We start from the raw sequence: 57,498 nt of genomic DNA, 5'->3' as shown, positions 1-57,498 counted from the left end.
TGGCTCGCGCAGACGGTGGCTTGCTGACGGTCAAAACAAAAAATGCGGCCTGGGCCGCATGCGCACACTCGGCGCCGGTCAGGCGGCCTTGCGTTCGTAAAACGTGACCGGGATCGGGTGAGCGTGATGCTCGACACCGCACCGGCTCGCGCAGACGCCCTGTTCGGCCATGAGGTCGCGTACGGACTCCTCGCACTTGCCGCAGCACGTGGCCACGCCAAGCTCGAACTGGAGTTCATCGAAAGAGTTCACGCCCTCTGCGAGGGACGCGCGAATCTTGCGATCGGAAACAGACTTGCACACGCAGACGATCATGATGAGTTGCGATAGCTAACGGTAATGCGAATTATTATCATTAAATTTGCGGACGTTGACAAGCCTGGGGCAGGCTTTTTTTAAGGGCATCGGACCCTTGAAACGTCGGGAGGGTGGAGCGGCACGCGGAAGAGGGCGTACCGGCCGGTATCAGGCGGTCGCGCAGGCGCGCGCGTTCGGCGAGGAAATGGTGACGGATTCGACCGGCGCAGCGAGGCCGAGCAGCGTCGAGGCGAGCACCTGCAACTGGCGGCCGTCGCTGGTCGAGCAGAAGCGGGGCGATGCCGCGCGCGTGCCGGCCGGTGCGCGCAGATTGCGTTCGTCGAGCACCCGCACGAGCTGGCGCGCGATCGCGTCGCTGGTGTCGACGAGCGTCAGGCGGTCGCCCACAAGGTCACGAATCGTTTCCGTGAAGAACGGGTAATGCGTGCAGCCGAGTACCAGCGTATCGGCGCCGTCGTCGAGCATCGGTTGCAGGTAGCTGTCGAGCAATGCGCGCAACGCGGGCGAATTCGTATCGCCGCGCTCGATGGCTTCGACGAGCCCGTGGCCGGGCTGGCAGATGAAGCGGCGGCCGGCGCCGTAGCGGTCGAGCAGCGCCTGGAAGCGCGGGCTGTTCAGCGTCGACTGCGTGGCCAGGACGCCCGCGACGCCGCTCGCGGACACGGCGGCGGCCGGCTTGATGCCCGGCTCGACGCCGACGAGCGGCATCGACAGATGTTCGCGGACCGTGGCGATCGCACGTGCGGTCGCCGTGTTGCACGCGATGACGAGCGCTTTCGCCCCTTCGCGGGCCAGCCACTCGCCGATTGCCAGCGTGCGTTCCGTAATGAACGCCTCGTCGCGCGGACCATACGGCGCATGGTGCGAATCGGCGACGTAGATGAACGATTCGTCGGGCAGTTTCGCGCGCACGGCGCGCAGCACCGACAGGCCGCCCAGCCCTGAATCGAAGATGCCGATGGGCGCGACGGTCGTGGCCGTCGCAGGAATAGCGGAAGGTGTCGACATGAACGGGCTGGGGGCGGTAACGGGAAGCGTGGAGCGAGTTTACTCCGGCGACCCCATCATCGTTTGCTGGTAGTTCTGCAGGCCGACCTTGCCGATCAGGTCGATCTGCGTTTCCAGCCAGTCGATGTGCTCTTCGGTGTCGTCGAGGATCTTTTCGAAGATCTCGCGCGACACGTAGTCACGCACCGATTCGCAGTAGGCGATCGCTTCCTTGCAGGTGGACTGCGAGATCTGTTCGAGCTTCAGGTCGCACTTCAGGATCTCTTCGGTTTCCTCGCCGACGAGCAGCTTGTGCAGATCCTGCAGGTTCGGCAAGCCGTCGAGCATGAAGACGCGCTCGATCAGCCAGTCGGCGTGCTTCATTTCGCCGATCGACTCGTCGTATTCGTGCTTGCCGAGCTTCTCGAGGCCCCAGTGCTTGTACATGCGCGCATGCAGGAAGTACTGGTTGATCGCCGTGAGTTCATTCTTCAACTGGGCGTTCAGATATTCGATGACTTTCTTGTCGCCTTGCATGGCTTGTTCCTTGTTCAGTGGGGCTTCAGAAACCGAACGATAATCGCTCGAACGAGAAAAGCCAAGCCTCGAAGCCTTGCCGGGCCTGCCTTTTGCGTGTAATGAGAATCAGCCTCGAATATCCGGCCACGCACCATAATGAGAATGAGAAGTAAAAAGGCCGGACTCGCGTCCGGCCTTTCGTTCGATCGCGCTTAAGCGGCTGCGACCGGGATCTTGCCGATCTTCGCCTGCCACTCCTTCGGACCGGTCTGGTGCACCGACGTGCCCGACGAATCGACGGCGACCGTCACCGGCATGTCCTGTACGTCGAACTCGTAGATCGCTTCCATGCCGAGGTCTTCGAACGCGAGCACCTTCGCACCGCGGATCGCCTTCGACACGAGGTAAGCCGCGCCGCCGACGGCCATCAGGTAGGCCGCCTTGTGCTTCTTGATCGCGTCGATCGCGACCGGGCCGCGCTCCGCCTTGCCGACCATCGAGATCAGGCCGGTTTGCGCGAGCATCGTCTCGGTGAACTTGTCCATGCGCGTGGCCGTCGTCGGGCCTGCCGGGCCGACCACTTCGTCGCGGACCGGATCGACCGGGCCGACGTAGTAGATCACGCGGTTCGTGAAGTCGACCGGCAGCTTCTCGCCCTTCGCGAGCATGTCGGCGATGCGCTTGTGCGCCGCGTCGCGGCCGGTGAGCATCTTGCCCGACAGCAGCAGCGTCTGGCCCGGCGTCCAGCTCGCGACTTCTTCCGGCGTCAGCGTGTTCAGGTCGACGCGCTTGCTGGTTTCCGTGTTCGGTTCCCAGTTGACCTTTGGCCACGCGTCGAGCGACGGCGCTTCAAGCTTGGCCGGGCCCGAACCGTCGAGCACGAAGTGCGCGTGGCGCGTCGCCGCGCAGTTCGGGATCAGCGCGACCGGCTTCGATGCCGCGTGCGTCGGTGCCGCCATGATCTTCACGTCGAGCACGGTTGCCAGGCCGCCGAGGCCCTGCGCGCCGATGCCGAGCGCGTTGACCTTCTCGTGCAGCTCGACGCGCAGTTCCTCGACCCAGTCCTTCGGGCCGCGCGCGATGATTTCCTGGATGTCGATCGGCTCCATCAGCGATTCCTTCGCCATCAGCATCGCCTTTTCGGCGGTGCCGCCGATGCCGATCCCCAGCATGCCGGGCGGGCACCAGCCCGCGCCCATCGTCGGGACCGTCTTCAGCACCCAGTCGACGATCGAGTCGGACGGGTTCAGCATCACGAACTTCGACTTGTTCTCCGAGCCGCCGCCCTTCGCCGCGACCTGCACGTCGACCTTGTCGCCCGGCACGATCTCGTAGTGGATCACGGCCGGCGTGTTGTCCTTCGTGTTCTTGCGGGCGCCTTCCGGCGGATTGACGATCGATGCGCGCAGCACGTTGTCCGGGTGCGTGTAACCACGGCGCACGCCTTCGTTGATCATGTCGGTGAGGCCCATCGTCGCGCCGTCCCAGCGCACGTCCATGCCGACCTTCACGAAGATCGTGACGATGCCGGTGTCCTGGCAGATCGGGCGGCGGCCTTCCGCGCACATGCGGCTGTTCGTGAGGATCTGCGCGATCGCGTCCTTCGCGGCCGGGCTTTCTTCCAGCTCGTACGCGCGGCCGAGGGCCTGGATGTAGTCGAGCGGATGGTAGTAGCTGATGTACTGCAGCGAATCCGCGATGCTCTGGATCAGGTCTTCCTGTTTGATGACGGTCATGGCTGAGACTCTGTGGGGACAGTGGGGAATGCGTTTATGCGTTGACGGCTGCGTCGGCCGGCTTGCGGGGCTCGTTCGCCGCGGGCGCGTGCGCGCCGTAGGCGTGCGGCTCGTGGAAATGGGCCGGGTGCGTGTGCGTCGTCAGGCGGTCGACCCACGCCATCACGAGCGCCGACACCAGGAACGACACGTGGATGATCACCTGCCACATGATCGCGTGCATCGTGTGCTGGTCGGGGTTGATGAACGTCTTCAGCAGGTGGATCGACGAAATGCTGATCAGCGCCATCGACAGCTTGACCTTCAGCACGCCCGCGTTCACGTGGTCGAGCCACTCGGGCTCGTCGGGGTGCCCCTCGATGCCGAGGCGCGACACGAACGTCTCGTAACCGCCGACGATCACCATGATCAGCAGGTTCGAGATCATCACCACGTCGATCAGGCCGAGCACCGCGAGCATCACGCTGATTTCGTCGAGGCTCGTCGCATGCGACAGCAGGTGCCAGACTTCCTTCAGGAACAGGAACACGTAGACGGCTTGCGCAACGATCAGGCCGAGGTAAAGCGGAACCTGGAGCCAGCGGCTCATGAAAATCAGCGCGGGAAGGGGGCGAAGCGGGCGACGCGCGGGGCGGCCGGGCGAATGCGGGGCAGACATGGTGGACAGTCGGGCGCGGTGCGCAGGTATCGGGGGTAATCTTGAAAAGGCGCGCTATTGTAACGCGTCGGCCGGCGCGACTGCAGTGACGCGCCGGCGCTGCCGGGGACGGATCAGGAGGCGGCGGCCGGCACGCGTTTCACGCGCAGGCTGGCGAGCACGATGCCGGTGACGACGCACGCGAGCGCGATGCCGTGGGCGAGCGTCGGGCGCTCGCCGAGGAACGCGATGCCATACGCGGCGGCCGCGACCGGCAGCACCGCGCTGAACACGCCGGCGAGGCTGCCCGGTACGTGCCGGATGCCTTTCATCCACAGCCAGAACGAGAAGATGCTGGCCGACAGGCCATACCAGACGACGAGCGCCCAGGTGCCGGCCGGCACGCTCGCGTAATCGAAATGCCACATGGCCGTCGCGCCGAGCGGCAGCATCAGGCACAGGCCGAACAGGTGCGTGTACGCGCAGATGTCGATCGGCGCGAGCGTCTGCGTGAGGCGGCGCGACAGGATCACGTAGATCGATTCGCAGCACACCGCGCCGAGGATCAGCAGGTTGCCGGTCAGCGACGACGTGCCGTGCCCGGCCGCGCTGCCGTTCGCGAGGTTGATCGTCACGACGCCGGCGATCGCGAGTGCGATCGACACGAGCGCACGGCCGTTCGGTTTTTCACGCAGGATCAGCCACGCGAACAGCGCGACGATCGCCGGGATCGTGCTGGTGATCACGCCGGCCGCGACCGCGCTCGTGCGCTGCACGCCGTTCAGCATCAGCAGCGTGAACATGAAGGTGCCGAAGAACGCCTGCAGGAACAGGTTCAGCCATTCGCCGCGCTTGACCGTGCGCATTTTCACCGGACTGAACAGCGGCCACAGCACGGCGATCGCGATTACGAAGCGCAGCGTGGCGAGGATGGCGACGGGAACGAAGACGACGATCGATTTACCGATACCGACATTGCTGCCGACGAACAGCATCGACAGCACGAGAAAGAAAGCGTAGCGATTCAAGCTGGAATCCGGAAGGCGAGTTCAGTTAGGATTGTAGGGTCGCGCTCGTTACAGCGTAAAGCTGCACGCGGGCGCCGCCCGAAGGGCGAAACGGCCGTGCCGCGTAAGTGACGGGTAAGTTCGAGCGCTTATCGTGGAAACTGTCGGGTCGCCCGGTCGCCATCGTGTGACGTGGTGCGGCGCAGCATCGCGCAGCGGCCTTCGGGCCGTGCGCGGGTGGTGGGTAGGAGACAGCGGCGCGCTTGCGCCGGCCAAGACGCGCGGCGCGCACGATCGCGCCGCCATGCAGAGGATTCATGTTCACCAAGGGGTAGTCGATGTCTGCGATTGAATCGGTTCTTCACGAAACCCGTCAGTTTGCGCCGCCCGCGGCGCTCGAACAGGCGGCGACCATTTCCGGCATGCCGGCCTATCGTGCGCTCGCCGCCGAGGCCGAGAACGATTACGAAGGATTCTGGGCGCGTCTCGCGCGCGAGGGTCTGGCGTGGCACAAGCCGTTCACGAAAGTGCTCGACGAGTCCAACGCGCCGTTCTACAAGTGGTTCGACGACGGCGAGCTGAACGCGTCGTACAACTGTCTCGACCGTCACGTCGAAGCCGGTAACGGCGAGCGCGTCGCGGTGATCTTCGAAGCCGACGACGGCACCGTGACGCGCGTCACCTATGCGGATCTCCTCGCACGCGTATCGCGGTTCGCGAATGCGCTCAAGAAGCGCGGGATCGGCAAGGGCGACCGCGTCGTCATCTATATCCCGATGTCGATCGAAGGCATCGTCGCGATGCAGGCCTGCGCGCGCATCGGCGCGACGCACTCGGTCGTGTTCGGCGGCTTCTCCGCGAAGTCGCTGAACGAGCGGCTCGTCGACGTCGGCGCGACCGCGCTCGTCACGGCCGACGAGCAGGCGCGCGGCGGCAAGACGCTGCCGCTGAAGAGCATCGCGGACGAAGCGATCGCGCTGGGCGGCTGCGAGGCCGTGAAGAGCGTGATCGTCTATCGCCGCACCGGCGGCAAGATCGACTGGCACGCCGAGCGCGACCTGTGGATGCACGAACTGACGGCCGGCGAATCCGACCAGTGCGAGCCGGAATGGGTCGGCGCCGAGCATCCGCTGTTCATCCTGTATACGTCGGGCTCGACCGGCAAGCCGAAGGGCGTGCAGCACAGCACGGGCGGCTACCTGCTGTGGGCCGCGCAGACGATGAAGTGGACCTTCGACTGGAAGCCCTCCGACGTGTTCTGGTGCACGGCCGACATCGGCTGGGTCACCGGCCACACGTACATCACGTACGGCCCGCTCGCATGCGGCGGCACGCAGGTCGTGTTCGAAGGCGTGCCGACCTACCCGGACGCCGGGCGTTTCTGGAAGATGATCGGCGACCACAAGGTCACCGTGTTCTACACCGCGCCGACCGCGATCCGTTCGCTGATCAAGGCGGCCGAGGCCGACGACAAGGTGCATCCGAAGAGCTACGACCTGTCGAGCCTGCGCATCATCGGCACCGTCGGCGAGCCGATCAATCCGGAAGCATGGATGTGGTATCACAAGCACGTCGGCCAGGAGCGCTGCCCGATCGTCGACACGTGGTGGCAGACCGAGACGGGCGGCCACATGATCACGCCGCTGCCGGGCGCGACGCCGACCGTGCCCGGTTCGTGCACGCTGCCGCTGCCGGGCATCATGGCAGCGGTGGTCGACGAAACCGGTCAGGACGTGCCGAACGGGCAGGGCGGCATCCTCGTCGTCAAGCGCCCGTGGCCCGCGATGATCCGCACGATCTGGGGCGACCCGGAGCGCTTCAAGAAGAGCTACTACCCCGAGGAACTCGGCGGGCGCCTGTATCTGGCCGGCGACGGCACCGTGCGCGACAAGGACACCGGCTATTTCACGATCATGGGCCGGATCGACGACGTGCTGAACGTGTCGGGCCACCGACTCGGCACGATGGAAATCGAATCGGCGCTGGTCTCGCACGAGCTCGTGGCCGAGGCGGCCGTGGTCGGCCGTCCGGACGATACGACGGGCGAGGCGGTGGTTGCGTTCGTGGTGCTGAAGCGTTCGCGTCCGGAAGGCGAGGAAGCGGCGGCGCTGGCGAAGACGCTGCGCGACTGGGTCGGCAAGCAGATCGGGCCGATCGCGAAGCCGAAGGACATCCGCTTCGGCGACAACCTGCCGAAGACGCGCTCGGGCAAGATCATGCGGCGCCTGCTGCGTTCGCTCGCGAAGGGCGAGGCGATCACGCAGGATACGTCCACGCTCGAGAACCCGGCCATCCTCGAGCAGCTCGCCGAAGTGCGCTGATCGTACCGGTTGCGCATCACGCGCACGAGCCCCTGCGCGGCAATCCCGATTGCCCGCGCAGGGGCTTTTTGTTACATAACGGCATGACCGTTCCGACCCGTCCCGCGCCTGCCGCGCCCCCTCCCGTTCCCGAGCCGCTCGCGCGTGCCCACGCACGCTACTGGCGCTTCAACGTCGCGCTGATCGCGGTGCTGATGGTGATCGGCTTTTCGGTATCGTTCATCGTGCCGTTCTTCGGGCCCGCGCTCGCCGGGATCCGTTTCGCCGGGTTCAGCCTGCCGTTCTACGTCGGCGCACAGGGCGCGATTCTCGTGTACCTCGTGCTGATCGTCGTCTACATCGGGCTGATGCAACGCGCGGACCGCACGCTGCGCCGTGCGTACGACGATCATGCGGCACGCGCCGGCCACGCGAACGGTGGGCGCTGATCCATGCTGACGCGCCGACTGATCCGCGCCTACGCGCTCTACACGCTGGGGTTTCTCGGGTTCGTGCTGCTGATGTGGCGGATCGAGCGTGCCACCGGCTCCGGCGTCTGGATCGGCTACGTGTTCCTGTTCGTGCCGATCGCCGTGTATGCGGTGATCGGGCTGCTGTCGCGCACGTCCGATCTCGTCGAATACTACGTGGCCGGGCGGCGCGTGCCGTCTGCCTTCAACGGGATGGCGACCGCGGCCGACTGGCTGTCGGCCGCATCGTTCATCGGCCTGGCCGGATCGCTCTACGCGACCGGCTACGATGCGCTCGCGTACGTGATGGGCTGGACGGGCGGGTTCTGCCTCGTCGCGTTCCTGCTCGCGCCGTATGTGCGCAAGCTCGCGCGCTACACGATTCCCGATTTCCTCGGTACGCGCTTTTCGAGTACGGCCGTGCGCGCGCTGGCGGCCGGTGCGGCGATCCTGTGTTCATTCGTGTACCTGGTCGCGCAGATCCAGGGGATCGGCCTGATCGCGACGCGCTTCATCGGCGTCGATTTCGCGATCGGGATTTTCTGCGGGCTCGCGGGCATTCTCGTGTGTTCGTTTCTCGGCGGGATGCGCGCGGTCACGTGGACGCAGGTCGCGCAGTACATCATCCTGATCAGCGCGATCCTGATTCCGGTGTCGCTGATCGCGATGAAGAACGGGCTCGGCCCCGTGCCGCAGTTCAATTACGGCAAGCTGATGGAGCGCGTCGCGGCGCGCGAGGCGCAGGTGCGCGATGCGTTCGACGAGCAGCAGGTGCGCGACGCGTATCGCCGGCAGGCCGCGGATATCCAGACGCGGCTCGACCGGCTGCCGGCATCCCATGCGGACGCCCGCCGGCATCTCGCCGACCAGCTGGCCGACCTGCGGCGCCACAACGGGCCGCTGCGCGAGATCAGCCAGCGCGAGCGCGAGCTGGCCGACTTCCCGCGCGATCCGGCGGCGGCGCGTGTCGCGTGGACGCAGGCGCGCGACGACCTGCTGGCGCGTGCCGAGCCGCCCGTGCCGATGCACGAGCCGTTTCCCGCCGCGAGCGAAGACGAACGCAAGCCGCGCGAGCGGAATTTCCTTGCGCTGCTGCTGTGCCTGTCGCTCGGCACCGCGAGCCTGCCGCACATCCTGACGCGCTACAACACGACCACGTCGGTCGCGTCGGCGCGGCGCTCGGTCGGGTGGACCCTGTTCTTCATCGCGCTGTTCTACCTGAGCGTGCCGGTGCTCGCGGTGCTGATCAAGTACGAGATTCTCGCGAACCTCGTCGGGCGGCCGTTCGCCGAATTGCCGGCGTGGGTCACGCAATGGCATCACTTCGAACCCGACCTGATCAGCGTCGTCGAGGTGATTCGCGACGGCATCGTGCACTGGTCGGAAATCCAGATGCAGCCGGACATGGTTGTGCTGGCCGCGCCGGAGATCGCCGGGCTGCCGTATGTCGTGTCGGGGCTGATCGCGGCCGGTGCGCTTGCCGCGGCGCTGTCGACCGCGGACGGGCTGCTGCTGACGATCGCGAACGCGCTGTCGCACGACGTCTATTACTGCATGGTCGCGCCCGATGCGTCGAGCCAGCGGCGCGTGACGATCTCGAAGGTGCTGCTGCTCGGGGTCGCTCTGTTCGCGTCGTATGTCGCGTCGCTCAATACCGGGAAGATCCTGTTTCTCGTCGGCGCCGCGTTTTCGCTGGCGGCGTCGAGCTTCTTTCCGGTGCTCGTGCTTGGCGTGTTCTGGAAGCGCACGACGACGCGTGGCGCGATCGCGGGGATGGTGACCGGGCTTGCGGTTTGCGTGTACTACATCGTGTCGACCTATCCGTACTTCACGCAGCTGACGGGGTTCGCGGGGAGCACGTGGTTCGGGATCGAGCCGATCAGCTCGGGAGTGTTCGGGGTGCCGGCGGGTTTTGCCGTGGCGATCGTGGTGAGTTTGTGCGATCGAAAGCCGGATGAATATACGCGGGCGCTGGTGGATTACATCCGGCATCCGTGACGCAAGTGTCGTTCGGCATTGCTCAAGTGCCGGGACCCGTTCGTGTTGGCGCCATGACGGGTGGGTCAGAGCGCTGAAATGCCGAGCTCGGCTCCCTTGGTCGTCTGCACCCGGCTGAAATCACAGCTTCCATCCGTCACGCCTTTCGCGTTCGGGATGGCGACGCAGACGTAGGCACGGATGCCATGCGGCAAGGCCACGTGGCGGAACTCGCCAACCTTGATCGTCGCGACCCGATCGACGGCAAATCGATCGTTGATCGGTGTCACGCCGGACGGGATCGACATGGTGACTTCCGACGTGGCGTTCCCGGCTTGCGATGTCAGCGTCTGGCTGCTGCCGATCTCTCCGTTGACCGAGAAGCGTATCGCTGCCTGTCCCTCGGACACGCGCTGGACCGTGACCGCGAGCGTCGGCTTGGCAATTCCCGCTGCGCATTTGCCGGCGGCGCATTCGCGAACGGAAAGAAGCGTGCGAAATGGGGAGGCGGGCTGACCAATGACCGACAGGTCGGTCGACGAGCCGCCGTCGCGCAGCGATTTTTCGAGCGGTGGGGGAGCGGTTACCGCGACGGTGGTGCTGATCGACGCGGGCGAAAATGCCGTCGCGCAAGCGGACAGCATCGTCGCAGCAATAGCCATCGTGGCGAACCGTGGACTCAATCGCATGGAGCTGACTCGCGGTGATGAAACCCTGGATATCGTCAGGAGAATACGCTTCTTTAGCGTGGGGTGTTCGGGAGTTGCGGTGTGCTGCATGCTCGGCTCTAACGAGGAAGCGGCTGGCTGTGCAGGGTCGCCGGTTTCGAGAGCTTTTCGGAAGTCAGTTTATCGGTCGTATTCCGGAAAATTTGTGAAGCCGAATCCATGATGCGGATTTCCGATCGTTATTCAATTTCGACTGACGGCCTGAACGGGCGTCGCCGGGCCGAGAAAGATAATGGAGCGATAAGAAGAAGCGCGTTGAATTGCATGGCCGTCGCTCGCGCTTGATGCCTGACGACGGACATCAATGCGCAGTGCATGATGGCGAGCGTGTCTGCGTAGCGCGCATCGGGGGAGCAGGGGGAAATCGACGATGCAAGCGCGCATCGGAGGCGCGGCCAACGGTCGCCACACCGACGATCCGCGGACGCTTCAGCGTGCAGAAATGAAAAACGGGCCGAGCGGCCCGTTTTTGCGGATGTCCGGGGATTCGCCCACACGAGCGCGGGCCGCGGATTCGCTTGCAGGCGAATCCCTTCGAATCCCCCGCGCCAGCCGGCCTGTCGGCTGGCTTCTTTCCGGAAACGAAAATGCCCGCTGGCGCGGGCATTTTTGAATACTGGCGGAGAGAGGGGGATTCGAACCCCCGATAGGCGATTAACCTATACACGCTTTCCAGGCGTGCGACTTAAACCACTCATCCATCTCTCCGGAAGACCGAGAGTATAGCAAACTCTGGGGGCAGTCCGCCACTCCGTCCGACGATCCATGCAAATCGGACGGGGCGCGAGGTCGGTGGCCCGCCAGACAACCGTCGAGTGGGCGGTCGCGCCATCATGCGATCATGCTCCGTCCGCCTGCATGTTCCAGCCCTTCGTTCAACAGGAACGCCCCGCCATGTCGCTGTCCGCCTTGCTCGCTTTTGCCCTGATCCTGTCCGTCGGCGTCGCGACGCCCGGTCCGACGGTGTTGCTCGCGATGAGCAACGGCTCGCGATACGGATTGCGTCACGCAATGGTCGGCATGCTGGGCGCTGTCACGGCCGATGTCGTGCTCGTTGCGCTGGTCGGGTGCGGTCTCGGGATGCTGCTCGACGCGTCGGAAACGGCCTTCGTCACGCTGAAGCTGGCCGGTGCGGCGTGGCTCGCCTACGTCGGCGTGCGGATGCTGCTGTCGTCCGGCGGCTCCACCGCCGCTGCGCAGGCGCTCGATCACGCGACGCCCGATCGCCGGACCGCGTTCCTGAAGAGCTTTTTCGTCGCGATGAGCAACCCGAAATACTACCTGTTCATGTCTGCGCTGCTGCCGCAGTTCGTCGACCGGTCGCATGCAATCGCACCGCAGTACGCGATCCTCGCGGCGACGATCGTCGCGATCGACGTTATCGGGATGACCGGCTATGCACTGCTCGGCGTGCATTCGGTGCGCGTGTGGAAGGCCGCGGGAGAGAAGTGGCTGAACCGTGTCAGCGGGTCGCTGCTGCTGATGCTCGCGGGCTACGTCGCGCTGTATCGCAAGGCCGCGAACTGACGCGGCGATGCATCTGGAACATACCTCTCGCCAACTGGCCCGGCGATGAAGCCGATCGAGCGCTTCACGCTCGAAACGCACGACGGTTCGTATGAAACGTGGCCGTCGCGCACGCACGTGCTCGCGAACGGCGAACGTTGCGGCCTCACCGTTTCCGGCTATGTGCTGCTTCGCCAGTTCGAGACGCCGGACGCCTATCTGCTCGTCACCGACTACGACTGCCTGTTCGAGGAGGCCGTCACGTTCGCGCTCGTGTCGAAGGATCCGTTGAAGGAACTCGCGCGCCGCACGGTCGGCGCGATGTACGCGTCGTGCCATCTGGACGACATGACGTGGACCGACGACCGCCACTTCAGCGCGACGTTCGTGGACATCGAAGGACGGTGGGATTTCACGATTCGTGACCGATCGGTGCCGATCGTGCTGCCACGGCTAGGTATGCGGCAAGTGCCTGTCGGCGCGGCACCACGACGACGATCGGGTGTCGCCGGACGAGGTGTGATCAATTCGAAAGAGTGTGAAATTTTAAATCCGGCTGGAAGCATTACACAAAGCGCTCTAAAACCTTTCAAAATTTCGTCACTCGCCTGACAAATTTGATATGCTCGCGAAAAAACAGGCGGGCGGCACTCCCAGGACGGACCAGCGGGCGTGATTGCCCGGTGAACAACGAAGTAAAACAAAATCCTGAGAGTCACGCTGTGAATACAGCCGAATTGCTACGCACATTTGCGTCCGGGGTGGTCGATCAGCACAATCGGCCGGTTCGCATGAACTGGGGGCCTGCCCAGAAGACGCTCGAGCAGGTGCTTGCGCTCCAGTATGCCGATATCCGGGAAGGGTTGATGACGGGCATCGAGGGGCATCTGACCTGCGTGTCCGCGCGGGCCGATCTCCCGATCCGCAGCTTCATCGGGCTACCGGTTTCCGTCGAGATGACGACCGATCGCGGGCGTCTCCATACCATCAACGGCATCGTCACCGACGTTCGCACCGGACAGTCGGACGGTTCGCTCACCTGCTACCAGTTGACGATTCGCGACGTGCTGTCGGTGATGGAGCGGCGGACCAATTCGCGACTGTTCCGCACCAAGAACCTGCCCGACATCCTCGGCGTGCTGCTCCAGGAATGGCGCCAGCGCAGCTCGGCGCTGGCGGGCGCATTCGAATTCGACCTGTCCGGCCTGCAAGGCGAACGCTACCCGGCGCGTGAACTCACGCGGCAGGTCAACGAGTCGGACGCGCACTTCATCCGGCGGCTGCTGCGGCGCGATGGTGCGACCGTCTTCGTCAAGGCAGGCAAGGCCGGCGAGCGGGCGAACGGCAACGCGAACGACACGCCGGTTCATACGCTGGTCTTTGCCGACGATTCGATGAAGTTGCCCGAGACGATTGCCGGCACCGTTCGCTATCACCGCGACGCCGCCACCGAAGAGCGCGACTCGATCACGCTGTGGGCGACGAGCCGCAGCCTGATCCCCGGCAAGATCGTCCGGCCGACATGGGATTACAAGACCGGCCGGATGTCGCAAACCGAACAGGCGACGATCGTCGACCAGGGCGACGGCGGCAACGATCTCGGGCATCTGCTGGCCGACAGCGTCATCGATATTCCGCACGCGGGAAATTCGTCGGCCGATCTCGACCGGATCGGCAAGGACCGCATGCTTGCGCACGAACTGCGCGCGGAATCCGTCGACGGCGTGAGCAATGTGCGCGATCTGGCCGTCGGCCACTGGTTTGCACTTGCCGAGCATCCGCAGCTCGACACATTGCCGGCCGAGCAGCGGCAGTTCGTCGTCACGTCGCTTCATCACCGTGTACGGAACAACCTCCCGAAGGAACTGAACGAGCGCGCACAGTCGCTGTTCGCGGCAAGCCGCGTGCTGTTCAACGCGGTGCCGACCGACGTGAGCAGCACGCCGGGCGATGAAAACGACAGGCGCTACGAGAACACGTTCTCGTGCGTGCGACGCGGCGTGCCGCTGACCCCGGCCTACGATCCCCATGTCGACCTGCCGGCCGTGCATCCGATGACGGCCGTCGTCGTCGGACCCGACGGGGAAGAAGTGTTCTGCGATGAAATGGGCCGCATCCGGGTGCAGATCCAGGGGCTGAACGCGGACGATCACGCGCATGCGCAGGGCGCCGGCACGAGCGGCACGCCGAGCGACAGCGCGCCGGTGCGTGTCGCCTGCGCGCTCGCCGGGCCGAGTTTCGGCGCGAATACCTTGCCGCGCGTCGGCATGGAGGTGCTGATCGGCCATATCGGTGGCGATCCGGACCGGCTCGTCGTGATGGGCGTGCTGGCCAACGGGCCCAACATGCCGGCGACCTTCAGCCACACCGGCGCGCTGCCGGGCAACCGTTATCTGTCCGGCACGAAGACGAAGGAAATCAAGGGGCAGCGGTACAACCAGATCCGCTTCGACGATACGCCGGGGCAGATCAGCAGCCAGCTGGCGAGCGAGCATGCGTATAGCCAGCTGAACCTCGGCTATCTGACGCAGCCGCGCGACAACGGCCAGGGTACCGCGCGCGGCGAGGGCGCCGAGTTGCGCAGCGATGCGCACGTGGCGATTCGCAGCGGCAAGGCGATGCTGATCTCGGCCTGGGAACGGCTGCGCGCGAGCGACGGCCACCTGGCGCGGGACGAGTATCTGCAACTGATGCAGGAATGCGTCGAGCTGTTCAAGAGTCTCGGCGACTATGCGGGCCAGCATCAGGGCGTGGCGCCCGATACGCAGCCGCACGACGCGCTGATGACCACGGTGAAAGGCTGGCCGAACGGGGAAGCCGCCGGTGGCGGCGAATCGTCGGGCGCGGCGATGGCGGCGATCGGCATCACCGCGCCGGCCGGGATCAGCATCGCGACGCCGAAGACCGTCACGACCCATGCGGGCGGCAACGTCGATATCGTCGCGCAGAATCACCTGCAGTACACGAGCGGACAGCGGATCAACCTGCAGGCCGGGCATGGCGTGGCGATGTTTGCACACAGCGAAGGGGTCTCGGCGATCGCCAACCAGGGGAAGGTGGCGCTGCAGAGCCAGAACGACGATACGCAGATCGATTCCGCGAAAAACATCCAGATGACGGCGGGGGGCGGAAAGCTCGCGGGCATGGCCAGCGAGCAGGTCGTGTTCGTGACGTCGGGCGGCGCGTATCTGAAGCTGCAGGGCGGAGATATCGAGCTCGGGTGTCCGGGGAGTTTCACCGTCAAGTCCGCGTCGCATACGTGGGCCGGGCCGGCGAGCATGAGCACCGATTTCCCGAAGTTCGACCAGGGTTCGCTGGGGCGGGTGCCGAAGCTGGTTCGGGCGACCGACGGGCAGCCGGTCGAAGGGATGGAAGCCGAGGTGCGCAAGGCATCGGGCGAGTTGATCAAGGGGAAGACCGACGCGCAAGGCAAGCTGGCGCCGGTCAGCAGCGATCAGTTCGAACAATTGGCGGTGCGCTTCTTCAAGTCGAGAACCTGAGCTGAGTCTTCAAGAAAAACAACATGTTCAACTACAACTTTTCGCAGAACCCGGACGACCCGTCGAAGATGGCGGTGGGTGGTGGAGCGGGGACGACGCTGTTCAATCGGAACGACCTCCAATGCGTGATGCAGATGCCGCTGCCGGGCGTCGTCATTTTCGTTCATGGGGTGAATTCGGAGGGCGAGTGGTTCAAGGACGCCGAGGAAGGGCTGTGCGCTGGATTGAACCGGCGCATGGGGCGGTATGACGATCAACTGTTCCATTTTGGGCCGGTGGCCGGGCAGATGACGCCGGTCAGCTATATCGAAAGCCTGACACCTGACGGATTTCTGAATCCGGAAATGTCCTCGCAGACGTACATCAAGTCCGATCCGTCTTTTTCGCCTGTCATTCACTTCCGGTGGGGCTACTCAGCGAATGCTGACGAGCTGAAGAAGTATGGCGACAAGATCATGCTCAACGAGAACAATTATTGGGGCGGCGGGCCGTTCGCGGGCGGGTGTTCGAGTCTGCCGGATCTGTGGAATGACGGGTTGCACGACCGGCTTTTTCTGTGGCTGACCGTCCAGCACATGAATTCGATCGGCAATCGCAAGATCTATTCGACACCGCCGCGCGCTTATGGCGTGCTGGGTGCACTGCGACTTGCGCGCCTGGTCGAATGGATCCGCAAGCGGCAGGCCGACGTGCCGATCACGATCGTGTGCCACAGCCAGGGAAACATGATCGGGCTCGCCGCTGCATTCCTTGGCGACCGGTTGCCCGAGGTGACGGATCAGTGGGGCAAGACAGGACGCTGCGTCGCGGACACTTATGTTCTCGCCAATCCGCCGTACAGCCTCGTGGAGAGCAACTTCACCGATACCTGGGCACAGCGCGGGGTACGCGACAAGAACGGGCACGTGGGGCGCGAGACCTATGTCGCACGCAAGGAAACGCTGAGGGAGTACTTCGATATCCTGCGCGCTCAAGCCGATCTCGAGATGCCTGCAGAGGATCTCGATCGGGCAATGGAAAACGCAAGGCCGTCGAAGAACGGGGGGAAGCCGTATAGCGCTGCCAAAGATCGGGAGGCGCACGGGTTGTACGGGACAAACACCTACGGAAGAGTGACGCTGTACTGCTGCCCGCATGATCAGGTCATTTCAGCTCTGACCGTTCAAGGGATCGGCTGGCGCGGCATGAGTATTGAAGAGATCAGTGCGACGAACGCATGGGGTGTTTTCTCGCAACGCGTGTTCGCGTCGAATTTCGAAGTTGGCGGTGACAGCAAGCTATACCGGTATTGGGAGGATGACTGGCGTAGCAGCAAGAACAAAACGGAGGGTTTTTGGTATCCGCCATCACCGCCCGCGCGGTACGGGTTTGCGCGAGGCATGCATTCCAATGAAGGGTGGATCGCGAAGTTTTTCACGTTTGTAACGAGCCCGGCCGTTTACCTGTTCAACTTGTCGGACATGGAGGTCAATGCCCTGCCTCCGGAAAAATGGGAAATACCGATTACCGCACCGATGCTCGACAAGGAAACGCGCTTCTTTCCAAAGGCGTTGCGCTATGGCGAGCCATCGGGTGCGCGCGATGCGAACGGGAAACAGCTCGAAGGAGGAGACTTCAACGAGGGCTACGATCCGCCGTCGGCTGGGCTCGATGCAAACAAGAAGAACAAGCGGGATGACGATCCGTACGACAACTTCGACAAACAGTCGGAAAAATTCGCCACTCCTGAGGGAGACGCGCTGAAAGCGAAGGGCAACGCAGCATCCGAGGCTGCGCAGCGATACGAGGATCATTCCATTCTCCGGATGGAAGCGCGAAGATCAGGGAACCGCCGCTGGGTCAACGAGGCAGGAAAAGTGATCGGAGAGGACAATCCGGACGCAGCGAGCGCTGATTATATCGAATGGAGAAACAAGGAGATCTTCGCGATCCTGAACGGAGGGGACAAGAACAACCCCACCAACCATTCGACCATCATGACCAACAAGGACCATGCTGAGAGGGCACTGGCCTATGATGTGGCGATCGGCCTTTGTTATCTGACAGAAGATGACTTTGAGAATGCAAGACTTCAGGCCGACTGGCGATTCGCCAGCGAAGTAATGAAGGGTGATCCGAATTTTAAGTTGGCTGATTATATAAACACTGGAAAGTATGGGGATTTATTTTTGCATGATTGGGCAAAGAAAGATGAGCATGCAAAGATGCCGCCAAAGATACATGACGAGCGAGATGGCGGATTTTTCCTGAAGTTGGGAGGGATTTTATGAGAGCGGTCATTGCCACTTGGCCGCGTCGGGTCGGGGTTGCTGGTCTTGCATTGTTCCTTGCTTCAGGGGCATCGTTTTTGATATTGATTTCGTCCGGCAAGCCGGCGGGAGAGTTATTGAGTATGGGGAATCTGATGAAACGACTGGTGCTGGTCCCTGGCCTCGTGGCAGTCATGGTGTTTGCATTTGCAACGGTGATTGCAACTCCACGCGCAGTCGCTGCATCGTCGGCCGATAAGGCAACTCCGATTGCTGGAGCTGGTTCATCCAAACCCTTCGTTGCTCAGGTCGTAGGGCTTGGCTGGATGAATCCGCTTCAACGCAGGGATTACCCTACCGAGTGGCAAATATTGTGGACACTCGGCCTGGTCAAGCCGAACGCCAACGATGATATGGTTCGAACGAATCCGAGTAAATATTCGACGTTGCAGCCAATTTCCATTGTTGCGGATGGTCGTCACGGGCGCGAATCTTTTTCTGGTTTTTATGAGAAATATGTCGATAAACTGCTGATACTCTTCCGTGTGCCGTATTTTACTGGCGAAGGTTATTTTTATACAGTCAGCCCGAGCGAGCAACGAAAGTGGCGAGAGTTGGCAGGCATGCATGTCGAGCTGGCAGTTCCTTCTGGCCGAGTTGATCCTGCGTCGGCTGGCTCCTATCTGCGCGACCGCATCGTTACCATCTTCGAAATCGGTAATCCGTCCGCGAAAAATCTTTGGACCCGTGATACGCCACCCGATGTACACGTGACGGCAGGGCAAGGGAATGCTGGTTTTACGTCATTGAACGCAGCGCTGGACTATCTGGCTGCACATCCGGACAAAAGCGCGTGGGTAATGAATTGGGATGCGCCGAACTTTCCGCCGCAAGATGGACAGATCAACGAGAACATGGTGGTGCTGTTTCTGGCTGGCCCGGATATGAAGACCGAGCGTGAGCCGCTTGCCTGGATCGGCAAGGCTGCACGAGGCAACATCAAGGATTTCGAGGCTAAGCAAGGCGCGAGCCGCGCGGTACAGGCATGGAAGTCGACGATCGATACGGCGGCGAGCAATGCGGGTGTGCCCGTATCGTCGTTGAATTTCGTCGTGCACGACGCAGGAAAGGGCAGCGATGCTGCATCGACGCGGATCGCCTCGCTGTCGCAAACGCTGACGGAAGTGTTGCCGGAATACGACTTCCGTACGCAGACTTTCAACACATCAGCGTTGCTCGGCGACATGGGCGCTGGCGCGGCGCTGACGGATGTCGTACTCGCGATCGGCCGAGCGAATCACCTCGGCGGAAACGTGCTCGTTGCAGGAACGACCGACAGCGAGCATCCGACCGCGGTGGTTGTCGTCGCCCCTTCGAAATTGACGCCGATCGACACCAGCAAGAACTGGTTCCGCGCACGTGGCGGAAACAGTGCGTACCTGCCTTGGTGGGGGCGCCGTCACGATTCGGGCCCGACGACACAAGGCTATTCGGAATAAGGAGCCCGCATGCGCGGCATCATTCGGGTCGGTGACGCGACGAGCCATGGCGGCCAGGTCGTGACCGGCAGCGCGGTCAGTGAAGTGATGGGGCGGCCGGTCGCCCGGCTCGGCGACACGTGCGTCTGCCCGATCTCGGGGCATCAGGCCTGCTTTATCGCCGAAGGCGATCCGCAGGTGATCGTCGACGGAAAACCCGCGGCGTTCGACGGTCACAAGACTTCGTGTGGCGCGACGCTGATTTCGAGTCTGGCGTCGTCCGGGAGGGAATGAGTCGTTGGGACGATTGTCACGACGTACTCGCCATTGGGAATGAAGACGCGGGTTCCGGTTCCGGCCGGGCTCCGGTGCCTGCTGGTCGACAGCCAACGTATTGCTGACCAGCTTGATTAGGAATATTCATGTCCCGTCTCACTCTTGTCAGACACGTCGAATCCGTTGTGATCGCGGCAGCGACAATCCTGTCGGTCGTGCCGGTGCGTGCGGAGATGAACGCCGCATCGACGCAAGCCGTCGAGGGTGCATCCGCAGTCCCGTGCGTGGCCCAGGTCGTCGGACTTGCATGGCTCAATCCGCTGCAACGGCGCGACTATCCCACCGAGTGGCAACTGCTGTGGACGCTCGGGCTGGTCAAGCCAAATAGCAACGACGATATGGTGCGGACCAAGCCCGCGAAATACACGACCTTGCAACCGATATCCATCGTCGCGGATGGTAGCCGGGGCCGTGAGTCGTTTTCCGGGTTCTATGAAAAGTATGTCAACGAACTCCTGGTACTTTTTCGCATTCGCTATTTCGTGAACGGCGACTACTTCTATACCGTCAGCTCGCGCTGGCGGTGGAATTGGAGAGAGCTGGCTGGCATACACGTCGAGCTGGCCATTCCCGGCGATCGACTGAATCCCAAGCGGGCAGCGTCATATTTGCGCGGCGAGATTGCAAGCATGTTCGAAATCGGCAACCCGTCCGCAAAAGATCTGTGGAGCCGCGATACGCCACCCGATGTCCACGTGACGTCAGGTCAAGGCAACGCCGGCTTCACGTCGCTGAACGCCGCACTGGATTATCTGGCCGCTCACCCCGACAAAAGCGTCTGGGTGATGAACTGGGACGCGCCGAGCTTTCCGCCGCAGGACGAACAGATCAACGAGAACATGGTGCTGCTGTTCCTCGCCGGCCCGAATCTGAAGACCGAGCGCGAACCACTGGCCTGGATCGGCAAGGCCGCACGAAGCAACATCGACGATTTCGAGACGAAGCAACGCACGAGCCGCGTGGTGCAGGCATGGGCATCGACGATCGACGCGGCGGCGAGCAACGCAGGCGTCACGGTCTCGTCACTGAATTACGTCATTCACGACGCAGGCAAGGGCAGCGATGCCGCATCGACAAGGGCCGCCGTGTTGTCGCGATCACTGACCGAGGTGCGGCCGGGATACGACCTTCACACGCAGACCTTCAATACGTCGGCATTGCTCGGTGACATGGGTGCCGGCGCGGCCTTGACCGATGTCGCGTTGGCGATCGGCCGAGCGAAGCACCTCGGCGGAAACGTACTCGTGGCGGGAACGACCGACACCGAGCATCCGACGGCAGTGGTGGTGGTCGCACCGTCGAAGCTGACGCCGATCGACACCAGCAAGAACTGGTTCCGTGCACGCGGTGAAAACAACGCGTATTTGCCGTGGTGGGGCCGTCGTCATGATGCACGTCCGGCGTCGCAGGGCTATTCGGAGTAAAGCCCGCCACAGGACGATTGCCTCAATGTATCGCGCGTCTGCATGACGGGCTTCGGCGGACTCGCCGCCGCTTGATGCGTCGCGACAATGGTTCTCGCGCATTAAGCAATCTGTAACAATCAGTGGAATGGCCAGAGGTCAATTCTTTCAAAATACTTTCTGTTATTCGCTACCTACGTTTCCCGAGAATTGCAGGTCCTCGCACCATCAAGGCATTTGTCCTCACGTCACCGGGAGCCGTATCGAGACTTCCATCGCATACATTACGAAGCGTATGGATATTGAAAGATTCGCATCTCTTGACGCACCGCGTCGTCGCCCTTTATTGTCCGTCTGCCGCACGTGAGAGAGCACGACGGCAATCGCGGATGCGCGCCTCGCGCGCATGACAACACGCAGCAGAAAGCAGAAAAGGAAACGTGGTAGCCACATGAAGCCGCTCTTCGATGACAAGAACTCCGATGCGGTCAGCGATCGTCCTTCCACCCCGTCTTCGTCACCCGTCGCCGTGCCCGCCGCCGCCGTTGCCGTGCCGGCTGCACGCCCGGCGGAGAACGTCCGCCTGATCACCGTCGACGAGATCGACCAGCTCGGCGCGACGCAGGGCACGCGGATCGCGGCCTTCTCCCAGCAGATTCTCGCCAGCGTCCGCGCGTCCGATGCCGACCAGTTCGGCGACAAGCTCAACGAACTGATCGCGACCGCGAAGGGGCTCGACCCGCGCGGCGCCGACAAGGGCGGGCTGCTCACGCAGGTCACGCGGCTGTTCCGCTCGACCAAGGAGAAGCTGCTGTCGCAATACGAGTCGGTGAGCAAGCGGATGGACACGCTCGTCGTCGAGCTCGAGAACCATGCGCAGCGCCAGAAGGCCGGCATCGACGAGCTCGAGCGGATGTACAACGACAACTACGCGCTGCACCAGGCGCTCGCGCAGTCGAAGGCACACGGCGAAACGGCGCTCGCGGCACTGCGGGCGCATCTCGCGGCCGGCCAGCAGCCGGTGGACGACGCGTTCGCCGCACAGCGCCTGCTCGACGTGAAGCGCACGGTCGACGCGCTCGAAAGCAAGCTCGACGACCTCGACCGCGCGATGCTGATGTCGAAGCAGCTCGCGCCGCAGATCCGGATGGAGCAGGACCAGAAACGCACGCTGACGTCGAAGTTCATGACGATCAAGACCGTGCTGATCCCCGCGTGGACCAACGCGTTCGCGCTCTACCTCGAGCAGCTCAGCACGAAGCGCGCGGCGGCGCTCGCCAATGCGACGTACGACGCGGCCGACGAGGCGATCCGCGCGCAGGCCGACCTGAACCGCCAGAACGCGCAGGAAGTCGCGAAGCTGGGCCAGCGCCCGGTGATCTCGACCGACACGTTCGAATACGCGCAGCAGCAGCTGTTCGGCGCATTCGACGACATCACGCAGATCATCGCCGACGGCCGCCGCCAGCGTGAGCAGGACGCACCGCGCCTGCGCCAGCTCGAACAGGACCTGATCACCCGATTCGCTCCGAAGCACAACTGAAAGAACCGAGAGAACACCGCATGATTACGCTTGAGAAACGCGCGGCGAAGGTCGCGATCGTCCTCGAAAAACGCCAGATCCTGAAGCCGCCCGTCGTGCGCGTCGGCGCGGCGCTCGACATCTCCGGCTCCGCGAAGCCGCTGTACCAGTCGGGCGTGATCCAGGACACGCACGACCGGATTCTCGGCATCGCACTGAAGTTCGACGACAACGGCGAAGTCGATACGTGGACCTTCACCGAAGGCTACGACCGCCTGCCGACCGCGACGCCGGACAACTACGGCTCGTATATTTCCGACCACGTGCTCAACGCGCGGATCGACAAGTGGGGCGGCACGCAGTACGCGCCGGTGATGAACGACATCGTCGACTTCTTCTTCCGTGCGCCGGAGCCGTCGCCGAAGCGCGAAGAGAAGCGCGGCTTCCTGAGCCGGCTGTTCGGCGGAGCGGACGAGGCGCCCGCGCCGGCCGCCGCCGCGCCGGTGAACGGCCATCTGCCCGCATGGGTGCTGTTCGTCACCGACGGCCAGAACCCGAAGAACGACCGCAAGCGCGTGCGCCAGCTGCTCGCCGAGTCGCAGCACTACCCGCTGTACTGGTCGCTCGTCGGCGTCGGCGATCCGAGCGAATTCGGCTTCCTCGCGGAAGTCGCGGACGAGATGCCGAACGTCGGCTTCCTGCATCTCGAATCGCTCGACGTCAGCGACGAACAGATCTACGACCAGCTGATCACGCAGGAATTCTGCAACTGGGTGCGCGCGAAGTAAGCGCAGCCCGCACGCCTTTTATCCCGAACTCGATTACCCCCATCATGTTGAAAGACTTCAAGATCCCGTTGTCGCTCACGGTGCTCGCGCTGATCGCGGCCTATCTCCTCGGCGGCGTGAAGGACATGCTGATCGTCGCGGTCCTGTCGGTGCTCGAAATCTCGTTGTCGCTCGACAACGCGGTCGTCAACGCCTCGGTGCTCAAGAACTGGTCGGAGAAGTGGCGCAACCGCTTCATGGTGTTCGGCCTGCCGGTCGCGGTGTTCGGCATGCGGCTCGTATTCCCGCTGCTGATCGTCGCGGTGATCGGCCACATCGGCATGTGGGACGCGCTGAAGCTCGCGATCGAGTCGCCGGCGCAGTACGCGTCGATCCTCACGTCCGCGCATCACCAGGTCTCGGCATTCGGCGGCGCGTTCCTGCTGATGGTGTTCTTCAAGTTCATGCTCGACACCGAGAAGGACGAACACTGGATCGGCTTCCTGGAAGGCCCGATGAGCCACCTCGGCCGCATCACGGCGCTGGAAGTGGCGCTGACGCTCGCCATCATCATCGTCGCGTCGCTCTACGTGCCGGCAGCCGAGCAGGTGGCCTTCCTGCTCGCGGGGGCGTTCGGCGTGATCAGCTTCGTGATCGCGCACGGCATCGGCGACCTGATCGGCGGCGAAGAGACGGGTACGCGCGTGGTGCGCGAAGGCGTCGCGGGTTTCATGTATCTCGAAGTGCTCGATTCGTCGTTCAGCTTCGACGGCGTGATCGGTGCATTCGCGCTGTCGAACAACATCTTCCTGATCGCGCTCGGCCTCGGCGTCGGCGCGGCCTATATCCGGGAGATGACGCTCGTGCTGCTGAAGAAGGGCACGCTCGCGCAATACCGTTATCTCGAACACGGCGCGTTCTGGGCAATCGGTGCGCTCGCAACGATCATGTTCCTCGGCGTGAAGTTCGAGGTGCCCGAGGTCATCACGGGCCTGGTCGGTGCGGCGATGATCGCGGCGGCCGTGTGGTCGTCGATCGTCGTGCAACGCAAGGAAGACCGCACGGCTGTAGCGGGCGAGTGACCCCGCGTCGCGTGCGGGTCGAACACCATCAACGAGGGGCCGCGCAGGGCGGCCCGGCATTGCCGCCGGCACAACGGCGGTTCCAGCAGAAGAGGTTCAGATGATCAATTTGTCGAAAGGCGGTCGCGTCAACCTGTCGAAGGAAGCGCCCGGCACGCAGAAGTTCCGCATCGGTCTCGGTTGGGATGCGAACGCGACGGACACGGGTACGGACTTCGATCTCGACGTGTCGGTGTTCCTGTGCAAGTACGACGCGCAGAGCAATCCGAAGCTGATCTCGGATCAGCACTTCGTGTTCTACAACAGCGAAGTGCGCACGATGGAGCGCAAGGACACCTTCATCCAGCCGGGCGACGATTTCCCGAAGCGCGGGATGCCCGCGTCGAAGTGCCTGGGTGTCGTGCATAGCGGCGACAACCGCACGGGCAGCGGCGACGGCGACGACGAGGTGATCTTCATCGACATGACGAAGTTGGCCGCGGACATCGAGGAAATCTCGGTGGTCGTGACGATCGACCAGGCTGAAGCGCGCCGCCAGAATTTCGGCCAGGTGCGCAACAGCTACATCCAGATCGCCGACGAAGTGTCGGGCGCGGTGATCGCGAAGTACGCGCTCGAGGAAGACTTCTCGATGGAGACGTCGGTGCAGGTCGGCAGCTTCTATCGCCGCGATGGCCACTTCATGTTCAAGGCGGTCGGCGCCGGCTACAACCGTGGCCTGGGCGACTTCGTGCGCGCGTACGGCGGCGCGGTCTGACTGGCGGCAGCCCGGCCGGCGGGATACCGCCGCGCCGGGCAGGAAGCAGCGATGACGAATCCGTCCGACGAGCCGAAGCGGCTCGAGTTCGATATGACGCCCGAGCGCACGCCCGGGCGTCTTGCGTTCGACGCGCCGCCCGCGGCCGCGGCGCCGGTTGCGCGCGGGCCCGAGCGGCCGGCGCCGCAGGCGCTCGACTTCGGGCCGGCGCCCGCGTCCGGCAAGACCGTGCGAACGGCGCCGGCCGAGGCGGTCGGCCGTGCGGTGTTCGGCGAATCGAACCATTCGCAGCTCGAAGCGTGCTTCCGCGCCGCGCAGGCCAGCTTCCCGAATCTCTATCCCGACTACGCGCCGCGCATCGAGCGGCACATCCGGCAACTGGTGCCGCTCAAGCTCGCGACGATCGCGACGATCGGTGACGGCGCGCTGGAGACGGCGGGCAACCTCGTCGAGGCCGTGGCGGCCACGACGCGTGAATTCAACGAACTCGGCGCGGCCGACATGATGGCCGGCATGCTCGCGCAGGCGACGCGCAAGGCCAGCATGTTCGAACGCTGGTTCGGCGCGGCGACGGGCCATGTCGACTACCGTGCGGCGATCGGGGCGCTCAAGCAGTCGCTCGGTTTCTTCCCGCGCCGCACCGAGGATCTGGCTGCGAAGGTCCGCCATGCGGAAGAAAACCTCGTGGTCGTGCTCGCGGCGCTGAGTGCGGTGTCGGACGTCGTGCGCGCACCGGACGATGCAGGCGTCGAGCGCACGCTGTTCGACCGCCGCAACATCGTTGGGCAGGCGGTGCAGCAGATCCGCATGCAACCCGCGCAATTGCGCGGGCTCGACGAGCGCGTGACCGATCTGCTGTCGCGCGCCGATCATCTGATGAACGTCGTGCTGCCGGCGGCGTTGGCGGCGCGGCCGCAGCGCTGAGCACACGGCGCGACGGGCACGAACGCGTGCGCTGCGGCGCGCGTGTTCGCTGCGCAGGCCACGTCGCGTCACGCCATTTCACGTGCACCGGCGCGAGTCTGCTATCTTCCCGGGCATCTCATCGCTTTCCCGCCGATTCTCCATGACTGACCGCATCGTTGCCGCATTCGATTTCGACGGCACCATCACGACGACCGACAGCTTTCGCCATTTCGTCCGCTATGCGGTCGGCACGCCGCGCTTCGCGTGGGCCGGACTGCGCGCGCTGCCGTGGATCATTGCGATGAAGGCCGGGCTGCTGTCGCGTGGCGATGCGAAAGCGAAATTCGCGTCGTTCGCGTTCGGGGCGGTGCGCGAGGAGGCGCTCGATGCGCAGGCGCGCACGTTCGTCGATACCTATTTGCCGAGCCTCGTGCGCCCGGAAATGCTCGAACGCATCCGCGAGCATCGGGCACGCGGGCACGAAGTCGTGCTGGTGAGCGCGTCGCCGTCGCTGTATCTGGAGAAGTGGGCGAAGACGGCCGGCATCGATGCGGTGCTCGCGACTCGGCTGGCGTTTGAGCGTGGCGCCTTCGTCGGTCGGCTCGACGGCGAAAACTGCTGGGGGCCGCAGAAGGTCGTGCGGCTGCGCGGGTGGTGGGGCGACCGGCCGCCGAAACAGTTGTTCGCGTACGGCGACAGCCGTGGCGACAAGGAAATGGCCGAACTCGCGAACTGGTCGTGGATCCGCGGGCAAGGGCCGATGCCGCCGATCGGCGGTTGAGGCGGTGCGTTACGCGTCGGCCTGAGCCTGGCGCGTGCCGCGCGCCGGACGATAGCCGCTCCAGCGATTTGCCCGCGCGAACGTGCCGACGTCGTTGAAGCGCACGCCGACTTCACGCAGCGCCGCATGCGCGGTGCGTGCGGTCAGCTGGCGGATGTAGAACGGGTCGCGCACCACGAAGTGATGGATCGCGTGCGTGCTGCCGAAGTTGAAGCAGAACAGCTGGAACGGCAGCATCCACCACGGGTTGAGCACCTGCGTCTGCTGGATCACGTTGCGCGAGTCGATGTCGCCGAAGTAGTGCATGTTCGAGCTGACGAAGTTGATGCAGAAGCTGCGCACGAAGTTCGGCCCGAGCCACACCACGGCCAGGAAATCGACGACGCTCATCACGCGCTCGACCATGGCCGGCACCGTCACCGGGTAGCCGAACGCATGCAGCGCGAACAGGCCGACGTGATAGACGATGAACGCGTGCCACAGCACGTAATACACGTGACCGACCGGCATGTACGACGACACCTGCTCGACGCGCAACTGCAGGCGCTCGGACGGATCCTGCACCGGCTGCGCGGCCACATACTGCTTCACCTTGCGGCGCATCGCGGTGGGCCGCAGCACGACGGCGAGCATGCCGTCCGCGATCATCAGCAGGCGCTTCACGCCCCAGCGCTCGCCGTTCGTGATGCCGAATTCCTCGAGATCCGATTCGCCGCCCGACACCTTGTGGTGATGCAGGTGCATGCGCCGCCGCGTCCACGGGTTGATCGTGCCGGGCCGCGTGAGCCAGCACAGCGCCATCATCAGGTGATAGGCCCACGGCGTCTTCTTGAAGTACATCAGGTGGATCAGGTCGTGCTCGAGCTCGTGGATCAGCGACGTGACGAACGCGGCGAGCGGCAGCGCGACGTACCACGCGATCGATCCGCGCGCATACAGCCACGCGATCGCGAGCATCGCGCTCACGGAGACGGCCATCACGGTCGCGCCGACGAGGTTCTGGTTGTCGAGCAGCGGAAAGCGCGCGCGGATCGCGTCGCTCGCGGCATTGACCTCGCGGCGGACGTACGCGACCTTGTCCGCGTCGTGGCGAAAGGCGGTTCGTGCGGGTTGGCTCATCGACCGGGATTCCTGCGGAAAGGGTGGGGCGCAATGCCGATGTGACAAGCATAGGCGCGCACCGGACCGCACGCGAGGGCCGCCGGTGCCAATGGTGGTGTCATTTCGGGCCACGATGGCCGGCCGGCGCGGCTAGAGTCACGCCCCGGTGTCATTGCGGGCCAGCGACGCTACAATCCGCCGAAACCGCTCCGGAGTCCGCCGCATGGTCCTGTCCGTCCCGGATGCCGCGCGCCAGCTGAACAAGGCGACGGTGTCATCCGCGTATGCGCTGTTCATGCTGATGCTGGCCGAGGAGCGCGGCATCGACGGCGGCCGCCTGCTGGCCGGCTCGGGCGTCGAGCGCGACCGGCTCGCGCAGCCCGATGCGCGCATCACGCCGCTGCAGCAGGCGGCGATCGTGTTCAACCTGCTCGACGCGACGGACGACCCGTCGATCGCGATCGAGATCGGCCTGCGCAGCAGCCTGACGAAAGCGGGACTGATCGGCTTCGGGCTGATGAGCTGCGCGACGCTCGGCGAGGCGATCCCGCTCGGCATCCGCTACCTGCCGACGCGCGTGCCGTTCTTTTCGGTGCGGCTCGCGCAGCTCGACGGGATCGTCGACATCGACGTGCTCGAGGCGTTTCCGCTCGGCCGGCTGCGGCAGTTCGCGGTCGAGAACTTCCTGGTCGAGACGGCGATCCTGTTCAATTCGCTGCTGCATCCGGTGCCGGGGCGCACGCTGCAGTCGCGTGCCGAACTCCATTTCGAATGGCCGGAGCCGCCGTGGTTCGAGCGTTATCGCGCGCGGCTGCCGCGCTGTCATTTCGACGCGAGCGCGAACCGCATCCGCTGCGATGCCGCGTTGCTCGACGAGCCGATCGGTACCGCGAACGCGCACACCGCGCAGATGATCGTGCAGCAGTGCGAGGCCGAGCTCGCGCGGCTCGGCTATGCGGAAAGCATCGTCGAGCGCGTGCGCAACCTGCTGATTTGCGGCGAGGGCGGCTATCCGTCGGTCGACGACGTCGCGCGCGAACTGCATGTGTCGGCGCGCACGCTCAAACGCAAGCTCGCCGAGTACGGCGCGACCTATTCGACGCTGCTCGACGAGATCCGGTTGCGCGACGCGCTGCGGTTGCTCGAAGGCACGCGGCTGCCGGTCGACGAGATCGCCGCGCGCGTCGGCTATACGGATCGCGCCAATTTCACGCGCGCGTTCAAGCGCTGGACGGGCGTCGCACCGAGCGAGCGGCGCTGAACGCGGTTACGCACCGGCCAGCGTGGAGGGCCTGCTGCGTCATGCGTCGCGCGTCACGGCTTCAGACGATCGCGACCCAGTTCGCCCCGCGTCCGCCCGGCACGCGTGCGTGCGGCGACAGTGCGCCGTCGTCCGGCGCGATCGCATACACCGACACATATTCCGACTGTTCGCCGCAGGCGACGAGCCAGCGCCCCGACGGGTCGATCGCGAACCCGCGCGGCTGCGTTTCGGTGGCGGTCGCATGCGCGGGTTCGAACGTGCCGTCTCCGGTGCGGCGATAGCAGAGCAGGCGGCTCGACGTGCGTTCGCTCACGTAGGCGAAGCGCTCGTCGGGCGTCAGGTGCAGGTCGGCGGCCCAGACGGACGGTTCGGTGGGCGCGGGCGGCCGCGCATGGCCTTGCGCGAGTTCGGCGACGGCCGGATGGCGCGCGCTCACCTGCGCATCGCCGAGCCGGCCGGTGTCGGGGTCGCGCGCGAACGTCGCAAGCGTGGCCTGGAATTCGCTGACGACGACGAGCGTGCGGCCGTCATCCGCGAATTGCAGGTGACGCGGGCCGAACCCGGTCGGCACGCGCGTTTCGCCGTGTTCGCGTGCGTGCAGGCCGGCCGCGTCCTCGACGAGCGCGAAGCTGAACACGCGATCCGAGCCGAGCGAGCTGACGTACGCGAAACGGTTGTCCGGCGACACGATCACCGCGTGCGCGTTCGCGATGCCGCCCGTAACCTGCAGCGGCGTGCCGTCGCCGTCGCGCACGCGCACGGCGTCGTAGAGGCTCAGCGAATTCCCGCCGTACGACGCGCCGAGCAGCCAGCGGCCGCTGCAGTCGAGCGACAGGTACGCATGGCTCGCGTCGATCGCGGTGGTGCCGATGCGCACGAGCGCGCCGGTGGCAGGCACGACGCGGAACGCGACGATCGTCGGTTGTTCGCCGCGCGTCGCGACGTAGAGCCGCGCACGGTCGGCCGGCACGGCGATCGGCATCGCGACGTCGGCCGCGGGATAGCGGGTGAGCGGCGCAAGCGTGCCGTCGGCCGCGAGCGAGAAGGTGGCGAGGTCGCCGTCGGCGGCATTCGAGACGACGACGGTCAGGCGGTCAGTGTTCGGCATGGCGGAGCATCGAGGCGTTCGTGAAGGACGCGTCGGCCGGCAGGCCGCGCGGCGGATCGCTGCGCCGGTGCGTGCGCGCGAACAGCGCGGCGACCGCGGCGACGAGCGAAGCGATCGCGAGCGCATACAGCCCGCCCGTGATCGAACCCGTATGTTGCTTCAGATAGCCGAACGCCGTCGGTGCGACGAAGCCGCCGAGGTTGCCGACCGAGTTGATCAGCGCGATCACGGCCGCGGCCACGCGCGTGTCGAGATAGCCCTGCGGGATCGGCCAGAACAGCGACGAGGCGGCCTTGAAGCCGAGTGCGGCGAAGCAGATCGACGCGAACGACCATACCGGATCGTGCGACGTCGACGCGAACAGCCCGCACGCGGCGAGCACCAGCGCGACCGCGAGCCAGCGCTGCGGATGCTTCCACTTCGACGACAGCACCGCGAAGCCGTACATCGCGCCGATCGCGATCATCCACGGAATCGTGTTGTACAGGCCGACCTGGAAATCGGTGAGCCCGCCCATCTTGCGGATGATCGTCGGCAGCCAGAACGTGGCCGCGTAGATCGTCAGCTGGATCGAGAAATACAGGAAGCAGAACAGCATGATCTGCGGATCGCGCAGCAGCGCGGTGGCGCGCACCGGCACGTTCGAACGGACGTCGCGCGTCGCGCGCTCGTCGTCGAGCGCGTTCTGCAGCGCCGTGCGTTCTTCGGCCGTGAGCCAGGTCGCGTCGCGGATGTGCGATTTCAGCAGCAGCCAGCTCGCGCCGCACAGGGCGACCGAGAACAGCCCTTCGATCAGGAACATCCATTGCCAGCCTGCGAGGCCGAAACCGCGGATCGACAGCAGCGCGCCGGTGACGGGCCCGGACAGCACCGACGCGAACGCGGAGCCGCCGAGGAAGATCGCCATCGCCTTGCCGCGCTCCTGCGGCGGCAGCCATTGCGACAGGTACAGCACGACGCCGGGGAAGAAGCCGGCCTCGGCCGCGCCGAGCAGGAAGCGCAGCGCATAGAACGACGTGTCGTTCCACACGAACGCCATCGCGGCCGCGACGATGCCCCACGTCGCCATGATCCGGGCCAGCCAGATGCGTGCGCCGTAGCGCTGCATCAGCAGGTTCGACGGCACCTCGAACAGCGCGTAGCCGACGAAGAACAGCCCGGCGCCGAGGCCGTACGCGGCCGCGCCGATGCCGATCGACGCCTCGAGGTGGCGATCGACGAAGCCGACGTTCACGCGGTCGATGTAGTTCGCGATGAACATGATCAGCACGAGCGGCAGCACGTGCCACTTCACTTTCGAGACGGCGGACGCGAGCGGGTCGCGTCCGGGCAGGGCGGGCGAGGGCGGGTTCAAGCGTGTCTCCGGTCGGGCGGCGGCGGACGGGGCGGTGGCCCGCGTCGGCATCCGGGTGGCGGTCTGTGTAGTATGTCGTCGTATGACATGGTACGCCTGAGTGTCGATGAAGACGTCGCGGGTTTACCCGAAAATTACTCAGATACTGGGGAATTTCGTGAGGCGTGTTGGTGGGTTGTTCATGTCTGATGACGTATGACATGAGACGGGCGGGTGCCGATTGCTGCGTCTTCCGTCGCGGCCCGCACTGCGCGCGCGGGGGCATCGGCCGGGCAGCCCGTCCGGGAGCTGCCGGCGCCGCGACTACGCCATCGACACGACGCTGTTGAGCAGCGTCTTCACGAGCACGGCCTGCCGCGTCGCGCCCGTCTTCGCGAAGATGCCGCGCAGGTGCGCACGCGCGGTGTTCTTCGTGATGCCGGTCGCGGCGGCCGCTTCGTCGAGCGTCAGCCCGTCGACGAGCAGCAGCGCGATTTCGGTTTCCATCGGCGTGAGCCGAAACAACCGGTGCAGCATGTCGCGCGACGTCTGCGGCGACGATGCCGGATCGCGGACGAACACCGCGACGGCGGGCCGGTGCTGGCGGTCCTCCGCACCGCGGTAGGGCGCGAGCGGGCGCAGCAGCACGCTCAACGGCATCGCGCCGCCGGGGCGCGACAGCGTGGTGGCTTCGATGCGCGCGAGTGCGCCCGCGCGGAAATGCTCGAGCGCGGCCTGCAGCGCCTTCTGCAGCCGGCGTTCGTCGAGCGGGCAGGATGCGTGGAGCCGCTCCTGGCGCACGCACAGCCCGTCCTGCTGCTCGATCAGCCGCTCGGCGATGCGGTTGCGCTTGATCACGCGGCCGTCCTCGTCGACGATCGCGGTGCCGACGTCGAGCCGGTCGACGGTGCCCGCATACAGCGCGCGTTCGGCATCGAGCACGTCGAACGCCGCGTGCAGCTCGACCGCCCGCTGCAGGTGCGGCAGCAGCGTCGCGACCTGCGCGCGCTCGGTGGCGTCGAAATCGCGGCTGCCGTGCGCGCGGCTCACGAAGAACGCGCATTCGACGCCGCGTTCGCCGCGCATGTTCGCGCCGAGGATGTAGCGCAGGTCGAGCGGCTGCAGGTATTGCCGGTAGAAATCGTGCGCGCGCCACGCGGTTTCGCCGAACAGCCGGTCGGCCGTGAAGACCTGGCCGGGCGGCTGGTCGAGAAACGGGCACAGCGCGTAGAACTGCTCGCTGTACGACGGCTCGCCGGGCAGCAGCGGGCCATGCGCCGACGCGTTGATGATGAGCCCGTGCCGTGCGCCGCCCGGGTTGCGCAGCACCAGCGTCGTGAAGCGCGCGTCGAGCCGCGCGCGGACCGCTTCGAGGAAGCCGGCCCACGGGGTGGGCTCCGACGGGCCCTGATAGACGAGCCCGAGCCACGCGCTGAGTTCGCGCGCCGTCCACGCCGCGTCGTCGAAGCCGTCGTGCGCGGCCGGGTCGCCGGGCGCCAGCGCGATGGGCATGCTCGTGTTCTCCTGGTCGGGATGAAGGGTTCCCGGACCAGCATACCGGCCGGCTGGCGGCCCGCGTCACCCGAACGGAGTAGACGCCGCGGGCAAGCGGGCAAGCGGGCGAGCGTCGGGCCGCCTGCCCGAGGCACTTACGCCGCGCGCTCGCGCAGCAGGTACGCGACGATGCGGTCGGCCGCTTCTTCCGGCGACTCGGTGATCGTGTCGACGCGCAGTTCGGGCTGGGCGGGTGGTTCGTACGGCGAATCGATGCCCGTGAAGTGCTTCAGCTCGCCGCGCCGCGCCTTCTTGTACAGGCCCTTCGGATCGCGCTCCTCGGCCACCGCGAGCGGCGTGTCGACGAATACTTCGACGAACTCGTCGGGGCCGGCCATCGCGCGCGCCATGTCGCGCTCCGCGCGGAACGGCGAGATGAACGACACGAGCGTGATGAGCCCCGCGTCGAGCATCAGCCGCGCGACTTCGGCGACGCGCCGGATGTTCTCCACGCGATCGACCTCGGTGAAGCCGAGATCGCGATTGAGCCCGTGCCGCACGTTGTCGCCGTCGAGCAGGTACGTGTGCTTGCCGAGCGCGTGCAACCGCTTCTCGACGAGATTCGCGATCGTCGACTTGCCGGCGCCCGACAGGCCCGTCAGCCACACGATGCGCGGCGTCTGCGCCTTTTGCGCGGCACGCGCGGCGCGGTCGACGTCGACCGCCTGCCAGTGCACGTTGTGCGCGCGGCGCAGCGCGAAGTGCAGCATCCCGGCGCCGACCGTGTCGTTGGTGACGCGGTCGATCACGATGAAGCCGCCCGTGTGGCGGTTGCGGTCGTATGGGTCGAACGCGACCGGCCGGTCGAGGCTCAGGTTGCACACGCCGATCTCGTTGAGCGCGAGCGTGCGTGCCGCGAGATGCTCGCGCGTGTTCACGTCGATCTTGTACTTCGGCGTCGCGCAGGTCGCGCCGGCCGTCTGCGTGCCGAGCTTCACGAGATACGGGCGGCCGGGCAGCAGCGGCGCGTCGTGCATCCACACGAGCGTCGCCTCGAACTGGTCGGCCACTTCAGGCGGCGCGTCCGCGCGCGCGATCATGTCGCCGCGGCTGATGTCGATCTCGTCGGCGAGCGTGAGCGTCACCGCGTCGCCGGCGCGCGCGAGGTCGCTTTCGCCGCGTTGCGTGATCACCGACGCGACGCGGCTCTCCTTGCCGGACGGCAGCACGCGCACGCGCTCGCCGACGCGGATCTCGCCCGATGCGATGCTGCCCGCGTAACCGCGGAAGTTCAGGTGCGGGCGGTTGACCCACTGCACCGGCAGCCGGAACGGCTCGTCGCGCGTCACGCGCGCGGCGAGCGGCAGCGTGTCGAGATGCTGCATCAGCGTCGGGCCCGCGTACCACGGCATCCGCGCGCTTGGCGCGATCACGTTGTCGCCGCGCAGCGCCGACATCGGGATGCTGACGATCTCCGCCAGCCCGAGCTCGGCCGCGAACGCGCGATAGTCGGCGTCGATGCGCTCGAACACGGCGCGGTCGTAGTCGACGAGATCCATCTTGTTGATCGCGAGCACCACGCGCCTGATGCCGATCAGTGCGACGAGATGACTGTGGCGGCGCGTCTGCGTGAGCACGCCCTTGCGCGCATCGATCAGGATCACGGCGAGATCGGCGGTCGACGCGCCGGTGATCATGTTGCGCGTGTACTGCTCGTGGCCGGGTGTATCGGCGACGATGAACTTGCGTCGCGCGGTCGCGAAGAAGCGGTACGCGACGTCGATCGTGATCCCTTGCTCGCGCTCGGCCGACAGGCCGTCGACGAGCAGCGCGAAATCGAGTTCGCCGCCTTGCGTGCCGACCTTCCTCGAATCGGCCTCGAGCTGCGTGAGCTGGTCGTCGAACAGCATGTTCGATTCGTAGAGCAGGCGGCCGATCAGCGTGCTCTTGCCGTCGTCGACGCTGCCGCACGTGATGAAGCGCAGCAGGTCCTGGGTTGGTGCGTGCGCTTCGTCGGCGGCGCTTGCCTCGGGTGCGTGGTGCGCGAGCGCCTCGGGCGCGGTGAGAACGTGTGCCATCAGAAATATCCCTCCTGTTTCTTCTTTTCCATCGAACCGGCCGAATCGCTGTCGATCAGTCGTCCTTGCCGTTCCGACGTGCGCGTCTCGCGCATCTCCCGCAGGATGTCGTCGAGCGACGTCGCGTCGCTGTCGATCGCGCCCGTCAACGGATAGCAGCCGAGCGTGCGAAAGCGCACCTTGCGCATCTGCGGCACTTCGCCGTCGCGCAGCGGCAGGCGTTCGTCGTCGACCATGATCAGCGCGCCGTCGCGTTCGACCACGGGCCGTTCCTTCGCGAAGTAGAGCGGCACGATCGGGATGTCGTGAAGCTGGATGTACTGCCAGATGTCGAGCTCGGTCCAGTTGGAGATCGGGAACACGCGCAGGCTTTCGCCCTTGCGCTTGCGCGCGTTGTACAGCGACCAGAGCTCGGGGCGCTGGCGCTTCGGGTCCCAGCGGTGCTGTTCCGAGCGCAGCGACACGATGCGCTCCTTTGCGCGCGACTTCTCCTCGTCGCGGCGCGCGCCGCCGAACGCGGCGTCGAAGCCGTAATGATCGAGCGCCTGCCTGAGCCCCTGCGTCTTCCACACGTCGGTGTGCACGGCCGAGCCGTGCGTGAACGGATCGATGCCGTTCGCGATGCCTTCAGGGTTGATGTGCACGCGCAGGTCGAGGCCGAGGCGCGCGGCCGTCTCGTCGCGAAACGCGATCATCTCGCGGAATTTCCAGGTCGTATCGACGTGCAGCAACGGAAAGGGCGGCTTCGCCGGGTAGAACGCCTTCATCGCGAGATGCAGCATGACCGAGCTGTCCTTGCCGATCGAATACAGCATCACCGGGTTCTCGCTCTCGGCGACCACCTCGCGCATGATGTGGATGCTTTCGGCCTCCAGCCGCTCCAAGTGGGTCAACATCGTTCGTCTCCTTGTTTCATGCCGGCGCCGCGCGACATGTGCGGCGTTTCGTGCATGACACCGACGGTATCGGGCGAGCGGCATGCCGCTCTTCGTCCGGGTGGACTAAATCGCGGCACGGCGGTGGAGCGGATCTTTCCTTAGTCCACCCGGACGAAGTGGCGCGCGACGGCGACGCTTAAGGTGAGCGCTCGACCATCGGCGGAGACGACACATGACGGACGACACACGTGCCACGCAATTGCTTTCGGGCCAGACCTGGGCCGACTTCTGCGACACCCTGAAACGCAGCGGAGAACAGATCCTGCGCGCCGAGGCGCCGGACGATCCGCTGACGCGCGCGGAAGGATTCCGCTACCTGAGCCGGCTGATGCGTATCGCGCTCGAGATGCACGTCGAGTTCGCGGACGGTGCATGGCCCGGCTTTTTCTCGCCGTCGCACGAGACCGCGAAGATCGGCGCCGACAATCCCGACAACCTGTACCAGTACGCGCGTCTCGACGGCCGCTGCGAATATCGCGTGACGGGGCGGCGCGGCACGGTGGCCTACCTGAGCTTCGGCACGCAGAAGGGCGGCTACGAGACCGACGGCAAGATGCTGCAGACGGGCTTTCTCGACGCGAAGCAGCTCGAGATCGCGCCGGACGGCAGCGTCGAGATCGTGCTGAGCGAAACGCCGCGCGCGGGTAACTGGGTACGCATGGAGCCGGGCACCAACGCGTTGCTGGTGCGCCAGACCTTCCTCGACCGGCGCGCGGAAACGCCGGCACAACTGAAGATCGAGCGCATCGGCGCCGACGATCGCCCGGCGCCGCTCGACCCGCTCGTGCTGCAGGGCGGCCTCACGCGCGCGGCGCAGTTCGTCGAGCAGACGTCGAAGCTGTTCGCTGACTGGGCCGCGAGCTACCGGTCGCACGTGAATGCGCTGCCGCCCGCCGACCAGGCGCTGTGCCAGTCGGTCGGCGGCGATCCGAACATCTACTACTACCACTCGTGCTGGTCGCTGGCCGATGACGAAGCACTCGTGATCGACGTCGATACGGTGCCCGACTGCGACTTCTGGAACGTGCAGCTCAACAACTACTGGATGGAATCGCTCGATTACCGGCACTTCGACATCTGCGTGAACAAGCACAGCGCGCGACTGAATGCGGACGGCGGCGTGACGGTGGTCGTCGCGGCCGCGCGGCCCGGCAATGCGAACTGGCTCGATACCGCCGGGCATCGCACCGGCACGATCTGCTGGCGCTGGGTCGGCGCCGCGCAGCCGGTGCATCCGCGCACGCGGGTCGTCAAGCTTGCAACGCTGAAGGAGGCCGCATGAACGCGCCGCTTGACCGGATCCGCACGCTGCTCTCGGCCGACGGGTTGATCGCCGAAGCCGTGTCGCGCACGGGCGGACTGACCGCGTTCGGTGACGGGCCGTATCGCGAGGCGCTCGACGTGATGTGTGCGTCGCTGATCGACGAAGCGAAGCTGTCCGCGCGCGGCGCGGAGATGATGCGCGAGAAGCTCGTCGGCCAGCTCGTGAACCGGCTCGTCATCGAGGACTACTTCCGGCGTCATCCGGAAATCGCGGAGATCGCGATCGACGATCCGCTCGTGATCGTCGGCCTGCCGCGCACGGGTACGACGCTGCTGCAGCGCCTGCTGGCCGTCGACCTGCGCTTCCATACTGCGGCGTGGTGGGAAACCCGCTACCCGGCGCCGCTTGCAGGCGAGACGCTCGCCGAGCCGACGGTGCGCATTGCGCGTGCGCAAGCCGAGGTCGCGACGATGATCGACTGCATTCCGCAGATCCTGACGATCCATCCGCTCGATGCGATGCTCGCGGACGAGGAGTTCATGCTGATGGAGCATGCGTTCGTGTGCGCGATGGATTCGTATGCGAACGTGCCCCGCTATACGGCATGGCTCGCGCGGCAGGATCTCACACCGGTCTATACATACCTGAAGCGGATGCTGCAGTTCCTGCAATGGCAGAAGGCGCAGCGTGGCGTCGCGCCGGCCGCGCGCTGGCTGCTGAAGACGCCGCAGCACCTGCATGCGCTCGACGTGCTGTGCCGCGTGTTTCCGCGTGCGCAGGTCGTGCTCACGCACCGCGATCCGGCGCAGACGATTCCGTCGATGGCGAGCATGGCGCACACGTTGTGGCAGATGTATGCGGACGATCCGGATCCGCTTGCCGTCGGCGCGCAGTGGAACGCGGGGATGGCGCGCGCGATCGGTGCGGCGATGGCCGCGCGCGATGCGCTGCCGGCCGACCGCTTCCTCGACGTGCGCTTCGAGGACACGGTGTCGAATCCGCTCGGCGTCGCCGAGGCCGTGTACGCGTTTGCCGGGATGCCGCTCGATGCGCGGCAGCGCGCGGCGATGACGGACTGGATGGCGCGCAACGGCCGCGACAAGCGTGCCGCACACGACTATTCGATCGCGCGCTTCGGCTTCACCGATGCACAGCTCGCGCGCGACTTCGCCGCGTATCGCGCGCGGCACCTGCGGGCATCTGGCTGACGGACATTGCTCGCGAGATCCACGACAACCAGGAGACAACCATGTTGCTGAAGGACAAGATCATCGTGATTTCCGGGATCGGGCCGGGGCTTGGTGTGAAGCTCGCCGTCGAGGCCGCGCGCGAGGGTGCGCGCGGCGTGGTCGTCGCGGCGCGCACGCTGGAAAAGCTCGACGATGCCGAAGCGCGAATCCACGCACTCGGCGTCGACTGCGACGTGCTGAAGGTGCGGACCGACATCACCGACCGTGCGCAATGTCGCCAGCTCGCGACGCAGGCCGTCGAGCGCTTCGGCCGGATCGACGCGCTCGTGAACAGCGCATTCGTGCACGGCACGTTTCCGGAACCGGTGGAGGAAGCCGACCTCGACGGCTGGCGCGCGGTGTTCGACACCAACGTGTTCGGCACGATGGCGCTCACGCAGGAAGTCGTGCCGCACATGAAGCGGCACAAGCGCGGCGCGATCGTGATGATCAACACGCAGGCGACCCGCAAGCCGTTTGCAGGGGAAGGCGGCTACGCTGTATCGAAGGGGGCGCTCGCGGTTGCGGCAAAATACCTGGCGCGCGAACTCGGCGTGCACGGCATTCGCGCGAACAGCATCCACATGGGGTGGATGTGGGGCGTGCCGACCCAGACGTATTTCCGGCAGGCGGCTGCCGAGTACGGCATGACGGAAGAGCAGGTCATCGCGCCGATCGCGTCGAGCATCGCGCTCGCGAAGTTGCCGACCGACGACGACTGTGCACGCGCCGCGCTGTTCCTCGCGTCGGACTATGCGAATGCGGTGACGGGTGCGACGCTCGACGCGAATGGCGGCGATTTCATGCCCTGACGATGGAGCAAAGGATCATGCAGGACAACCACGACACACGACACTTCTTTGCATTCAACGGCGACGCGGACGGGCTGTGCGCGCTTCAGCAACTTCGGCTCGCGGAGAGCGTGCACGGCACGCTCGTGACCGGCGTGAAACGCGACATCAAGCTGCTCGAGCGGATCGACGCGCGGGCGGGCGACATCGTCACCGTGCTCGACGTGTCGCACGACCAGAATCGCGACGCGTGCGTGCGGCTGCTGCGCGACGGCGCGACGGTCCGCTATTTCGACCATCACTTCGCGGGCGAACTGCCCGACGATCCGCGCTTCGACGCGCATATCGACACGGCGGCCGACGTCTGCACGAGCGCGATCGTGAACCGCTATCTCGACGGCCGGCACGTGCGCTGGGCGATCGTCGCGGCGTTCGGCGACGAGTTGCCGGCGCTCGGCTACGCGCTGGCGAGTGAGCACGGGATCGACGAGGCGCAACGCGACACGCTCGCCGAACTTGGGCTCTACCTGAACTACAACGCGTACGGCGAGTGTGTCGGCGATCTGCATTTCGACCCGGCCGCGCTCGCCGATGCGATGCTGCCGTGCGTCGACCCGCTCGATTTCGTGCGCGAGACAACCGTGTTCGCCGCGCTGCGCGACGGCTACCGCGACGACATGGCGCGTGCGTGCGCGCTCGCGCCGCTGCGCGAGGTGCCCGGTGCGACGCTGGTCCGGATGCCTGATCATCCGTGGGCGCGGCGAGCGACCGGCATGCTCGCGAACGAGCGGATGCGCAGTGCGCCGCATGCGGCGCTCGCGGTGCTGTCGCCACGTGCGGACGGCGGGCTCGTCGTCAGCGTGCGCGTGCCCGATGGCCGACCGCTCGGCGCCGACGAGTTCTGTCGCGGCTTTCCGACCGGCGGCGGGCGCAAGCGCGCGGGCGGGATCAACCATCTGCCGGAAACCGAGTTCGACGCATTCGCCGAGCGATTCGAGGCCGCGTTCAGGCTCGATTGACGCAGCGGGCTGCGACGGTGCGTGCGCCGTGCACCTGCGCACGACGCGCGCATCGCGAATGGATCAACCGGTCGCGCCCGCGAGCACGGTCGGCACGTTGTGACCGTAGCAGCGTTCCTCGACGCGTTCGGCGATGCGCCAACCTTGCACAGTGCGCGCGAAACGGTCGACGTACCAGAGCCCGAGAAACATCACCTGCGTGCCGCCGTCCGCCAGCGCGACTTCCATCGGATTGAAGCAGATCGTGCGGCCGCGTGCGGTATCGCCGTCGAGCCGGATCGACAGGTTGCCGACCATGTGCTGGTACTGCGGAAACTGCGGCAACACGGTGCGCAGCCAGGCCTTCACCTCCGGATAGCGGCCGGCGATGCCGCCCATCGCGCGATAGTCGATTGCAGCATCAGGGGTGAACACCGCGTCGAGCGCGTCGAAGTCGCGCGTATCGATCGCGCTCGAATACGCGACGATCAGCTCGCGGATGTCGTGATGGTCGGACAGCGTTTGCAGATCGGGCATCGGCGGCTCCCGGTCACGCGCCGTTGCGCCGGCGTGCCGCGTGGAGCGCTTCGGCACGCTGCTTCACGTCGCGCGCGCACTGGTCGAAACCCTGTTTCACCCAAGCGCCGTGGTGCTGCATGATCGTGTCCGCGTTGACGCCGAGGAACTGGTCGGTCGTGAAATAGCGGCAGCGCTCCGTGCCGATCGCGTCGATGTACTGGTCGCGGCGCGCGGCGTCCTTGTTGTCGTCGGTCGGGCGTTGCTCCCACGACAGCAGGCGTTCGGGTTCGTACGCGACGAGGATCTCGTTGACGGGAATCACGGTCTCCGTGCCCGGGATGCGCACCTGCATGTGCACGAAATCGCCGAGCCTGCCGGTCGTTTCGAAGCCGACGCAGAACGTGTTCCATTCGCCGTAGCGCGGGAAGTCGGTCAGCACTTCCCAGACGACGGAAGCCGGTGCGTCGATGTCGACGGTGATCGAGGTGACGAGATTCGAGGGTTTGGTCATGGCGATGTATCGGATCGGATGAAACCGCGCCGACCCGGGTGGCGGGACGCGTCGCGGCGGTCGGAAGGAGCCGCGCCGGCATCGGTCGGCGCGCGTGACGGGTGTGGCTCGGGACGTGCGGGGCGTTTTCGCCGGCACGTGCCGCGCAGCGCACCCGACATCGAGCGTAGGTCGGCACACGCGGCGAAGAATCGTCGGAATGGACTAAGGCGTTTCACCGGGGCGGCAGGGTGGTGCGATCGCCGCGACGGTCGGCGGCATGGGCGCGCCGGCGCATCATGCACGCAGAACGTCGACACCACGCAGCGCAGCCGCGACAATACGGGTCTCTTTCCGCTTTCGTCATCGAGGTGCCTGTGTCCGCCAAGTCGTCCGTTGCTCCCGCGATCGTCTGGTTCCGCGACGATCTACGCGTGACCGACCAGCCCGCGCTGACGCGCGCGGTGGAATCGGGCCGGCCGCTCATTTGCGTATTCGTCGACGACACGAGCGACGGCGCCGGGCGCGCGCTCGGTGGTGCAGCGCGCTGGTGGCTGCACGGGTCGCTGGCCGGGCTCGATGCGGCGCTCGCGCGTCATGGCGGGCGCCTACTGCTGTTGCGCGGCGACGCGCCGCGCGAGATCGAGCGCATCGTGCACGACACGGGGGCGCAAGCCGTGTACTGGAACCGTCGCTACGCGCAACCGCAGCGCGACGCCGATGCGGCGCTGAAGGCGTCGCTCAAGGCGCGCGGCGTCACGGTCGAGAGCAGCAACGGCAGCCTGCTGAACGAGCCCTGGGAGGTGCTGACGGGCGGCGGCACCCCGTATCAGGTGTTCACTGCGTACTGGCGGGCGGCGCGACGGGATCGCACGGTCGCCGCGCCGCTGCCGGAACCCGAGCGGATCGCGTTTCATCCGTGGCCGAAAGCCGTGCGTGACCGCGCGCTGGCGCTCGACGCGCTTGCGTTGCGGCCGCATTCGCCCGATTGGGCCGGCGGCCTGCGCGATGCGTGGCCCATGCCCGACGAAGCCGGCGCGCACGCGCAGCTCGACGCGTTCCTGACGACATCGCTCGCCGGCTATGCGGACGCGCGCGATCTGCCCGACCGTCCCGCGACGAGCCGGCTGTCGCCGTTCCTGCGCTTTGGCAACGTGTCGCCGCGACAGGTGTGGCACGCGGTGCAGGGCGCCGCGAGCGCAGGCGGCGCGGCGGTGGCCGCGGACGCCGACAAATTCCTCAGCGAACTCGGCTGGCGCGAGTTCAGCTACACGCTGCTGTATCACTTCCCGGCGCTCGCGACCGACAACTTCCGTGCGCAGTTCGACGCGATGCCGTGGCGTGACGATCCCGCCGCGCTGCGCGCATGGCAGCGCGGGCTGACCGGCTATCCGCTCGTCGATGCGGGCCTGCGCGAACTGTGGACGACCGGCTGGATGCACAACCGCGTGCGAATGGTCGTCGCGTCGTTCCTGATCAAGCATCTGCTGATCGACTGGCGCGCGGGCGAAGCATGGTTCTGGGACACGCTGGTCGACGCCGATCCCGCGAACAACGCGGCGAGCTGGCAGTGGGTGGCCGGGTGCGGTGCCGACGCCGCGCCGTATTTCCGCATCTTCAATCCGGTCGCGCAGGGGCAGAAGTTCGATCCGGACGGCGCGTACGTGCGGCGCTGGGTGCCCGAGCTTGCCGGTCTCGACAACGCCTCGATCCACGCGCCGTGGGAAGCGTCGCCGCTGGAGCTCGATGCTGCCGGTGTGCGGCTCGGTGTCGACTATCCGGCGCCGCTCGTCGAGCATGCGGCCGCGCGCGCCCGCGCGCTCGATGCGCTGGCGGCATTGCCGAAGCGCCGCTGACCGCACGCTCCGGATGGCCGCATCAATTGCAGAACGCGACGTGTTCGAGCAGCGCGTACGCGACGCCCGAGCTGAAATAAGCCGCGCCGCACCACGCGACGAAGGCGAGCGCGCCGGCGGCCAGCGCCGCGCGGATCATGCCCATGCCGCGTTGCCCGATGCCGGGCGCGCGACGCGCGCGTCGTTGATCGGCAGATGCAGCAACGCCGCGAGCACGCCGAGCGCGATCGAGCCGATCCACAGCGGCATGTATGAGTGCGTCGCGTCGTACACCACCGCGCCGAGCCAGACGCCGAAGAAGCTGCCGAGCTGGTGTCCGAAGAACACGAAGCCGAACAGCGTCGCGATGTAGCGCACGCCGAACACCTGCGAGATCACGCCGTTCGTCAGCGGCACGGTGCCGAGCCACGTGAACCCCATCACGGCCGCGAACACGTAGACGCTCGCGGGCGACAGGGGTGCCGCGACGAACGCGGCCATCGTGAGCGCACGCACGAGGTACAGCACCGACAGCACGTACTTGCGCCGCAGCAGCCCGCCGAGATGGCCGCACGCATAGGTGCCGGCCACGTTGGTGAGCGCGATCAGCGCAAGCGCGACGCTCGCGTGGCGTGCCGGCAGCCCGTGGTCGAGCAGGTACGCGGGAAGATGCGTCGCGACGAACGCGAGCTGGAAGCCGCATGCGAAGAAACCTGCGTTCAGCAGCCAGAAGCCGCGATGCGCGAACGCCTCGCGCACGGCTTCGCCGATCGACTGGTCGGGGCCGCCGGCGGCAGCCTGCGCGGGGCGGTCGCGTAGCAGCAGGGCGAGCGGGGCAAGCAGCGCCGCGACGAGCGCCAGCGCGACGAACGCGTGCCGCCAGCCGATGCCGCCGATCAGCGTCTGCGCGACGGGCACCATGCAGAACTGGCCGAGCCCGCCGATCGCGCCCGCAACGCCGAGCGCCCAGCCGCGCCGGTCCGGCGGAAACAGGCGGCTCAGCGCGCCATAGATCGACGCGAACGCCGAGCCCGACAGCGCGATGCCGATCACGAGCCCGGCGCCGACCGTGAACATGCCGGTCGTCGCCGTGTGCGCCATCGTGACGAGCCCGGCCGCATACAGCAGCATCCCGGCGACGATCACGCGCAGCGAGCCGAAGCGATCGGCGACCATCCCCGTGAACGGCTGCGCGACGCCCCAGATCAGGTTCTGCAGCGCGAGGGCGAGCCCGAATGCTTCGCGCGACCAGCCGTGGTCGAGCGACACCGGCGCGAGGAACAGGCCCTGCACATGGCGGATGCCGAGCGCGGCGCCCATGATCAGGCCGCCGGCCAGGACGGGCAGCCAGCGGCGGCGGACTTCCTGCTCGATCGGGGTCATGCGTGTCTCCGGATGAAGGCGCGCGGCAAGACGGCCGCGCTCGATCCGATTAGACGATCGGGCCCGTCGTCGCTCAAGCGATCATTCGGTCAGGTTGGCATGCTTGGCAGGAATGCGATGCGGAGCACGCGGGGGAGGAGCGGGCGTGCCCGGCAGCGGTCGGGTCGATACGCAAAGGTCGCGCCGGCTTACGCCGACGCCGTGCCGTGCGCACGCATCGCGACATCGCAATCGGCCGCTTCGGCGAGCATCCAGTCGCGCACGTCGGCGACTTCGCGGCGCGGGGCCGGATCGTGCTGGAACAGCCAGTAGCCGTACGCATCCGACAGCGCCTGCGTGTGCGGCCCGAGCACCGCGAGCCGCCCGTCCGCGAGCATCGGCGCGACGAGCGCGAGCCGGCCGAGCGCGACGCCCTGGCCCGCGATCGCCGCCTGGATCACCTGGTCGTACTGGTTGAAGCGCAGCACGCCTTTCGGGCGCGCGTCGCCGAGCCCGGCCGCGTGCAGGTGCGCGCGCCACTGCAATTGCGGCTGCGGCGGCCCGTCGAATTCGAGCAGCACGTGGTCGGCGATCGCGGCCGCGTTCGTGACGGGCCGCGCGGCGAGCGCCGGATGCGCGACCGGCACGACGATCTCGTCGAACAGGCGCAGCGCGCCGGCCGGCGCGCGCTCGCGCGGACAGTAGCGGATCCCGAGGTCGATGCCTTCGGCGCGCAAATCGAGTACCTTGTCGTTCGCGGCCACGCGCAGGTCGATCTCCGGCAGGCGCGCCTGCAGCCGCCCGAGCCGCGGCAGCAGCCACAGTGCGGTGACGCCGATGCTGGCGGTGATCGTGACGGGCTGGCGCTCGCGCGTGGCCGCGAGCGAGGCGACGGTGTCCTGCAGCCCGTGCAGTGCCGCATCCGCGACGCGAAACAGCCGCTCGCCTTCCGGCGTGAACGCGATCTTCCGGTAGCCGCGCTGCAGCAATGCGACGCCGAGATGCGCTTCGAGCGCGTGTACCTGGCGGCTGACCGCCGATTGCGTGACGCACAGGTCCTGCGCGGCGAGCGTGATGCTCATGCGGCGGCCGACGGCGACGAAACCGCGGACGAGGTCGAGCGACGGGAGGCGGACGAGCGGCGTTGACATGCGCGTGACTCATGCGAACGGAGCAGCAAGATTGGTTGAGAACGCGGGGCGCGTCAAGTTCAATGGAGGCTGGCGCGAGCGGTGAAGGATGGGGCGGGCGACGCCCCGGCCGGCTGCGAAGCATGGACGTGGGCAGGCACTGACGCGCTCACCCGGACGGACCGCGAAGCATGGGACTGGAGACACGATGACGATTTCGAACGAAGGCCGCGAAATGACGCAGGGCACCCGCGCGGCGGACGCATTGCCGCCCGAGCCGGTGACGCTGCGCGCGGCCGACGGTTATGCATTGCGCGGTCATGTATGGCGCCATCGCGGCGGCAGTGTCGTGCGGCCGGTGACGGTCATCAATTGCGCGACGTCGGTGCGTTGCGACTACTACTTTCGTTTCGCGGCCTGGCTGTTCGCCCAGGGGCGCGACGTGCTCGTCTACGACTATCGCGGCATCGGCGGGTCGCGCCCGGCGCGGCTCGCGAAGCTGCGCGCGAACTGGCTCGACTGGGGGCGGCTCGATTGCGAAGCCGCGCTGCACTACGCACGCGACGCGTTTCCGGGCCAGCCGATCGACGTCGTCGCGCACAGCATCGGCGGGTTCGCGCTCGGGCTCGCCGCATCGAACGTCCACGTGCGGCATGCGGTGACGGTCGGCGCGCAGTATGCGTACTGGCGCGATTACCTGCCGGCTGAACGGCGGCGCATGTGGTGGAAGTGGCACGTCGCGATGCCGGTGCTCGCGGCCGTGTTCGGCTATGTGCCCGCGAAGCGGCTCGGCTGGATGGAGGACACGCCGCGCGGCGTCGCGTTGTCGTGGGTGCGCGCGCAGGCGCGCTTCGAGGAAGGCTATACGAGCGGCCCGCTCGCCGAACCCGCCGCGAGCCGCGCCGCACTGCCCGCCCGCTTCGCGGGGCTGTCGGCGCCGATGCTCGCGATTGGCCTCGACGACGACGGGTTCGGCACGGTCGCGGCGATCGAGCGGCTGGTCGGCTACTACACGGGCAGCGACGTCACGCATCTGCGGATCGCGCCTGCCGACATCGGCGTCGACGCGATCGGCCATTTCGCGTTTTTCCACAGCCGCTTCACCGAAACGCTGTGGCCGCTCGCGCTCTACTGGCTGCAGCACGGCGCGCTGCCGGCCGATGCGCCGGGCAACGTGCATGCGATTCACCCGGCATCGCGCGGGCGTGGGCCCGGCAGCGGCATGCCGGGCGTTGCCGCGAACGGGTGATAGGGCGGCCTCGTCATGCTTGACGCATGCCGAGAGGACAAGCGCCGGCGCTCAGCATCGACGCCGGCGGGCCGCAGTGGTTCGCCATATCGCCTGATCGATTAACATCGGACGTTTCCTTCCACAGGCCGCCGCACGTCGATGCTCGTCCCGCCCGATTCCGTTTCCCCGTCTGAAAGCCCCAGCGCCTGGCGCATGCAGCGGCTCGACGCGCCGCCCGCCGCGGCCCGCGCCGGCGTGCGGATCGCGCGCGTCGATTTCGACTGGCGCGTGCCGCTTGCGTCGCCCGCGTATGCGGCACTGAGCGACGGCGAGCGCGCGCGGGCCGCACGCTTCATGCGGCATGAGGATGCGGTGCGCAGCGCCGCGACGCGTGCCGCGCTGCGCGACGTGCTCGGCACGGCCCTCGGCATCGCGCCGCACGCGGTGGCGATCGTCGTCGACGCATCGGGTCGGCCGTCGCTGGACGGCGCGCATCGCGCATCGCTCGACTTCAACGTGTCGCATGCGGGCGCCCATGCGTTGATTGCGTGGGCTCCTGCGGGGCGCGTCGGCGTCGATATCGAGTGCTGCAACCGCGCGACCGACTGGCGTGCGCTGACGCGCGAAGTGTGCGCGCCCGCCGAAGCCGCCTATCTCGACAGCCTGCCGCCGGCCGAGCGCGCCGGCGCATTCATGCGCGTCTGGAGTGCGAAGGAGGCGCTGCTCAAGGCGCTCGGCACGGGCATCGTCGGCGGGCTGGGCGCGTTCGCGGTCATGCCGCCGCGCGATGGCGCGACCCCCGCGACGACGATCGTCGAGCCGGCCGCGCCCGCCGCCGGCGTCGCGGCGTTCGATGCGGCGTGGCTCGACGCGGCGCCCGGCTATGCGGCATGCGTCGCGTGGACGCGTGCGTGAGCCGCGCTCAGCGCGCGGCGCTCATTCGAGCGGCGCGTCGTTCGGCGCCGCATAGCGCGCCTTGATCACGTCGCTCATCGCGAAGTCGAACGACAGCCCCTTCGGCGGCACCGGCTTCATGAACCACTTGTCGTACAGCGCGTCGATCTCGCCGCGCTTCATCAATTGCACCAGCACGCCGTCGACGAGCGCCTTGAACGGCGGATCGTCCTTGCGCAGCATGAACCCGTAGGCTTCCGACGATTGCGGCGTGCCGACGATCTGCCAGTCGGCCGGCTTCGCGGCGAGCTGGCGCACGCCCGCGAGCAGCACGTCGTCCATCATGTACGCGGTCGCGCGGCCCGATTCGAGCGTGAGGCGTCCTTCGCCGTAATCCTTCGCGCTGATGATCCGCATGTTCATCTTCTTGTCCTCGTTCATCTTGCGCAGCAGGCGTTCGGACGTCGTGCCCTGGTTCGTCACGACCGTCTTGCCGGCGAGATCGGGGAAGTCGCGGATGCCCGACGTCGTGCGCGTGAGCAGGCGCGTCGTCGCGACGAAGAAGGTGGTCGAGAACGCGACCTGCGCGTGACGCGCGGCGAGGTTCGTGGTGACGCCGCATTCGAGATCGACGGTGCCGTTCTGCACGAGCGGGATGCGGTTCTGCGACGTGACCGGAATGAAGCGCACCTGCAGGTCGGGCTTGCCGGTGCGCGCCTTCACCGCGGCGATCACGCGGTCGCACAGGTCCTGCGAGAAGCCGATGACCTTGCCGTTCGCGTCGGCGTAGGAAAACGGCACCGACGTTTCGCGGTGGCCGATCGAGATCAGGTTGCTCTGCCGGATCTTCTCGAGCGTGCCGGAGAGCGGCTCCGCGGCGAGCGACGCGCCGCACGCGAGTGCGCACGCGGCGAACAGCAGGGGGCGGCCGAACCGGATGGCGAGTCGTGACGGGAAGGACATGGCGGTCTCCGTGGCGAATGATGAACCGTATGTTGCCAAAGACAAAATAATTGCAACAACTGTTAAGAGCCGGATCACACGGGCTGAAGGGGCGGGCCGCGCCGGGCATCAGGGAAACTCCCGAGTCGAAATCGGTGAAAAACGGGTTGTCTAGACAAGTTGGCGTGGCTACACTTCAATCCATTCCGAACTTGTCTAGACAGGATTGCTCACATGATTACGTTGACCCCCGGCCATCTGACCCTCCCGCAACTGCGCCAGATCGCACGCGAATCCGTGCAGCTCGCGCTCGACCCGGCCAGCTTCGCGAAGATCGACGCGGGCGCGAAGGCCGTCGCCGACATCGCCGCGAAGGGCGAGCCGGCCTACGGCATCAACACGGGCTTCGGCCGCCTGGCCAGCACGCACATCCCGCACGACCAGCTCGAACTGCTGCAGAAGAACCTCGTGCTGTCGCACGCAGTCGGCGTGGGCGAGCCGATGGCACGCTCGTCGGTGCGCCTGCTGATGGCGCTGAAGCTGTCGAGCCTCGGCCGCGGCCACTCGGGCATCCGTCGCGAAGTGATGGACGCGCTGATCAAGCTGTTCAACGCGGACGTGCTGCCGCTGATCCCGGTGAAGGGCTCGGTCGGCGCATCGGGCGACCTCGCGCCGCTCGCGCACATGTCGGCCGTGCTGCTGGGCGTCGGCGAAGTGTTCATCCGCGGCGAGCGTGCAAGCGCGATCGATGGTCTGCGCGTCGCGGGCCTCGCACCGCTGACGCTGCAGGCGAAGGAAGGCCTGGCGCTGCTGAACGGCACGCAGGCATCGACCGCGCTGGCGCTCGACAACATGTTCGCGATCGAAGACCTGTACCGCACCGCGCTCGTCGCGGGTGCGCTGTCGGTCGACGCGGCTGCCGGCTCGGTGAAGCCGTTCGACGCACGCATTCATGAGCTGCGCGGCCACCAAGGCCAGATCGATGCGGCCGCATCGTATCGCGACCTGCTCGAAGGCTCGCCGATCAACCAGTCGCACCGCGACTGCGACAAGGTGCAGGACCCGTACAGCCTGCGCTGCCAGCCGCAGGTGATGGGCGCGTGCCTGGACCAGATGCGCCATGCGGCCGACGTGCTGCTGGTCGAAGCGAACGCCGTGTCGGACAACCCGCTGATCTTCCCGGATACCGGCGAAGTGCTGTCGGGCGGCAACTTCCACGCGGAACCCGTCGCGTTCGCGGCCGACAACCTCGCGCTCGCCGCAGCGGAAATCGGCGCACTGGCCGAACGCCGCATCGCGCTGCTGATCGACGCGACGCTGTCGGGCCTGCCCCCGTTCCTCGTGCGGGACGGCGGCGTGAACTCGGGTTTCATGATCGCGCACGTGACGGCGGCCGCCCTCGCGTCGGAAAACAAGACGCTCGCGCACCCGGCGTCGGTCGACTCGCTGCCGACCTCGGCGAACCAGGAAGACCACGTGTCGATGGCGACGTTCGCCGCGCGCAAGCTCGCCGACATCGCGGACAACACGAAGCACATCCTCGCGATCGAACTGCTGGCCGCCGCGCAAGGCGTCGACCTGCGCGCGCCGTATCACACGAGCCCGAAGCTGGCGCCGGTGATGGAAACGATCCGCAGCAAGGTCGCGCACTACGAGCTCGACCACTACTTCGCACCGGACATCGCCGTGATCGCCAAGCTGGTCGGCGAGCGCGCGTTCGCGAAGGTCGCGCCGTTCTCGTTCGCGTCGGAACAGTAAGCCCATGAGCGCGCCGGTCTACCAGGAGATCAAGGATTTCATCCTGGCCCGCATCCACGCAGGCGAGTGGGAGGAGGGCGATCAGGTGCCGTCCGAGAACGAGCTGGCGCGCGAATTCAAGGTGGCGCGCATGACCGTCAACCGCGCGCTGCGCGAGTTGACTGCCGAGCAGGTGCTCACGCGCATGAAGGGGGCGGGCACCTACGTCGCGCGGCCGAAGTACGAGTCGACGCTGGTGGCGATCCGCAGCATCTCGGAGGAAGTCGGTGCGCGCGGGCACGCGTATCACGCGAGCGTGCTCGGCCTCGACACGATCCGCGCCGACGAGGCGCTCGCCGACGAGATGCAGGTCGCCGTGCGCACGAAGCTGTTTCATTCGCAGGTGCTGCACTTCGAGAACGACGAGCCCGTGCAGCTCGAAGAACGATGGGTGAATCCGGCGGTCGCGCCGGATTACGCCGAGCAGGATTTCACGAACACGACGCCGAACCTGTACCTGATGCGCGCGGCTCCGCTGCAGCGCGTCGAGTACCGGATCGAAGCGGCGGCCCCGGCGCCGGAGCGGCGCGAGCAGCTGCGGATGGACGACGTCGAGCCGTGTCTGGTTTTACATCGACGCACCTGGTCGCAGGGCGTCGTCGCCTCGGTGGCGAATCTGTGGCATCCCGGCAGCCGTTATCGCTTCACCGGGCATTTCTGATTCCTATTTGATAGTCATTTTCCTTCGGGAGCAGTCGTCATGAACCATCCGAAACACATCGATCCCCGTCTCGATCCGACGCGCACGATCCGCGCGCCGCGCGGCAGCGAGAAAGTCTGCAAGACCTGGCTGGCCGAAGCGGCCTACCGGATGATCCAGAACAACCTCGACCCGGAAGTCGCCGAGCATCCGCATGCGCTCGTGGTGTACGGCGGCATCGGCCGCGCGGCACGCAACTGGGAATGCTACGACCAGATCCTCGCATCGCTGAAGGATCTGGAAGAGAACGAGACGCTGCTGATCCAGTCGGGCAAGCCGGTCGGTGTGTTCCGCACGCACAAGGATGCGCCGCGCGTGCTGCTCGCGAACTCGAACCTCGTGCCGCACTGGGCGAACTGGGATCACTTCCACGAGCTCGACCGCAAGGGCCTGATGATGTACGGCCAGATGACGGCCGGCAGCTGGATCTACATCGGCAGCCAGGGCATCGTTCAGGGTACCTATGAAACGTTCTTCTCGGTCGCGAACCAGCACTTCAACGGCGATCCGTCGGGCCGCTGGATCCTGACGGGCGGCCTGGGCGGCATGGGCGGCGCGCAGCCGCTGGCCGCGACGATGGCCGGCTTCTCGATGATCGCGGTCGAATGCGACGAGACCCGCATCGATTTCCGCCTGAAGACGCGCTACGTCGACAAGAAGGCGACGACGCTCGACGAGGCGCTCGGCATGATCGAGGAAGCGAAGCGCACCGGCAAGCCGGTGTCGATCGGCCTGCTCGGCAACGCGGCCGACGTGTTCGCCGAACTCGTCACGCGCGGCATCACGCCGGACTGCGTGACCGACCAGACGAGCGCGCACGACCCGATCAACGGCTACCTGCCGCAAGGCTGGACCGTCGCGCAATGGCGCGAAGCGCAGAAGGTCGATCCGCAGAGCATCGTGAAGGTCGCGAAGCAGTCGATGGCCGTCCAGGTGCGCGCGATGCTGGCGCTGCAGGAACGCGGCGCGGCGACGCTCGACTACGGCAACAACATCCGCCAGATGGCGCTGGAAATGGGTGTCGAGAACGCGTTCGACTTCCCGGGCTTCGTGCCGGCCTACATCCGCCCGCTGTTCTGCGAAGGCAAGGGCCCGTTCCGCTGGGTCGCGCTGTCGGGCGATCCGGAAGACATCTACAAGACCGACCAGAAGGTGAAGGAGCTGATCCCCGACGATCCGCACCTGCACAACTGGCTCGACATGGCGCGTGAGCGCATTGCGTTCCAGGGCCTGCCGGCACGGATCTGCTGGGTCGGCGTGAAGGATCGCTATCGCCTCGGCCAGGCGTTCAACGAGATGGTCAAGAACGGCGAGCTGAAGGCCCCGATCGTCATCGGCCGCGACCACCTCGACACCGGCTCGGTCGCCAGCCCGAACCGCGAGACGGAATCGATGAAGGACGGTTCGGACGCCGTGAGCGACTGGCCGCTGCTGAACGCCCTGCTGAACACCGCAGGCGGCGCATCGTGGGTGTCGCTGCACCATGGCGGCGGCGTGGGCATGGGCTTCTCGCAGCACTCGGGCGTCGTGATCGTCGCCGACGGTACCGCCGAAGCGCACGAGCGCCTCGGCCGCGTGCTGCTGAACGACCCGGCGACGGGCGTGATGCGCCATGCGGATGCCGGCTACGAACTCGCGCAGCAGACGGCCCGCGAAGCCGGCCTGAAGCTGCCGATGCTCGGCCGCTGAGCATGACGGCGCTCCACCCGGCGCCGGCGATTGCGACGATGATCCGCGCAGCGGATCTCGTCGCGTCGCCATGGAAGAACGGCGGCGGCGTGACGCGCGAGATCGGCGCGTTTCCGCCGGGCGCCGCGCTCGACGCGTTCGCGTGGCGCGTGAGCGTCGCCGACGTCGGCACGGCCGGGCCGTTCTCGCGTTTCGACGGGATCGACCGCACGCTGGTGCTGCTGTCCGGCGCGGGCATGACGCTCGCGGAGGCCGGCGGCGCCCGCCACGTGCTCGACGCACCGCTGGCCCGCGCGGATTTTGCGGGGGAAGCGGCGATCGACGCCACGCTGCACGACGGCACGACGCGCGACTTCAACCTGATGACGCGCCGTTCGGCCGCGCGCGGCGCGCTCGACGTATGGCGCGCGGGCGCGCACCGCATCGAGCATGCCGATACCGTGCTGCTGTATTGCGCGGCCGGCGCAGCCGCGGTCGAAATCGACGGCACACGCTACACCCTGGAAGAAATGGACACGCTGCGGCTCGACGGGCCGCGGCGTGCGTTTGACGTCGTCGTGAGCGGTAGCGGCGCGTTGCTCGCCGTGTCGCTCGCCATCGGCGAACGAGACTGAACGCATGAAACCGACTGTCTGGCATCACCTGAGGCTGTGTCCGCACGGCCATCCTGACGAGACGATCGACGACGCGGCGATCGCCGTCGACGAAACCGGCACGATCGTCTGGCTCGGCGCGATGTCCGCGCTGCCGCACGGTTACGCCCACTGGCAGCGCGAGGATCTGCACGGCGCGTGGGTGACGCCGGGCCTCGTCGACTGCCATACGCACCTCGTGTACGGCGGCACGCGTGCCGACGAATTCGCGCAGCGCCTCGCGGGCGTGAGCTACGAGGAAATCGCGCGGCAGGGCGGCGGGATCGTGTCGACGGTGCGCGCGACGCGCGCGGCCGACGAGACGGCGCTGTTCGTGCAGGCTGCAGCCCGCCTGCAGCCGCTGCTCGCCGAAGGCGTGACCGCGATCGAGATCAAGTCGGGCTACGGGCTCGACCTCGCGAGCGAACGCAAGATGCTGCGCGTTGCTCGCCAGCTCGGCGAACGCTTTCCGGTCAGCGTCTACACGACCTTCCTCGGCGCGCACGCGCTGCCGCCCGAATATGCGGGCCGTGCGGATGCGTACATCGACGAAGTGTGCGACCGGATGCTGCCGGCGCTGGCCGACGAAGGGCTCGTCGACGCGGTCGACGTGTTCTGCGAACGCATCGGCTTTTCGCTCGCGCAGACCGAGCGCGTGTTCGAGGCCGCGACGCGGCGCGGGCTGCCCGTGAAGCTGCATGCGGAGCAGCTGTCGAATGCGGGCGGCACGGCGCTGGCCGCGCGTTATCGCGCACTGTCCGCCGATCACCTCGAATTTCTCGACGAAGCCGGCATCGAGGCGATGAAGGCAGCCGGCACGGTTGCCGTGCTGCTGCCCGGCGCGTACTACTTCATCCGCGAGACGCAACTGCCGCCGATCGAGCTGCTGCGCAAGCACGGCGTGCCGATCGCGCTCGCGACCGATCACAACCCCGGCACGTCGCCGCTCGAATCGCTGCTGCTGACGTTGAACATGGGCTGCACGCTGTTCCGCATGACGGTGCCCGAAGTGCTGCAGGGCGTCACGCGCCATGCGGCCGCGGCGCTCGGCCGCGCGGATCGCCACGGCGCGCTCGAGGTCGGGCGCCAGGCCGACTTCGCCGCGTGGTCGGTCGGCTCGCTGGCGGAGCTCGCCTACTGGATCGGCCGGCCGCTGTGCGAGCAGGTCGTACGCGGCGGCACGACCGTGTTTCGCCGGATGAATGGATAGCCTCATGACCGACACCACGTTGTTCGCAGACCATGCGTACCTGCCCGATGGCTGGCGCCGTAACGTCCTGCTGCGCTGGGACGCGGCCGGCACGCTGACCGGCGTGACGCCCGACACCGACGCACCCGCGGGCGTCGCACGCGCGGCGGGGCCGGTGCTGCCCGGCATGCCGAACCTGCACTCGCACGCGTTCCAGCGCGCGATGGCGGGGCTCACCGAATATCGCGCGAATCCGTCCGACAGCTTCTGGAGCTGGCGCGACCTGATGTACCGCTTCGCGCTGAAGATCACGCCCGACGCGCTCGCCGCGATCGCGCGCTGGCTGTATGTCGAGATGCTCAAGTGCGGCTACACGTCGGTGTGCGAATTCCACTACGTGCATCACACGCAGGACGGCTCGCGCTATCCGCAGATCGCCGAGCTCGGCACGCGCGTGATCGACGCCGCGCGCGCGGCCGGCATCGGCATCACGATGCTGCCGGTGTCGTACCAGTTCACCGGTTTCGGCGACAAGCCGCCGCGTGACGACCAGCGCCGCTTCATCAATACGCCCGACGGCCTGCTCGAACTGCTCGACGCGATGCGCCGCGTGGCGCCGGAGCACGGCGGGCTGCGCTACGGCGTTGCACCGCACTCGCTGCGGGCGGTATCCGAGAACGGCTTGCGCGTGCTGCTCGCAGGGCTGCCCGACGATGCCCCCGTGCATATCCATATCGCCGAGCAGACGGCCGAAGTCGACGACTGCGTGCGTGCGTACGGCGCGCGCCCCGTGCAATGGCTGCTCGATCGCTTCGACGTCGATGCGCGCTGGTGTCTCGTGCACGCGACGCACGTCGACGCGGCCGAAACGGCGGCGCTCGCGAAGCGTCGCGCGGTCGCCGGCCTGTGTCTGACGACCGAAGCGAACCTCGGCGACGGCGTGTTCCCCGCTGTCGACTATCTCGCGCAGGGCGGCGTGATCGGCGTCGGCTCCGACAGCCACGCATCGGTCGACTGGCGCTCCGAGCTGCGCCTGCTCGAATACGGCCAACGGCTCGTGCACCGCGCGCGCAACGTGCTGGCGAGCGACACGCAGGCGCATGTCGCCGATCGCCTGTTCGATGCGTCGCTCGCCGGTGGCGCGCAGGCCAGCGGGCGGCGCGTCGGTGCGCTGCGTGAAGGGTGCCGCGCCGACTGGCTCGTGCTCGATCCCGATCATCCGGCGATCGCCGAACACGACAGCACGTCGTGGTTGTCGGGTATCGTGTTCGCGGAGCACGGCGACACGCCGGTGCTCGACGTCTACACGGGCGGCGAGCGCGTCGTGAGCGGCCGCCGTCATCGCGACGAAGCCGTCGCGTATGCCGACTACCGCGCCGCGCTGGCGCAACTGCTGCGCTGACGCGCGCAACCGGCGCACGCCGCAAGCGTGCGCCGGCAGACCTCCAACGGTGATGCGACATGACTGAACAACCGGCTGTATTCACGCTGAAGCAGGGCACGCTGCCGCTGCTGATCTCGATTCCGCACGCAGGCACGTACATTCCCGACGACATCGCCGCGACGATGACGGCCGACGCGCGCTTCGTCGACGATTGCGACTGGCATCTCGAACGGCTGTATGGATTCGCGGCCGACCTCGGCGCATCGATCCTCGTACCGTCGCATGCGCGTTACGTCGTCGACCTGAACCGTCCGCCCGACAACGAGAACCTGTACCCGGGGCAGGACACGACGGGGCTCGTGCCGGTCGATACGTTCGACAAGGCGCCGCTGTATCCGGCGAACGCGCTGCCCGGCAACGACGAGATCATGCGTCGCCGCGATCGCTACTGGCTGCCGTATCACGAGGCGCTGCAAGGCGAGGTCGCGCGACTGAAGCGCGAGCACGGCCGCGTGCTCGTGTGGGAAGCGCATTCGATCCGCTCGCACGTGCCGCGCTTCTTCGACGGCCGCCTGCCTGACTTCAACTTCGGCACGTCGAGCGGCGCGAGTGCCGCGCCGGGCCTGGCCGAGGCGCTGGCCGCGCGCGTGCTCGAACAGGGCGGCTATACGGCGGTCGCGAACGGGCGCTTCAAGGGCGGCTACATCACGCGTCACTACGGCGTGCCCGCTACCGGCGTCGAGGCCGTGCAGCTCGAGCTCTCGCAGATCACCTACATGGAAGAGACGCGTCCTTACGCGTATGACGAAGCACGTGCGGCGCGGATCGTGCCGCTATTGCAGACGCTCGTCGAAACCGCGCTCGCGCATCGTTGAACGCGGGCCGCACGGATGCGGCAGCGCGGCGGAACAGGTGCGTCACGGCCCGCCGGCGCACAGCATGCCGCACCGATGCAGTGCACAACACGGCATCGATCCACGGGATCGATGCCGTTTTTTTTCGTAGGGCTTTCGTCTGTTCGATGACGTCATCGGCACCTGAAAATTTGACGCAATTTTTAGGTGATATAAGCTGAATGTCAGGAAGTCGTCACGCGCGCACCGGCGGCGGGGCCATCGATCGTGGCCGCACCGCGCCGGA

Annotated in this window: 50 protein-coding genes and 1 tRNA gene; 31 read left to right on the top strand and 20 right to left on the bottom strand. The window is 66.5% G+C overall.

What is annotated here, in order from left to right:
• Positions 1-78: 78 nt before the first annotated feature.
• The 6 genes from LGM56_RS24940 to LGM56_RS24915 all read right to left on the bottom strand — a co-directional run bounded on the left by LGM56_RS24940 (position 79) and on the right by LGM56_RS24915 (position 5,225).
• Positions 79-315, bottom strand: a complete 237-nt coding sequence (locus tag LGM56_RS24940) for a bacterioferritin-associated ferredoxin (RefSeq protein ID WP_039370093.1) — start codon at positions 313-315, stop codon at positions 79-81.
• 150 nt (positions 316-465) lie between these two features.
• A complete protein-coding gene (gene murI / locus LGM56_RS24935) occupies positions 466-1,326 on the bottom strand; it encodes a glutamate racemase (protein ID WP_226207049.1) in 861 nt (286 codons plus the stop codon).
• Positions 1,327-1,365: 39 nt separating this feature from the next.
• Positions 1,366-1,842 (bottom strand): bacterioferritin, encoded by a 477-nt coding sequence (gene bfr / locus LGM56_RS24930; RefSeq protein ID WP_011352652.1) that lies wholly within the window; start codon positions 1,840-1,842, stop codon positions 1,366-1,368.
• A 194-nt stretch (positions 1,843-2,036) separates the two neighbouring features.
• Positions 2,037-3,560, bottom strand: a complete 1,524-nt coding sequence (locus LGM56_RS24925; protein ID WP_039370104.1) for a fumarate hydratase — start codon at positions 3,558-3,560, stop codon at positions 2,037-2,039.
• Positions 3,561-3,594: 34 nt separating this feature from the next.
• Positions 3,595-4,218 (bottom strand): TIGR00645 family protein, encoded by a 624-nt coding sequence (locus LGM56_RS24920; RefSeq protein WP_226207048.1) that lies wholly within the window; start codon positions 4,216-4,218, stop codon positions 3,595-3,597.
• Positions 4,219-4,331: 113 nt separating this feature from the next.
• Entirely contained in the window at positions 4,332-5,225 is an 894-nt protein-coding gene (locus LGM56_RS24915; RefSeq protein ID WP_071333524.1) for a DMT family transporter, read from the bottom strand.
• A 317-nt stretch (positions 5,226-5,542) separates the two neighbouring features.
• Between LGM56_RS24915 and acs the strand changes: the two genes are divergently transcribed.
• The 3 genes from acs (at position 5,543) to LGM56_RS24900 (ending at position 9,972) form a co-directional block, all read left to right on the top strand.
• Positions 5,543-7,525, top strand: coding sequence for an acetate--CoA ligase (gene acs / locus LGM56_RS24910; RefSeq protein ID WP_089495221.1), 1,983 nt, complete (start codon positions 5,543-5,545; stop codon positions 7,523-7,525).
• A gap of 83 nt (positions 7,526-7,608) precedes the next feature.
• On the top strand, positions 7,609-7,953 hold the full coding sequence (locus LGM56_RS24905; protein WP_089431320.1) for a DUF4212 domain-containing protein: 345 nt from the start codon (positions 7,609-7,611) through the stop codon (positions 7,951-7,953).
• A gap of 3 nt (positions 7,954-7,956) precedes the next feature.
• On the top strand, positions 7,957-9,972 hold the full coding sequence (locus tag LGM56_RS24900) for a sodium:solute symporter family protein (protein WP_089495220.1): 2,016 nt from the start codon (positions 7,957-7,959) through the stop codon (positions 9,970-9,972).
• A gap of 65 nt (positions 9,973-10,037) precedes the next feature.
• On the opposite strand, the gene LGM56_RS24895 is transcribed toward LGM56_RS24900, so the two are convergent.
• Both LGM56_RS24895 and LGM56_RS24890 read right to left on the bottom strand, forming a co-directional pair.
• Positions 10,038-10,613, bottom strand: a complete 576-nt coding sequence (locus tag LGM56_RS24895; protein WP_226207047.1) for a hypothetical protein — start codon at positions 10,611-10,613, stop codon at positions 10,038-10,040.
• 683 nt (positions 10,614-11,296) lie between these two features.
• Positions 11,297-11,387 (bottom strand) — tRNA-Ser (locus LGM56_RS24890).
• A 186-nt stretch (positions 11,388-11,573) separates the two neighbouring features.
• Here LGM56_RS24890 and LGM56_RS24885 point away from each other — a divergent pair.
• The 13 genes from LGM56_RS24885 to LGM56_RS24825 all read left to right on the top strand — a co-directional run bounded on the left by LGM56_RS24885 (position 11,574) and on the right by LGM56_RS24825 (position 26,966).
• Complete coding sequence (locus LGM56_RS24885) at positions 11,574-12,206, top strand: LysE family translocator (RefSeq protein ID WP_089495218.1); 633 nt, start codon at positions 11,574-11,576, stop codon at positions 12,204-12,206.
• Positions 12,207-12,323: 117 nt separating this feature from the next.
• Complete coding sequence (locus LGM56_RS24880; RefSeq protein ID WP_226207046.1) at positions 12,324-12,797, top strand: hypothetical protein; 474 nt, start codon at positions 12,324-12,326, stop codon at positions 12,795-12,797.
• 110 nt (positions 12,798-12,907) lie between these two features.
• Positions 12,908-15,685, top strand: coding sequence for a type VI secretion system Vgr family protein (locus tag LGM56_RS24875; RefSeq protein WP_226207045.1), 2,778 nt, complete (start codon positions 12,908-12,910; stop codon positions 15,683-15,685).
• Positions 15,686-15,708: 23 nt separating this feature from the next.
• Complete coding sequence (locus LGM56_RS24870; RefSeq protein WP_226207044.1) at positions 15,709-17,955, top strand: hypothetical protein; 2,247 nt, start codon at positions 15,709-15,711, stop codon at positions 17,953-17,955.
• Positions 17,952-19,433 carry a virulence factor gene (locus LGM56_RS24865; protein WP_226207043.1) on the top strand — a complete coding sequence of 494 codons (1,482 nt, stop codon included), beginning with the start codon at positions 17,952-17,954 and terminating at the stop codon, positions 19,431-19,433. Before LGM56_RS24870 ends, LGM56_RS24865 begins: the two co-directional genes overlap by 4 nt.
• Positions 19,434-19,442: 9 nt before the next feature.
• Complete coding sequence (locus LGM56_RS24860; RefSeq protein ID WP_011352637.1) at positions 19,443-19,706, top strand: PAAR domain-containing protein; 264 nt, start codon at positions 19,443-19,445, stop codon at positions 19,704-19,706.
• A 128-nt stretch (positions 19,707-19,834) separates the two neighbouring features.
• Positions 19,835-21,172 (top strand): virulence factor, encoded by a 1,338-nt coding sequence (locus LGM56_RS24855; protein ID WP_226207042.1) that lies wholly within the window; start codon positions 19,835-19,837, stop codon positions 21,170-21,172.
• Positions 21,173-21,602: 430 nt separating this feature from the next.
• Positions 21,603-22,694 carry a toxic anion resistance protein gene (locus tag LGM56_RS24850; RefSeq protein ID WP_226207041.1) on the top strand — a complete coding sequence of 364 codons (1,092 nt, stop codon included), beginning with the start codon at positions 21,603-21,605 and terminating at the stop codon, positions 22,692-22,694.
• 20 nt (positions 22,695-22,714) lie between these two features.
• On the top strand, positions 22,715-23,461 hold the full coding sequence (locus tag LGM56_RS24845) for a VWA domain-containing protein (RefSeq protein ID WP_089495210.1): 747 nt from the start codon (positions 22,715-22,717) through the stop codon (positions 23,459-23,461).
• Positions 23,462-23,505: 44 nt separating this feature from the next.
• Positions 23,506-24,522, top strand: a complete 1,017-nt coding sequence (locus tag LGM56_RS24840; RefSeq protein ID WP_089445994.1) for a DUF475 domain-containing protein — start codon at positions 23,506-23,508, stop codon at positions 24,520-24,522.
• A 100-nt stretch (positions 24,523-24,622) separates the two neighbouring features.
• Positions 24,623-25,279: a TerD family protein gene (locus tag LGM56_RS24835; RefSeq protein WP_089425818.1), complete on the top strand. Its 657-nt coding sequence runs from the start codon at positions 24,623-24,625 to the stop codon at positions 25,277-25,279.
• Between the two features lie 51 nt (positions 25,280-25,330).
• On the top strand, positions 25,331-26,203 hold the full coding sequence (locus LGM56_RS24830) for a hypothetical protein (RefSeq protein WP_226207040.1): 873 nt from the start codon (positions 25,331-25,333) through the stop codon (positions 26,201-26,203).
• A 142-nt stretch (positions 26,204-26,345) separates the two neighbouring features.
• Positions 26,346-26,966 carry an HAD family hydrolase gene (locus LGM56_RS24825; RefSeq protein WP_226207039.1) on the top strand — a complete coding sequence of 207 codons (621 nt, stop codon included), beginning with the start codon at positions 26,346-26,348 and terminating at the stop codon, positions 26,964-26,966.
• Between the two features lie 9 nt (positions 26,967-26,975).
• On the opposite strand, the gene LGM56_RS24820 is transcribed toward LGM56_RS24825, so the two are convergent.
• Entirely contained in the window at positions 26,976-28,085 is a 1,110-nt protein-coding gene (locus LGM56_RS24820) for a fatty acid desaturase (RefSeq protein ID WP_226207038.1), read from the bottom strand.
• Positions 28,086-28,290: 205 nt separating this feature from the next.
• Here LGM56_RS24820 and LGM56_RS24815 point away from each other — a divergent pair, with 205 nt between their 5' ends.
• On the top strand, positions 28,291-29,328 hold the full coding sequence (locus LGM56_RS24815) for an AraC family transcriptional regulator (protein ID WP_226207037.1): 1,038 nt from the start codon (positions 28,291-28,293) through the stop codon (positions 29,326-29,328).
• 61 nt (positions 29,329-29,389) lie between these two features.
• Here LGM56_RS24815 and LGM56_RS24810 read toward each other — a convergent pair whose 3' ends face one another.
• The 5 genes from LGM56_RS24810 to cysD all read right to left on the bottom strand — a co-directional run bounded on the left by LGM56_RS24810 (position 29,390) and on the right by cysD (position 36,324).
• Entirely contained in the window at positions 29,390-30,439 is a 1,050-nt protein-coding gene (locus tag LGM56_RS24810; RefSeq protein WP_226207036.1) for a lactonase family protein, read from the bottom strand.
• Positions 30,426-31,793: an MFS transporter gene (locus tag LGM56_RS24805; protein ID WP_226207035.1), complete on the bottom strand. Its 1,368-nt coding sequence runs from the start codon at positions 31,791-31,793 to the stop codon at positions 30,426-30,428. Before LGM56_RS24805 ends, LGM56_RS24810 begins: the two co-directional genes overlap by 14 nt.
• A 303-nt stretch (positions 31,794-32,096) precedes the next feature.
• Entirely contained in the window at positions 32,097-33,284 is a 1,188-nt protein-coding gene (locus LGM56_RS24800) for a helix-turn-helix transcriptional regulator (protein ID WP_226207034.1), read from the bottom strand.
• Between the two features lie 137 nt (positions 33,285-33,421).
• Positions 33,422-35,344, bottom strand: coding sequence for a sulfate adenylyltransferase subunit CysN (gene cysN, locus LGM56_RS24795; protein WP_226207033.1), 1,923 nt, complete (start codon positions 35,342-35,344; stop codon positions 33,422-33,424).
• Entirely contained in the window at positions 35,344-36,324 is a 981-nt protein-coding gene (cysD, locus tag LGM56_RS24790; protein WP_226207032.1) for a sulfate adenylyltransferase subunit CysD, read from the bottom strand. The genes cysN and cysD overlap by 1 nt, the downstream gene beginning before the upstream one ends.
• 130 nt (positions 36,325-36,454) lie before the next feature.
• On the opposite strand from cysD, the gene LGM56_RS24785 reads away from it, so the two are divergent.
• Genes LGM56_RS24785 through LGM56_RS24770 form a run of 4 tightly spaced genes read left to right on the top strand, consistent with a single transcriptional unit; the run spans position 36,455 to position 40,585 of the window.
• Positions 36,455-37,564 carry a DUF1214 domain-containing protein gene (locus LGM56_RS24785; RefSeq protein ID WP_226207031.1) on the top strand — a complete coding sequence of 370 codons (1,110 nt, stop codon included), beginning with the start codon at positions 36,455-36,457 and terminating at the stop codon, positions 37,562-37,564.
• Complete coding sequence (locus tag LGM56_RS24780; RefSeq protein ID WP_226207030.1) at positions 37,561-38,754, top strand: sulfotransferase family protein; 1,194 nt, start codon at positions 37,561-37,563, stop codon at positions 38,752-38,754. The genes LGM56_RS24785 and LGM56_RS24780 overlap by 4 nt, the downstream gene beginning before the upstream one ends.
• A gap of 41 nt (positions 38,755-38,795) precedes the next feature.
• Positions 38,796-39,587 carry an SDR family oxidoreductase gene (locus LGM56_RS24775; protein ID WP_226207029.1) on the top strand — a complete coding sequence of 264 codons (792 nt, stop codon included), beginning with the start codon at positions 38,796-38,798 and terminating at the stop codon, positions 39,585-39,587.
• A 17-nt stretch (positions 39,588-39,604) separates the two neighbouring features.
• Entirely contained in the window at positions 39,605-40,585 is a 981-nt protein-coding gene (locus LGM56_RS24770) for an acetyltransferase (RefSeq protein ID WP_226207028.1), read from the top strand.
• A 63-nt stretch (positions 40,586-40,648) separates the two neighbouring features.
• On the opposite strand, the gene LGM56_RS24765 is transcribed toward LGM56_RS24770, so the two are convergent.
• Together LGM56_RS24765 and LGM56_RS24760 are read right to left on the bottom strand one after the other, a co-directional pair.
• Positions 40,649-41,101 carry a nuclear transport factor 2 family protein gene (locus LGM56_RS24765; RefSeq protein WP_089495194.1) on the bottom strand — a complete coding sequence of 151 codons (453 nt, stop codon included), beginning with the start codon at positions 41,099-41,101 and terminating at the stop codon, positions 40,649-40,651.
• 13 nt (positions 41,102-41,114) lie between these two features.
• On the bottom strand, positions 41,115-41,594 hold the full coding sequence (locus tag LGM56_RS24760; RefSeq protein ID WP_226207027.1) for an SRPBCC domain-containing protein: 480 nt from the start codon (positions 41,592-41,594) through the stop codon (positions 41,115-41,117).
• A 356-nt stretch (positions 41,595-41,950) separates the two neighbouring features.
• Between LGM56_RS24760 and LGM56_RS24755 the strand changes: the two genes are divergently transcribed.
• Positions 41,951-43,429: a cryptochrome/photolyase family protein gene (locus tag LGM56_RS24755; RefSeq protein ID WP_226207026.1), complete on the top strand. Its 1,479-nt coding sequence runs from the start codon at positions 41,951-41,953 to the stop codon at positions 43,427-43,429.
• Between the two features lie 22 nt (positions 43,430-43,451).
• Here the strand turns inward: LGM56_RS24755 and LGM56_RS36835 are convergent, their stop codons facing one another.
• The 3 genes from LGM56_RS36835 to LGM56_RS24745 form a co-directional block, all read right to left on the bottom strand.
• Positions 43,452-43,574: a hypothetical protein gene (locus LGM56_RS36835; RefSeq protein WP_256989978.1), complete on the bottom strand. Its 123-nt coding sequence runs from the start codon at positions 43,572-43,574 to the stop codon at positions 43,452-43,454.
• Complete coding sequence (locus LGM56_RS24750; RefSeq protein ID WP_226207025.1) at positions 43,565-44,791, bottom strand: MFS transporter; 1,227 nt, start codon at positions 44,789-44,791, stop codon at positions 43,565-43,567. Before LGM56_RS24750 ends, LGM56_RS36835 begins: the two co-directional genes overlap by 10 nt.
• A gap of 188 nt (positions 44,792-44,979) precedes the next feature.
• A complete protein-coding gene (locus LGM56_RS24745; protein ID WP_226207024.1) occupies positions 44,980-45,921 on the bottom strand; it encodes a LysR substrate-binding domain-containing protein in 942 nt (313 codons plus the stop codon).
• A 187-nt stretch (positions 45,922-46,108) separates the two neighbouring features.
• Here LGM56_RS24745 and LGM56_RS24740 point away from each other — a divergent pair, with 187 nt between their 5' ends.
• Positions 46,109-47,149 (top strand): alpha/beta fold hydrolase, encoded by a 1,041-nt coding sequence (locus tag LGM56_RS24740; protein ID WP_226207023.1) that lies wholly within the window; start codon positions 46,109-46,111, stop codon positions 47,147-47,149.
• Between the two features lie 141 nt (positions 47,150-47,290).
• Positions 47,291-48,046 carry a 4'-phosphopantetheinyl transferase family protein gene (locus LGM56_RS24735; RefSeq protein WP_226207022.1) on the top strand — a complete coding sequence of 252 codons (756 nt, stop codon included), beginning with the start codon at positions 47,291-47,293 and terminating at the stop codon, positions 48,044-48,046.
• Positions 48,047-48,067: 21 nt separating this feature from the next.
• On the opposite strand, the gene LGM56_RS24730 is transcribed toward LGM56_RS24735, so the two are convergent.
• Complete coding sequence (locus LGM56_RS24730) at positions 48,068-48,988, bottom strand: glutamate/aspartate ABC transporter substrate-binding protein (RefSeq protein ID WP_226207021.1); 921 nt, start codon at positions 48,986-48,988, stop codon at positions 48,068-48,070.
• Between the two features lie 213 nt (positions 48,989-49,201).
• Between LGM56_RS24730 and hutH the strand changes: the two genes are divergently transcribed.
• From hutH to hutG, 7 genes are read left to right on the top strand one after another with little or no spacing between them, the layout of a single operon-like run.
• Complete coding sequence (hutH, locus tag LGM56_RS24725; protein ID WP_226207020.1) at positions 49,202-50,725, top strand: histidine ammonia-lyase; 1,524 nt, start codon at positions 49,202-49,204, stop codon at positions 50,723-50,725.
• A 4-nt stretch (positions 50,726-50,729) separates the two neighbouring features.
• Positions 50,730-51,425, top strand: a complete 696-nt coding sequence (gene hutC / locus LGM56_RS24720; RefSeq protein ID WP_039369341.1) for a histidine utilization repressor — start codon at positions 50,730-50,732, stop codon at positions 51,423-51,425.
• Between the two features lie 39 nt (positions 51,426-51,464).
• The gene (gene hutU / locus LGM56_RS24715; protein ID WP_089425798.1) at positions 51,465-53,153 is read left to right on the top strand and encodes a urocanate hydratase; all 1,689 of its coding nucleotides are present in this window, start codon (positions 51,465-51,467) and stop codon (positions 53,151-53,153) included.
• Positions 53,154-53,155: 2 nt separating this feature from the next.
• Positions 53,156-53,767, top strand: a complete 612-nt coding sequence (locus tag LGM56_RS24710) for a HutD family protein (protein ID WP_226207019.1) — start codon at positions 53,156-53,158, stop codon at positions 53,765-53,767.
• Positions 53,768-53,771: 4 nt separating this feature from the next.
• Positions 53,772-54,995 (top strand): imidazolonepropionase, encoded by a 1,224-nt coding sequence (gene hutI, locus LGM56_RS24705; protein WP_089495183.1) that lies wholly within the window; start codon positions 53,772-53,774, stop codon positions 54,993-54,995.
• A 4-nt stretch (positions 54,996-54,999) separates the two neighbouring features.
• Entirely contained in the window at positions 55,000-56,376 is a 1,377-nt protein-coding gene (locus LGM56_RS24700) for a formimidoylglutamate deiminase (protein WP_226207018.1), read from the top strand.
• 59 nt (positions 56,377-56,435) lie between these two features.
• A complete protein-coding gene (gene hutG, locus LGM56_RS24695) occupies positions 56,436-57,233 on the top strand; it encodes an N-formylglutamate deformylase (RefSeq protein ID WP_226207017.1) in 798 nt (265 codons plus the stop codon).
• Positions 57,234-57,498: the final 265 nt, after the last annotated feature.

This window comes from Burkholderia sp. AU38729, assembly GCF_020419725.1.
Lineage (GTDB): Bacteria > Pseudomonadota > Gammaproteobacteria > Burkholderiales > Burkholderiaceae > Burkholderia.
The sequence above is the reverse complement of the archived record's forward strand: the minus strand, read 5'-3'. Positions and strand labels throughout refer to the sequence as shown.

Excerpts from the sequence above, each read along its gene's own strand:
- LGM56_RS24940 (WP_039370093.1), bottom strand. The coding sequence starts at position 315 with ATGATCGTCTGCGTGTGCAAGTCTGTTTCCGATCGCAAGATTCGCGCG.
- murI (WP_226207049.1), bottom strand. The coding sequence starts at position 1,326 with ATGTCGACACCTTCCGCTATTCCTGCGACGGCCACGACCGTCGCGCCC.
- bfr (WP_011352652.1), bottom strand. The coding sequence starts at position 1,842 with ATGCAAGGCGACAAGAAAGTCATCGAATATCTGAACGCCCAGTTGAAG.
- LGM56_RS24925 (WP_039370104.1), bottom strand. The coding sequence starts at position 3,560 with ATGACCGTCATCAAACAGGAAGACCTGATCCAGAGCATCGCGGATTCG.
- LGM56_RS24920 (WP_226207048.1), bottom strand. The coding sequence starts at position 4,218 with ATGTCTGCCCCGCATTCGCCCGGCCGCCCCGCGCGTCGCCCGCTTCGC.
- acs (WP_089495221.1), top strand. The coding sequence starts at position 5,543 with ATGTCTGCGATTGAATCGGTTCTTCACGAAACCCGTCAGTTTGCGCCG.
- LGM56_RS24905 (WP_089431320.1), top strand. The coding sequence starts at position 7,609 with ATGACCGTTCCGACCCGTCCCGCGCCTGCCGCGCCCCCTCCCGTTCCC.
- LGM56_RS24900 (WP_089495220.1), top strand. The coding sequence starts at position 7,957 with ATGCTGACGCGCCGACTGATCCGCGCCTACGCGCTCTACACGCTGGGG.
- LGM56_RS24895 (WP_226207047.1), bottom strand. The coding sequence starts at position 10,613 with ATGGCTATTGCTGCGACGATGCTGTCCGCTTGCGCGACGGCATTTTCG.
- LGM56_RS24885 (WP_089495218.1), top strand. The coding sequence starts at position 11,574 with ATGTCGCTGTCCGCCTTGCTCGCTTTTGCCCTGATCCTGTCCGTCGGC.
- LGM56_RS24870 (WP_226207044.1), top strand. The coding sequence starts at position 15,709 with ATGTTCAACTACAACTTTTCGCAGAACCCGGACGACCCGTCGAAGATG.
- LGM56_RS24865 (WP_226207043.1), top strand. The coding sequence starts at position 17,952 with ATGAGAGCGGTCATTGCCACTTGGCCGCGTCGGGTCGGGGTTGCTGGT.
- LGM56_RS24860 (WP_011352637.1), top strand. The coding sequence starts at position 19,443 with ATGCGCGGCATCATTCGGGTCGGTGACGCGACGAGCCATGGCGGCCAG.
- LGM56_RS24855 (WP_226207042.1), top strand. The coding sequence starts at position 19,835 with ATGTCCCGTCTCACTCTTGTCAGACACGTCGAATCCGTTGTGATCGCG.
- LGM56_RS24850 (WP_226207041.1), top strand. The coding sequence starts at position 21,603 with ATGAAGCCGCTCTTCGATGACAAGAACTCCGATGCGGTCAGCGATCGT.
- LGM56_RS24845 (WP_089495210.1), top strand. The coding sequence starts at position 22,715 with ATGATTACGCTTGAGAAACGCGCGGCGAAGGTCGCGATCGTCCTCGAA.
- LGM56_RS24840 (WP_089445994.1), top strand. The coding sequence starts at position 23,506 with ATGTTGAAAGACTTCAAGATCCCGTTGTCGCTCACGGTGCTCGCGCTG.
- LGM56_RS24835 (WP_089425818.1), top strand. The coding sequence starts at position 24,623 with ATGATCAATTTGTCGAAAGGCGGTCGCGTCAACCTGTCGAAGGAAGCG.
- LGM56_RS24830 (WP_226207040.1), top strand. The coding sequence starts at position 25,331 with ATGACGAATCCGTCCGACGAGCCGAAGCGGCTCGAGTTCGATATGACG.
- LGM56_RS24825 (WP_226207039.1), top strand. The coding sequence starts at position 26,346 with ATGACTGACCGCATCGTTGCCGCATTCGATTTCGACGGCACCATCACG.
- LGM56_RS24820 (WP_226207038.1), bottom strand. The coding sequence starts at position 28,085 with ATGAGCCAACCCGCACGAACCGCCTTTCGCCACGACGCGGACAAGGTC.
- LGM56_RS24815 (WP_226207037.1), top strand. The coding sequence starts at position 28,291 with ATGGTCCTGTCCGTCCCGGATGCCGCGCGCCAGCTGAACAAGGCGACG.
- LGM56_RS24810 (WP_226207036.1), bottom strand. The coding sequence starts at position 30,439 with ATGCCGAACACTGACCGCCTGACCGTCGTCGTCTCGAATGCCGCCGAC.
- LGM56_RS24800 (WP_226207034.1), bottom strand. The coding sequence starts at position 33,284 with ATGCCCATCGCGCTGGCGCCCGGCGACCCGGCCGCGCACGACGGCTTC.
- cysN (WP_226207033.1), bottom strand. The coding sequence starts at position 35,344 with ATGGCACACGTTCTCACCGCGCCCGAGGCGCTCGCGCACCACGCACCC.
- cysD (WP_226207032.1), bottom strand. The coding sequence starts at position 36,324 with ATGCCGCTCGCCCGATACCGTCGGTGTCATGCACGAAACGCCGCACAT.
- LGM56_RS24785 (WP_226207031.1), top strand. The coding sequence starts at position 36,455 with ATGACGGACGACACACGTGCCACGCAATTGCTTTCGGGCCAGACCTGG.
- LGM56_RS24780 (WP_226207030.1), top strand. The coding sequence starts at position 37,561 with ATGAACGCGCCGCTTGACCGGATCCGCACGCTGCTCTCGGCCGACGGG.
- LGM56_RS24775 (WP_226207029.1), top strand. The coding sequence starts at position 38,796 with ATGTTGCTGAAGGACAAGATCATCGTGATTTCCGGGATCGGGCCGGGG.
- LGM56_RS24770 (WP_226207028.1), top strand. The coding sequence starts at position 39,605 with ATGCAGGACAACCACGACACACGACACTTCTTTGCATTCAACGGCGAC.
- LGM56_RS24765 (WP_089495194.1), bottom strand. The coding sequence starts at position 41,101 with ATGCCCGATCTGCAAACGCTGTCCGACCATCACGACATCCGCGAGCTG.
- LGM56_RS24760 (WP_226207027.1), bottom strand. The coding sequence starts at position 41,594 with ATGACCAAACCCTCGAATCTCGTCACCTCGATCACCGTCGACATCGAC.
- LGM56_RS36835 (WP_256989978.1), bottom strand. The coding sequence starts at position 43,574 with ATGGGCATGATCCGCGCGGCGCTGGCCGCCGGCGCGCTCGCCTTCGTC.
- LGM56_RS24750 (WP_226207025.1), bottom strand. The coding sequence starts at position 44,791 with ATGACCCCGATCGAGCAGGAAGTCCGCCGCCGCTGGCTGCCCGTCCTG.
- LGM56_RS24745 (WP_226207024.1), bottom strand. The coding sequence starts at position 45,921 with ATGTCAACGCCGCTCGTCCGCCTCCCGTCGCTCGACCTCGTCCGCGGT.
- LGM56_RS24740 (WP_226207023.1), top strand. The coding sequence starts at position 46,109 with ATGACGATTTCGAACGAAGGCCGCGAAATGACGCAGGGCACCCGCGCG.
- LGM56_RS24735 (WP_226207022.1), top strand. The coding sequence starts at position 47,291 with ATGCTCGTCCCGCCCGATTCCGTTTCCCCGTCTGAAAGCCCCAGCGCC.
- LGM56_RS24730 (WP_226207021.1), bottom strand. The coding sequence starts at position 48,988 with ATGTCCTTCCCGTCACGACTCGCCATCCGGTTCGGCCGCCCCCTGCTG.
- hutH (WP_226207020.1), top strand. The coding sequence starts at position 49,202 with ATGATTACGTTGACCCCCGGCCATCTGACCCTCCCGCAACTGCGCCAG.
- hutC (WP_039369341.1), top strand. The coding sequence starts at position 50,730 with ATGAGCGCGCCGGTCTACCAGGAGATCAAGGATTTCATCCTGGCCCGC.
- hutU (WP_089425798.1), top strand. The coding sequence starts at position 51,465 with ATGAACCATCCGAAACACATCGATCCCCGTCTCGATCCGACGCGCACG.
- LGM56_RS24710 (WP_226207019.1), top strand. The coding sequence starts at position 53,156 with ATGACGGCGCTCCACCCGGCGCCGGCGATTGCGACGATGATCCGCGCA.
- hutI (WP_089495183.1), top strand. The coding sequence starts at position 53,772 with ATGAAACCGACTGTCTGGCATCACCTGAGGCTGTGTCCGCACGGCCAT.
- LGM56_RS24700 (WP_226207018.1), top strand. The coding sequence starts at position 55,000 with ATGACCGACACCACGTTGTTCGCAGACCATGCGTACCTGCCCGATGGC.
- hutG (WP_226207017.1), top strand. The coding sequence starts at position 56,436 with ATGACTGAACAACCGGCTGTATTCACGCTGAAGCAGGGCACGCTGCCG.